This window comes from Elusimicrobiota bacterium (genome assembly GCA_016182905.1).
In the GTDB taxonomy this organism is placed as follows: domain Bacteria; phylum Elusimicrobiota; class Elusimicrobia; order UBA1565; family UBA9628; genus GWA2-66-18.
The window spans coordinates 1-52893 of the sequence record JACPFR010000045.1 but is presented as its reverse complement, the minus strand read 5'-3'; the positions used below and the strand labels follow the sequence as shown (position 1 = coordinate 52893).

Here is a 52893-nt window from a genome sequence, read left to right as displayed (position 1 = left end):
GCCTCCGCGCGCGCGGCGGCGGGCGCCGGCGCGGCGGGCGCGGAGCGCGCGGGACGGGGCCGCCGGCCGGCGGCGAAGCGGAGGCGGTTCGCCACGTAGAACTCCGCCGCGTCCAGCGGCGCGGGCACCGTGAGCCGGCGCCGGTCCATGGCGCGCAGGCGCTCGGCGATCCTCTCCAGGTTCTTGAGCGCCTTCGGCCGCGGCCGGAGCTCGGCCAGGCAGCGCTCCCGGGCTTCCGCCTCGCGGAAGGCGGGGTCGCGCGGCACGACGCCGACGACGGAGGTCCCGATCCGGCGCGCGAAGCGCTCGATCATCCTCACGTCGGCGCCGGGGTCGCGGAGGTTGGCGATCAGGCCGCAGAGCCCGACGCCGTTGCCCGCGTAGTTGCGGACCGCGTGCGCGATGTTGTTGGCGGCGTACAGCGACATCGCCTCCTCGCTGACGACGATGACGACCTTCTCGCCGAACCCCAGGCGCAGCGGCGAGGCGAAGCCTCCGCAGACCACGTCCCCGAGCACGTCGAACGCCACGACGTCGTACCCGCCCCGCTCGATGATCCGGTCCCGGTGCAGGACCTCGATCATCTTGCTGATGCCGCGGCCCGCGCAGCCGACGCCCGGCTCCGGCCCGCCCGCCTCGACGCAGTCGAGCCCGAGCCGGCTGCGCATCAGGAACTCCGCGGCCGGGGCGACGCCGAGGTCCTCGCCCCGCGGGGTCAGGACGGTCCGGGCCTGCGGGCGCTCCACCAGGAGCGCGGTCGAATCGCGCTTGGGGTCGCAGCCGACGTGGAGGACCTTGAGCCCCGAGCGCGCGTAGATCGCGCTGAGGTTCGAGGAGATGGTCGACTTTCCGCTGCCCCCTTTGCCGAAGAAGACCAGTTTTTCCGGCGTGCGGGGGATCATTTCGCTCCGTTCATGGGGCTGAGCGGCTTTGAACGCAACGGTCCGGCCACCGGGGCGGGCGAATCCGGCTCCGGCGGCCGCGCGCGGCACGAAACGGCGGGTGCGGCCGTAGTGTTGCGTATGACTGGAATCCATCCATGAAGCGGACATCCCGACCCCTCCGGAAACCCGCGCCGCCGCTTGGAGAGCCGACGGACCGCCGCCGGCTCGTGGGGCGCCTCAGCCGCCTCGGCCTCCGGGCTCCGGACCCCTTTCACGGCGCGGTGATCGGCGAGGTCTACCTGATGCTCACGATGGCCTGCAACCTGCGCTGCCAGGCCTGCTCCCTCTGGGGCGCGGGCGGGGCCTGCCACGACGGGAGGTACTACGCCGGCATCTCCAAGCCCGCGCCGCTGCCGCGGATGCGCGCCTTCATCGACGAGCTGGCGGCGTTCCGGCCGGAGTACGTGAACTTCGCGGGCGGCGAGCCGCTGCTGAGCCCTCACTGGCGGGAGCTCGCCCGGCGCGCCCGGGACCGCGGCCTGCGCACCATCCTGACGACGAACGGCGTGCTCCTGGACCGCTTCGCCGCGGAGGTCGCGGACAGCTTCGACCAGGTGAACATCTCGATCGCGTGCCCGCCGGCCATGAGCAAGGAGCTGCGCGGGGGGGCGGCCGGGCACTACCGGGTCATGATGCGGGGCCTCAAGCGCCTGGCGGGGCTGCGCGACCGCGCTCCGGGGCGCAAGCCGATCCTGCGCCTGATGTGCGAGGTGTTCGACTCCAACGGCGGCCATCTCATCTCGCTCATCGACCATCTCAAGGACGAGGGAGTGGAGTTCGACGAGATCTACTTCATGCACCTGATCTTCAACCGGCCGGAGGTGCTGGCGGCGCAGAAGCGGGTCTTCGAGAGCGAGTTCGGGCTGCCGGTCGGGCTCTGGAACGGCTACGGCTACCGTCCTCACGCCATGGATTACGCGGCCCTCGACGCCGCGCTGGGAAGGCTGCGCGCCTCGCTGCCTCACGCCCGCTTCAACATCGACCTGCGCGGGGCGAAGGCGCTGCGCGACTACTACGAGGGGCGCCGCGAGGGCCTCGGCGCGCCCTTCTGCGACGGCCCCTGGCGGCAGGTCAACGTCTTCCCGAACGGCCAAGTGTGGGTGTGCCCCGACTACGTCCTGGGCGACCTGAAGGAGGGCTCCTTCGCGGCCGTCTGGGACGGGCCGAAGGCCCGGGCCCTGCGCCGCCGCGTCTTCTCGAACATCTTCCCGTCGTGCCGCGGCTGCTTCTCGTTCTACGAGAAGGAGCAGCCGGTGGGGCCCGCGTGAGGCACGCGTCGGCCGGCCCGCGGGCGACGGCGGCCGTGGCGGAGCTCCTCGGCCTCGCGGCGAAGGGCCTGAGCCTGGAGGGGCTGTGCGTGGAGGACGGCGCGCGCGCGCGCCTGCGGCTGCGCAAGGGGGACAAGCGCCTGGAGTACGGCGGGGAGAAGCTGGGCCCGCTCCGCCTCGCGCGCGTGCTGGAGCTCGTCGCCGCCGACCCGGAGACCTTCGTCGAGGAGCTGGAGGCCGGGGACGCCGGCGACCGGATCAAGGTCCCCTACGTCGCCGGCCCCATGGGGCTGCTCGAGGCGGGCTGGCGGAACTTCTTCGCCGACCAGGACTTCGAGATCCTGATGGAGGCGCCCGAGCCCACGCCGAACAAGACCGTCACCGTCGAGTACGCCGACCTCGAGTGCTTCTGCGCGCGGCCGGACATCAGCTTCAGCCAGTGGAGCTTCCTCGACTGGCCGGACGAGTCCGTGGACCTCGGCGAGGCGGGCGAGGACGCGTTCGTCGCCGTCGAGCTCGAGGAGAAGGACATGGTGATGGGCACCGGCGAGAAGGCCGACGAGCTCGTCTCCGAGGTGCGCCGCCTGGCCGAGGCGGGCAACTACATGGTCGTCACCCACCTGTGCACGCCGATCGTGATGGGGGAGGACTTCCAGGCGCTGGCCAAGCGCTGCGAGAAGGAGGTCGGGGGGACCTCGGTGAGCTGGAGCCAGAAGGACCGCGACCGCGGCGACAACTTCGGCGAGCACTTCCGCGAGCTGATCGCCCGGCCCGGCTTCCTCGACGGCCCCGGGGACGCCGCGTGCGTCAACCTGTTCCACTTCCCGACGGCGTTCCGCGAGGACGAGCTGCGTCCGCTGCTGGAGGAGATGGGGCTGACGGTCGGCGTCAGCGTCTTCCCCGTCGTGGACTTCCCCTCGCTGGAGGACCTCTCGCGAGCGCGCTGGCAGGTGTTCTGCGAGAAGCCCGCCTACGCGGACCGGACCCTGGAGTTCCTGAAGGGCTCGAGCCGGCCGGTGGTGACGGCGCGCGCCCCCTACGGCGTCGAGGGGACGCGCGAGTGCCTGCGGAGCATCGCGGCCGCCGCGGGCAGGGAGCGCGAGTTCGAGGCCGTCTGGTCCGCGCGGCTCGCCGCGTTCATGCCGTCGTGGGAGGCGCGCCGCAAGGAGGCCGCGGCCGCGCGCCTCGCCTTCGCCGTCTCGGAGGCGACTTTGCCGCGCCTGCTCGCGCCGCGCTACGGGCACGGGGCGCCGCTGGCGGGCATGATCCGTGAGATGGGCTTCGGCGTCGATCTCCTGTATTTCGACCGGCACGGGACCGCGCCGGCGCTCCCGCCGGGATTGCGCGGCGCGGGCGTGCGGACCTTCGCGTCGCCGTCCGAGCTGGAGGCCGCGCTGCGCGAGGGGGAGTTCCGCGCCGTCTACTCCGACATCTTCTTCGACTGGCGCGTCAGCGCCGCGGGGAAGTCCCGGTTCTCGAGCCGCGATTTCGAGATGGGCCTGGAGGGCGCGAGCCGGACCATGGACCGCCTGCTCAACGCGTGCCGGCTCCCGTTCTACCGGCGCTACGGGACCAGGCTCGCCAAGGCGGCCCGGAGGGTGAATGTCTAGCCCGGGCGTCCGGTTCAACCTTCCCTTCCTCCACGGCCTGTACGCGGCCTTCAACGCCATCCCCGACGCGTATTTCCTGGGCGACGGCCCGAGCTGCGTGTTCGCCAAGGCCGAGCACATCCACGGCCGCCACGACCTGTTCTCCACTTTGCTCTCGTGCGGCAGCGACCACCGCATCCAGTACACGGGCGTCAACGTGTTCAACATCGCGGGGAGCTTCGAGGCGGAGATCGCCAAGGGGCTCGAGCGCATCGCCGGCTGGCCGAGCTCCGGCGTCATCTTCACGGGCGCGATGCCGATGTGCGCCATCGCCGGCACCGACTACGAGCGCATCCTGCGCGACGCGCTCGCCGGCTGCGGCAAGCCCGCGTTCCTCATCCCGCGGCGCTCGGCCGTGTCCGGGGATTGGCTCGACGGCTACGCGGGCGGGCTCGAGGTCATCGCGTCGGGCATCGACCTGTCGGGGGCGAAGCCGGACAGGAACGGCGCGGCCGTCGTGGGCTACCTGATGGACCGCAACGAGGGCGATCATCAGGGCAACGTGCGCGAGCTCGAGCGCATCCTGCGCGCGCTCGGCGTCGAGCCCGTCTCCACCTGGCTCTCGGGCCGCCCCTACGAGCATCTGCGCGAGGTCCGCAAGGCGGGCGCGATCGTCTCGCTCCCGTACGGCCGCGAGGCCGCGAGGGTCCTGGCCCGGCGCCTGGGCGTCAAGCTCGTCGAGGCCGAGCTCCCGTTCGGGCTGGAGGGCAGCCGCCGCTTCGTCGAGCTCCTCGGCCGCGAGCTCGGCCGCGAGGCCGAGGCGCGGAGGTTCGTCGACGCGGAGCTCGACGCGGTCGTCCCGCGCCTGGAGTGGAGCGTCCCGCACGCGTTCGCCGACCGCCGCTTCGCGTTCGCGGGCGACCCGCACTACGCCGAGGCCTTCGCCGACATGATCGAGGAGGTGGGGGGACGCCTCGTCGCGACCGTCGTCATGGGCCGCCCCGGCCATCTCAGCGCGGAGCGCCGGCGCGCGCTGGAGGCCCGTCCCGGCACGGTGTTCGAGCCGGACCGCGCCAAGCTGCGGCGCCTGTTCGGGGCGACGACGCGCTGGAAGGTGGACCTGCTCGTCTGCAACAGCCGCAGCCTCAAGTACCTCAACCCGAAGATTCCCTGGCTCGAGTTCGGCTTCCCGTCCGAGTTCACGCATTTCCTCGACGACGCGCCTTTCCTGGGGTTCAAGGGCGCGCTGGGCTTCCTCTCGCGCGCGGCCAACGAGGTCGTCAAGGGCCTGCGCACGAAGGCGGGGGCGGCGTGAGCGAACCGCGGGCCTTGCTGTCGGAGGGGCGCCTCGCGGATTGCGCGCGCGAGCTCGCGCGGGCGATCGCCGGGCCGGCGCGGCCGGAGAACACGTTCGTCGGCTCGGTGCAGGCCCTGCTCGCCGGGCGAGGGTGGACCCTGGCCGTCGCGTCGCCCCGCGGCCGCGTGGTGCTCGCGGTCCGGCGCGCGCGCCGCGTCGTCGCGGCGTACGTCCTCGAGTACCGCGGCGGGAAGGCGTCGGTGCCCGCGCTGTTCCACCTGCGCCGCCTGCCGGGCACGCGGACGGCTCTGGAGGACGAGGCGGCCCTCGGCGAGCTGTCCTCGGCGCTGTGCCTGCTCTTCGAGTCCCTGCGCGGCCGGGGCGAAGGGCCTCCGGGCGCGCGCGCCGAGACGCACGAGGCGGGTCGCGAGGGCCTCGAGCGGATCCTGCGCGTCACCTCGGCCTGCAACCACCGCTGCCCGTTCTGCTTCGTGCCCGTCCGCGCCGGCGGGGCCGGCGGGGCCGAGCTCGAGCGCGAGCTCGACGGCCTGGCCCGCGACCTCGGCCCGGGCGGGACCTTGGTGCTGTCCGGCGGCGAGCCCACCGTGGATCCGCGGCTGATGGAGATCATCGCCTCGGCGCGCCGTCGCGGCCTGAGGCGCTTCGTGCTGCAGACCAACGGGGCGGCCCTCGCCCGCCCCGGCTACCTGGAGAGCCTCCTCGCCCTCGGGGTGGAGGGCTTCGACGTCTCCTTCCACGCGCACACGCCCGCCCTCCACGCCCGCGTCACCGGCAGCCGCGCGACCTTCCCCAAGGTCGTCGAGGGGCTGGGGCGCCTCCTGGAGTCGGGCCGCGCCCGGGTGACGGCGTGCGTGCTGGTCAACGCGGAGAACTATCGCGCGCTGCCCGGGCTGGTGGGCTTCCTGGGCCGGCTGGCGCGCGCGCGCCTCCGGAAGGGGGCGGGCCGCCTCGAGGTCGCCTTCTCGTTCCTGAACGGGGCCGGGATGAACGCCGCGCCGGCGATGGCCGTCGACCTGGAGAAGGCCGCGCCCTATCTGCGCCGGGCGCTGGCGCGCGGCCTCGAGGAGGGCCTCGTGCTCCAGCGGTTCACGGGCGAGACCGCCATGCCGCCCTGCCTCGTCGCCGATCCGGCGGCGTACGCGGGCGACGTCGAGTTCTCCCGGGAGCGGGTGCGCTACGCGGAGGATTTCTCCGGGGAGACCGGCGACGTCGGCCGCGCCAAGCGCCCCGGCTGCCGGAAGTGCGCGTACGATGCCCGCTGCATGGGCGTGCCGGCGGAGTACGCCCGGCGGTTCGGCCTGGGGGCCCTGGCATGCCCGGCGCGGTGAGGCCCTTGCGCCTGGACCTGCTCGTGACGCGGGCCTGTCCCATGGCCTGCGTGTACTGCCACATGGATCACGGGGGGGGCGCGATGAGCCGCAGCGCGTGGCGCCGGGCCGTCGAGCTCCTGCTCCGGGAGGAAGGGCCGCTGGAGCTCCAGCTCATGGGCGGCGAGCCGCTCGTCGAGTACGGGCTCGTGCGCGAGATCCTGGCGCACGCGGCCGCGGCCGCCGCCCGGAAGCGCAAGGACCTGAGCCTGGGGATCACCACCAACGGGCTGCTCCTCACCGCCGCGCGCGTCCGCGAGCTCGGGCGGCTCGGCGCCCGCGTGATGCTGAGCTTCGACGGCGGCGAGGACGTGCAGACCGCGCAGCGCGGGGCGGGCCGCGGCCTCTGGCCGGTCCTCGAGCGCAACCTCGCGGCGCTGGCCCGCTCCGGCCGGCCCTTCTTCGTCAACGTCGTCGCGACCCCCGGCTCCGCCGGCCGGCTGTCGCGGAGCGTGGCCTTCCTGCTCGGGAAAGGCGTGCGCGCCTTCCAGATCAGCTACGCCCTCGGCGTCTTCTGGGACGAGCCGTCGCTGGCGGCCCTCGAGCGGGAGCTGCGGCGCGCCTACCGCCTGGCCGACGCGGCGTCCCCGCCGGCGGAGGTGTTCAACCGCCGCAACGACGCCGAGCCCGTGCTGCTGAGCCCCCAGCACGTCGTCGACACCGACGGGCGCCTGTACGTCGGCACCTCGGTCGTGCTCGAGCGCCTGTGGCCGGGGCTCCACGGCTCGTTCCTGATCGGCCCGGTGAGCGGGCTGAAGCGCCTTCCCGGGCGGAGCGTCGGGCCGCGGGATCAGCTGCGCCGCCTGCGCGCCGCCGACGTCGACGGCGCGGCGCGCCGGGACATGCTCAACAATCTGGCGGTCGGAAAACGGATGCGGGAGTTCTGGCGGCGCGAGGTCCTCGTCGCGCCGGGCTCGGATCACCGCACGGGAGGTCCTTGATGTCCTTCACGGCGCAGGTCCCGCACCTTCTGGCGGGCGGACGGTCCACGACGGCCGTCGCCAAGCTCCTGGGGCTGACGGCGGCCGCCGACGGCTGGACGATCCGCTCCCTGTGCGGCGTCGGCGCGACGAACGTGCGCGTCGGCCTGAGCAAGGGCGGTCTGCGCCTGGCCTTCTACCTCCTGCCCAAGGGCGCGCCGAGCGCCGCCGCCGAGACCGCCGGCCTGTCGATCGCGGCCGAGGGCGACCCCGGCCCGGCCATGAAGCGCCTGATCGCGGCGCTGGCCGCGCGGCTCGGGAAGCGGACCCTGGAGGACGTCCTGACGATCATCTCGGAGGATCCGGACACCTTCGTCGAGATGACGCCGGGCGGCGATTCGACGAGCGCGCTGCGCGTGCCCATCGCGGCGGGACCGATCAACCTGCTCGAGGCGGGCTGGCGGAACTTCTTCGCCGACCAGGACTACGAGGTCCTGCTCGGCTACCCCGAGCTGAAGATGAACAGGACGATCTACGCGCGCTACTCCGACCGCGAATGCCTCTACTCCTGGTCCGGCAACGATCCGCGCAAGTGGTCCTTCTTCGCGTACCCGGTCCGCGTGCCGTCCGACAGCTTCGGGGCGACGGTGTTCCGCACCGGGATCGTGATGGAGCTCGAGGAGCGGGACATGGTCCTGGGGGCGGTCGAGAAGGCCGACGCCCTCGTCGAGTCGGTGGCCAAGGCGTCGGCCGGGGCCGACGCCGACTACGTCGTCTTCAACCACTTCTGCACCTCGATCGTCATGGGCGAGGACTCCGGGTCCATCACGCGCCGCATCGAGGAGGCCAGCGGCCTGAAGACGGTGTGCTGGAGCCACGGCGACCGCGACCAGCTGAACAACTTCGGCGAGCACTTCAAGGCGCTGTTCGCCGCGCCGGGCTACTGGGACGTCCCGGCCGCGAGGAACGCCGTCAATCTGTTCCATTTCCCGACGGACTACCGCGACGCGGAGCTGGTCCCGATGCTGGAGGAGATGGGCGTGGAGGTCAACACGCGCCTGTTCCCGGACGTGGACTTCCCGTCGATGGAGCGGATCCCGCGCGCCGCGGCGCACGTCTTCGGCGCGGCGACCTCGTACCAGTCCAAGCTGCCGGAGCTCCTGGCCGGCGGGGAGCGGCCGGTCCTGACCGTGCGGGCCCCGTACGGCCTCGAGGACACGGGCGAGTGCCTGCGCGCCGTCGCGAGGGCCGCGGGACGCGAGGAGGCGTTCGAGGCCGTCTGGAAGGGCAAGCTCGCCGCCGTGAAGCCCGAATGGGAGGAGCTGACCGCGCGGGCGAGGGACTTCCGTCTGGCGTTCGTCGTGTCGGAGACGACCTTGCCGATGCTCTGGGAGCTGCGGCACGGCCAGGGCGCGCCGATGATGCGCATGATCGAGGAGATGGGATTCGGCGTCGACGTCCTCTGCTACGACCCGCACAACGAGGGCCCGGAGGCCGCGCGGGACTCCCGCTGCGCGCGGCTGACGCCCTTCCGGACCCCGGCGGAGCTGACGCGGCTGCTGCGCGAGGGGGAGTTCCGGGCCGTGTACTCGGACATCTTCTTCGACTGGCGGGTGAGCGCGGCGGGCAAGGCGCGGTTCTCCAGCAAGGACTTCGAGATGGGCCTCGAGGGCGCCGTGCGCTCCCTGCGCCGGCTGCTCGCGGTATGCCGCCTGCCGTTCTACGAGCGATACGGCGAGCACCTGGCCCGCGTCGCCGGGAGGCCGTCCCGATGACCGCCAAGGCTCCGGGCGTGAGGCTCAACCCCCCGTATCTCCACGGCGCGTTCCTGGCCTTGAACGCGATCTCCGACGCCTATTTCCTCGGCGACGGTCCCGACTGCATCCGGGCCAAGGGCGAGCAGATCCACGGGCGCCACGACCTCTTCTCGACCTTGATGTCCTGCCAGGGCGAGCACCGCGTCCATTACACGGGGCTGAGCGTCTTCAACATCGCCGGCAACCTCGAGGGCGAGATCGCCGCCGGCCTCGAGCGCATCGCCCGGCGGCCCGCGTGCGGCGCGGTCTTCATGGGCTCGGTGCCGATGTGCACGATCGCGGGCACCGACTACGCCCGCATCGTCAGGCAGGTCTTCGCGGGGGGCTTCAAGCCCGCCTTCGTCGTGCCTCCGCAGATCGGCCTGGCGGGAGACTGGCTCGACGGATATAACGCGGTCCTCGAGGCGATGGCCAAGGACATGGACCTCTCGCCGGCCGAGCCCCGCCCGGAGAACGTGGCCGTGGTCGGCTACATGATGGGGCGCAACGAGGGCGACCACCGGGGCAACGTCCGCGAGATCGAGCGGATCCTCCGCGCCCTGCGGCTGGAGCCCGTCTCCACCTGGCTGTCCGGCGGCGGCTACGAGAGCCTGCGCGACGCGCGCCGGGCCGGCGCCGTCGTCTCCTTCGGGCACGGGCGCAAGGCGGCGGCGATACTCGCCCGGAGGCTGGGGGTCCGGCTCGTCGAGGCGGAGCTCCCGTTCGGCCTGGCCGCGACGAGGCGCTTCGTCGAGTCGCTCGGCCGCGAGTTCGGCCGGGAGGCGGAGGCCGCGGCCTTCGTCCGCGCGGAGCTGGACGCGGTCGCGCCGGCGCTCGAGTGGTCCGTGCCCCACGCCTTCCTGGGCCGCCGCTTCGCCTACGTCAGCGACCCGCACTACGCCGCGCCGTTCGCCGAGATGATCGAGGAGCTGGGCGGGGAGATCGCGGGGATGATCCTGCTGGGCGGGGAGCGGCACCTGCCGCAGGCCGAGCGGGCCGCGCTGTCGGCGCGCCCCCGGACCGTGTTCGAGCCGATGCAGAACGACCTCCAGCGGGACTGGCTCGGCCTCAAGCGCCGGGACGCCGACGTCCTCGTGGCGACGACGATGGCCGTCGAGTTCCTCCGGCCGGAGACGTCCTGGCTCGAGTTCGGCTACCCGTCCGACTACACCCACTTCCTGAAGGACGAGCCCTTCCTGGGGTTCCGCGGGGCGCTGGGGTTCTGCTCGCGGCTGGCCAACGAGGTGACCAAGGGCTTCTGCCTGGATTGGATGACCCCGCGGGAGCGGCGGTCCGGAGCGCGCTGACCGGCGGCATGAGGCTCCTCCTGCTCGAGTTCTTCCGCGGGGCTCTCCGGCGCAACGAGAGCAGCCTGTTCTTCCCGTTCCTCCAGGGTCTGGCCCGCGAGCGCGGCGGCGAGACGCTCTGGCTCTGCTACGGCGGCGGCATGAAGCACCGCGGCGGAGCGCCCGTCGGGCGCGCGCTCCACGCCGACCTGCCCGCGGAGGACCTCCGCTCGCTCGCCCGCCGCGCCGCCCGGTTCCGTCCCACGCACGTCGTGAGCAACGACGCGCTGAGCCTCGGGGCGCGGGATCTGCTGGCCGCGCTCGCCCGGCCGCCCGAGCTGCTCGTCATGCCGACGCTCGGGGAGCTGCCCGGCGGCGCCCCCGGCGAGCAGCACGAGGACTTCGCCCGCTGCGGCTGGTTCCTCGACTGGCTCGGCCGCCCGGACCCCGCGGCCGCGCGGCGCTACCTCGTCGAGGAAGCCGTCCCCGACTACTCGGCCGTGCTCGCCAACGCGGCGGCGCGCGCCGCCGCGCCGCAGATCACTTTCGTCAGCGGGACGATGTGCGCCTACCGTCGGACGTTGGAGGACAACCCCCATTACCACGGCCTGGACCTCGGGGCCGCGAAGCACCGGGGCTGCGCCTTCTGCGACTGCGCCCTCATGCCGCCCCTCACCGCTCCGCCGACGGGGATCATGCCTCTGCTCGAGACCCAGCTCCGCAGGACGCTGGAGACGGCGGGGCGGAGCGGCCGGGACAAGGGACGCTACGAGTTCTTCGACATCCGCGCGTTCTGGCGCTTCGACGAGCTCTTCGCGCTCGTGCTGCGGCTGAAGCTGCCCCCGTCGGTCTTCCTCTTCAATCCCCGGATCGACGACGTCCTCCGCCGGCGCGCCCGCATCGAGCGGGTCCTGCCGGCGCTGGCGAAGGCCGGGCACGAGGTGCGCCTGCTGAGCATGGGCGTCGAGAACTTCTCGGAGAGCGAGAACGCGCGCTTCAACAAGCGGATCAGCCTGGAGCAGGTCGACGAGTTCCTCGCGCTGGCGAAGAATTGGGGGAACGCCTACCCCGGCGTCTTCCGGCCCTTCAAGGACGGGAACGCGGCGGTCGAGCTCGGGTTCATCCTGTTCACCCCCTGGACGACGCTCGCGGACGTCCGCCTCAACCTGGAGCTCGCGGCCGCCCGGGGCTTCCCCGAGTGCGGCTACTGGCTGTACTCGATCCTCCTCCTCGAGGAGAGCTCGCCCATCTTCCGCCTGGCGGAGAAGGAGGGCGGCGTGCTGGCCGGCGAGTTCCCGGACCCGGGCCAGTACTACGGGTTCTTCAAGAACGAGGGGGAGCTCACCGGGGTGCGGGCGTGGCGCTTCAAGGACGAGAGGGTCGCCGCGTATTTCGCCCTGCTGGTGCGCGTCTGCGCCGCCGAGCGCGACGGCGACGCCTGCGCCCATTTCCGCGGAGACCCCCTGTTCGACCTGGCCGCCCGCCTGTACCGCGAGGCGAACGCCGATCCCGACCTCCCGGTCAGGCCGCTGCGGATCGCGCTCTCCCTGCTCGAGGTGATGGAGGCCGCGCGGGCGCCCTTCGCGCGGGAGATGCTCCTCCAGGACGCCGTCTCCCGCGCGTCGATCGCCGCGGCCGAGAAGCGCCGGAGCGCCCCCGGTTCCCCGGAGGCCGCGGCGGACGCCCCGCGGAGCCAGCTCGGGCGGGACGGCCTCGCCTACTTCAAGAGCCTGATCGGCGGTCCTCCCGGGGGCTGGGAGCTCGAGACCTCGTCGTTGACGCCCGGCGGGGTCAAGTTCTCGCTCGTCCGGGGCCCGCGGAGGCTGGAGTTCGACGTCGCGCCGCAGGGACGGGGCAAGCCCGGCGCGCGCCTGCGCTCGTCCCGGGGCGAGCCGTCGGGCGAGGACGCCGGGCTCGCGGCGACGATCGCCGCGGGCCTCGCCGCGACGACCTTCGACGCGATCGTCGCGCGCCTGCGCCGCGACGACCTGCTCTTCTCCGATCCGGACGGCAGCCGGATCCCGTCGCGGCTGGAGCGCTACTACCGCGTCGTCGACCACTCGCGGGATTTCTGGAAGTTCGTCTATCCCCAATGGCGCTGCCTGGAGGAGAAGGTGAACCTCGGCTCGCATTGGGCCCGCATCAACTACGCGACGCTCGAGTGCCGCCTGGCGAACCCCGAGCCCGGGGCTCCGTCGCTGCGCTTCTTCGCCGGCGAGCGCCCGGAGGCGGGCGAGGACGGCTGCGCTGACATCGAGACGCAGGTCACCGAGGCGGACGTCGTCGGCGGGCGCACGCAGGAGCGCCTCGGCCGCGCGCTCGAGGAGACGGCTCGCCGCGAGGCGCCGGCCTACATCCATCTCAACACCACCTGCCTCCCGGAGCTGATCGGCGACACCCCCGTGCCCTTCATGCGCCGCATCGAGACCGAGCTGGGCGTGCCCGTGTTCTGGACCTCGAAGACCCGGCCGGGCGGGCCGGTCTACTCGTCCTGGGTCGAGCGCCTCCTGGACGCGAGCCGGCCGGCCGCCCGCCCCGACCCGCGGGCGGTCCTGCTCGCCGGCGTTCCCTCGCCCGAGGCGCGGGCGCAGGCCGAGGAGCTGTGCGGCGCGCTCGGCCTGCGCGTGGTCGGGACCCTCTTCCCCGACCTGGACTTCCGCCGGGCGCCCGAGATGGGCTCGGCGAGCGCGGTCGTGTGGCTCGACCCGGTGGGCTGGGAGACGATCCCGGACTCGCCCTTCCTCCGCCGCGGCCTCGCCGTGGTCCGCACCCATCCGCCTTACGGGCTCGACGGCTCGCGCGCCTGGCTCGGCCGGGTCGCCTCGGTCCTGGGCCTGCAGGGGGAGGAGGACGCCTTCGACCGGGTCTTGGCGGCGCGCGCGGCCAAGCTCGAGGCGCTGAGGGCGGAGTGCCGCCGGCGTACCGCGGCCCTGATCGGGGACGAGGCCGATCTCGAGCTCCTCGTCGCGCGGCGGGGCGCCCTCGGCTTCGCTCCGGCGGAGCTGCTCGGCGAGCTCGGCTTCAACGTGCTCTGCCTGGCCTTCCGCCCCGGCGGCACGGCGGACGCGGCGGGCGCGCGGCGGCCGCGCAAGGGTCACGGCGCCGGGACGATCGAGACGGCGCCGTTCTCGACGCGCGCCCAGCTCGAGCGCGCTCTCGCGAGGCGAGCCGACCTCGCCTTCACCCATTTCAATCACGACCCGCGCCTCGAGGCCCTCGGCCTGCCGGGCTTCACCGAAGCCGCGTTCGAGCCCGGCCTCGACGGCCTGCTGGCCTCGGGCGGCCGCCTGCTGATGAAATGCCGGGCTCGGCCGTTCCCCCGGCATCGCGCCTTCCTTTCGGGGAGCGGCATTCTCAGCGACGGCACAGATTAGAATGGCCCGGCCCCACGGCGAGCGCTATCCTGTTGGCAGAATCGTTGCCATGCATATAGAAAAAAACCACCCGGCGGCCCCGCGTCACCGGCTCGGACTGGACGGGCTTCTGCACCTCAAGGGGATCCTCGGCGGCCCGCCCGCGGGGTGGGAGCTGGAGCAGGCGTTCCTTCGCGGGACCGAGGTCGAGCTCGTCCTGGCCAAGGACCGCCGCCGGCTCGACCTGCGGATCGTCCGGGACGCGGGGGGGCGCGCCCGGCTCGGGACCGATGGCCGCGGCGGCGAGCCCGCCGGCGACGAGCGCGCCGTGACGGGCGCGATCGCGGCGGGCCTGGCGGGAGAGGGCTTCGCGGAGCTCCTCGCGCGCCTCAACCGCGACGCCCTGCTCTACTCCGACCCCGGCGGGGACTCGGTCCCGTCGCGCTTCGAGACCTATTTCCGGGCCGTCGATCACGGCTCGCGCTTCTGGAAGTTCGTCCACCCGGACGTGCGCTTCCTCGAGCAGGACGTCCGCTTCGGCGCGCGCTACGCGCAGATCAGCCACGCGACGCTGGAGTGCAACGCCAACAACCCGCGGCTCGAGGTGGCGCCGCTGCGCTTCTTCGCCGAGGACGGCCCCCGCGCGGCGGAGGGGGATTTCTCCTACACGGACACCGACATCGGCGAGGCGGACGTCGTGGGCGGGCGCACGCAGGAGATCCTCGGGCGCGTCCTCGAGCGGGTCGCGCGCGAGGAGAAGCCGGCCTTCATCCATCTGAAGACCACCTGCCTGCCGGAGCTCGTCGGGGACACGCCCGCGCCGTTCATCGAGCGCATCGAGCGCGAGCTGGGCGTGCCGGTGCTGTGGACGTCGAAGACCCGCAACTCGGGCCCGGTCTACGAGGCCCTCGTCGATCGCCTGCTCGATGAGGTCGAGTTCGCTCCGGCCCGCGACCCGAAGGCCGTCATCCTCGCCGGCCTGCCGTCCGAGGCGGCGGCGAAGGAGGCCGCCGGGCTGTGCCGCGGCCTCGGCCTGCGCGTCGTGGGCGCGCTCTTCCCGAACCTCGACGTCCGCTCCTTCCCGGAGATCGGCGCGGCCGGCGCGGTGGTCTGGTACGACCCGGTGGGCTGGGCGAAGATCGAGGACGGGGTCTTCCTGCGGCGCGGCCTGCGCGTCGTCCGGCATCACCCTCCGTTCGGCCTCGCCGGGACCCGCGCCTGGCTGGCGCGCGTCGTCTCCGTCCTGGGCCTGGACGCGCCCGCGGAGGTCCCCGCGGCGGCGGCCGCCGGGCTCGAGGCGCTGATCCCGCGCTGCCGCGCGCGCACGGCGGCGCTCATCGGCGACGCCGCCGACCTCGAGCTGCTGGCCTCGCGCGGCCGGACCTTCGGCTTCTCGACGGCGGGGCTGCTGTGCGAGCTGGGCTTCCGCGTGCGCTGCCTCGTCTGGAGCCCCGCGCCCTCCGCGGCCGCGGCCCTGCGCCGGCCCCCGGAGGCGAAGGGCGCGGGCTCGATCGAGTTCGTCCCGTTCTCCACCCGCGCCGGGCTCGACCGGCTCCTGCGCCGCGGGGTCGACCTGGCCTTCACGCACTTCAACCACGACCCGCGCCTCGAGGCGCACGGCCTGCCGGGCTTCAACGACAACGTCTTCGAGCCCGGGCCGGCGGGCCTGCTGCGGTCCGCGTGCCGGCTCCTGTTGAAATGCGAGTCGCGCCCCTTCGCCCGTCACCGCGCCTGCCTGGCGCCATGGATATCATGATCGAGAACAGCCTCGCCGCCGCGGTCGAATCCTTCCGCCTGCCTTTCCTCAACGGCGTATACGTCGCCGTCGACGCCCTCGCGGGGGCCTATCTCGTCGTCGACGGCCCCTACTGCGTCTTCACCAAGGCCGAGATGCAGTACTGCCACAACCTGCGCTGCCGCCTGCTGCCGCCGATCGGCCATCGCCGCGTCGTGCACACCGGACAGGTCCAGGACCGCGAGGAGGTCAAGAGCCTCTCGACCGACCGCAACGCCCAGGTCGACGCCGTCTTCGCGGGGGTCTGCGCCCAGCCCGACGCCGGGATCGTGCTGTCGACGACCTTCGATTTCCACGAGCTCGTGAACTTCCCGCTGAAGGAGGTCGCGCGCCGCCACGCGCGGCCCGGCGGGCCGCTGCTCTGCCATATCCCCTCGCGCTCGCTCGGCGGCACCTGGCTCGACGGCTACGCGCGGACCTGCGAGGCGCTGGCCCGGAGCGTGACGCTCCGCCCCGGCCGCCGCGGGAAGGACGCCGTCGCGCTGGTCGGCTATCTCCACGACCGCGACGAGCCGGACCACGCCGGGAACCTGCGCGAGCTGAGGCGCCTGCTCGAGGCCCTCGGCCTGCGCGTGGAATCCGTCTGGCTGTCCGGCGGAGGCCGGGCGGAGCTGGAGGCGGCGGAGCGCGCGAGCCTCGTGATCTCTCTTCCCTACGCGCGCGAGGCGGCCCGCGTCGTGGCCGAGCGGACCGGGGCCAGGCTCTGCGAGGCCGAGCTGCCGCTCGGGCTGTCCGCCACCGAGAGGTTCCTCCGCAAGGTCGCCGCGTCCGCCGGACGCGGGCGGGAGGCCGCGCCGCTGGCCGCCCGGGAGAGCCGCGCCGCGGTGCGCGACACGCAGGCCCACGTGCTGCGGGTCATCTCGGGCCGCGTCGCCGAGGTCCTGCAGGACGATCCCCACCTGACGGCGGCCCTGCGGGAGCTGTGCGCCGAGCTGGGTCTGCTGGCCGACCCGGCCCTGCTGACGGCCCTGGGGCCGCTCGAGAAGAGGATCCGCCCGGTGTGCCTCGCCCCCACGGGCAGCGACCTCTCGCCCGACGACGCCGTGCACGTGCCGATCGGCTATCCGAACTACGTCGAGCATCCCGTCGCCGAGCGTCCGTTCCTCGGCTACGCGGGCTTCCGCCATCTCGTCGACCGCGTCGCCTCGGCCATCCTGCGCGACGAGGCCTCCGGGCGTCCGCGATCATGAAGCGCAGGCCGCTGACGGTCGTCGTCTACGGGAAGGGCGGCGTGGGCAAGTCCACGACGTGCGCCCATCTCGCGGCGAGCTTCGCCCGCGACGGCCGCGAGGTCCTGCTCCTCGGCTGCGACCCCAAGGCGGACACGTCGCTGCGCCTCATGGGCGGCAGGCGCGCGCCGACCATCGTCGACATGGTGACGGGGCTCGAAGGCCACGGGTTCCGCGAGCTCGTGACGAGCAGCCGGCCGGGGCTCGACGTGCTGGAGACGGGCGGGCCGCCTCCGGGGCAGGGCTGCGGGGGCCGCAGCGTCGCCACGCTGTGCCAGTTCCTGGAGGAGCACGCGCGCGAGGTCGGCGCCTACGACACCCTCATCTTCGACGTCCTCGGGGACCTCGTCTGCGGAGGCTTCGTCGCGCCCCTGCGCTTCGGCCTCGGCCGCGACGTGTACATCGTCTCCTCCGAGGAGACGGCGTCGCTGTTCGCGGCCAACAACATCGTCCGCGTCGCGTCGGCGCCCTACCACGAGGGCGTGTTCGTCGGGGGGATCATCTTCAACCTGCGCCAGAACGACGTGCGCCCCGGGCACCTCGAGGCCTTCGCCTCGCGCCTCGGCGTCGACATCACGGCCGTCATCCCGCGCGACCCGGACATCCTGGAGTCGGAGGAGCTGGGGCTGACCGTCTTCGAGCACGCTCCGAAGGGAGCGGCGGCGGCCCGCTTCCGCGACCTGGCGAAGGCGATCGAGGCGCGGCGGGGCGCGGTCCCCGGCGCCGCCGCGCGGCCCATGCCCGCCGCCGAGTTCGCCGAGTTCGCGCGCGGGCAGAGGATCTACAGGAGAGCGAAGTGAGCATGGAGAACAACATCGTCGTGTTCGGCAAGGGCGGCATCGGGAAGTCCACGATCTCCTCGAACCTCAGCTCGGTCTACGCGCTGCAGGGCCTCAAGGTCCTGCACGTCGGCTGCGACCCGAAGCACGACAGCACGCTGGGGCTCGTCGACGGCGAACTCATCGAGACCTTCATGGAGAAGTACACCCGCATCTTCGGGGTGCGCGACCACGGCGAGCTCAAGCCCTCGGACCTCATCGTCAAGGGCCGCCTCGGCATCGACTGCGTCGAGGCCGGCGGGCCGGAGCCGGGCGTGGGCTGCGCCGGCCGGGGCATCTCGCTGATGCTCGAGGCGCTGCAGGACCTCGGCGTGCTGAAGGCGGGCGGCTACGACGCGCGGGTCTTCGACGTCCTCGGCGACGTCGTGTGCGGCGGCTTCGCCGCGCCGCTGCGCAAGGGCTTCGCCGAGAAGATCGTCATCGTGGTCTCGGAGGAGCTGATGGCGCTGTACGCGGCCAACAACATCGCGAAGTCCGTGAGGACCTACGCCTCCAACGGCGTCTACCTCGCGGGCCTCGTGGCGAACCTCAAGGACGGCAAGGTGGAGCGCAGGAAGCTCGAGACGTTCGCCGAGATCCTCGGCACGCGCATCCTCGAGTTCGTGCCGCGCGACCCCGCCGTGCGCAAGGCGGAGTTCGCCCGCAAGAACACCGTCGTCGAGATGGCGCCGAAGAGCCCGTTCTCGAAGAGCCTCGCGTCGCTGGCCAAGAAGATACTCGACATCCGCAAGGAGGACTGCCCGATCCCGACGCCGATGGACGACCGGCGGTTCTACAAGGGCTGGTGAGAGCGCGATGATCCCGGGCGAGCGGCACGTCACGGCGGGGCCCGCGGCCCTCGCCGCCGTGGAGAGCCTGATGGGGCTCAAGGCGGGAGGGGCGGGCTGGAGGCTCGACGGCGCCTGCGCGCTGGGACGGGAGAGCCCGCGCGTGCGCCTGAGCCTGACGAGCGGCGCCCACCGCCTCGTCGTCTACCTCCTGCCGCGCTCCTCGACCGAGGCCGCCGTCCGCGCGCCCGGGCTCGCCTTGGCGCCCAAGGGCGCCGCGGGGCCGGCCGTCCTGAAGCTGCTGAAGGTCTTCGCGTCCCGCCTCGGCGAGCGGACCCTGTCCGACGTCGCGGCCGTGCTCGACGCCGACCCCCTGTCCTTCACGGAGAAGGTCGCGCCCGGGCAGGACGGGGACAAGGTCAAGGTGCCGTGCATCGGGCAGCCGATGGCGCTGCTCGAGGCCGGGTGGAGGAACTTCTACGCCGACCAGGACTTCGAGGTGCTGCTGGGCGTGCCCTCCTGCACCACCGAGAAGACGATCAACATCGAGTACGCCGACCTCGAGTGCTACTACGCGCGGCCCCGGCGCAGCTTCGCCAAATGGAGCTTCATGGACTGGCCGGAGGAGAGCGAGAACGGCGAGGAGAGGGGCGCGGGCGAGCCCGAGGACGAAGGCGCCCGGGACGGGAGCATCGTGACCGAACTCGAGGAGCGGGACATGGTCATGGGCACCGGAGAGCGGGCCGACGCCCTGGTCGAGGAGGTCCGCAAGCGGGCCAAGCCCGGCGACTACCTCCTCTTCACGCACCTGTGCACGCCGATCATCATGGGCGAGGATTTCCAGGGGCTCGCGCGGCGCTGCGAGAAGGAGATCGGCGGGTCCTCGGTGAGCTGGAGCCAGAAGGACCGCGACGAGAACGACAACTTCGGGGCCCATTTCCGCTCCCTGCTGAGCGCGCCGGGCTTCTTCGCGGAGCCCGGCGACGAGCGCCTGGTCAACCTCTTCCATTTCCCGAAGCGCGTGCGCGAGGAGGAGATCCGGCCGTTCCTGGACGACCTCGGCCTCGGGATCGGCGTCTCCGTGTTCCCGGACGTGAGCTTCCCGTCCCTGAACGGCCTGCCCAAGGCGCGGTGGCAGGTCTTCTGCGAGCGCAGCTCCTACCCGACCAAGGTGCGCGAGCTGCTCGAGGCCTCGCCGCGGCCCGTCGTGCCGGTGAGCGCGCCCTACGGCGTCGAGGGGACCCGCCGGTGCCTGCGGGGCGTCGCGGCCGCGGCCGGCAAGGCGGAGGCGTTCGACAAGGCCTGGGCGGCGCGGATGTCCGCCTTCCTGCCGTCCTGGGAGGAGCTGCGCCGGGAGGCTTCCGGGCTCCGGCTGGGCTTCGTCGTCTCGGAGGCGACCTTGCCGCGCCTCGTCGAGCTGCGCTACGGCCACGGGGCGCCGCTGGCGACGATGGCGATGGAGATGGGCTTCGGCGTGGACCTCGTCTACTACGACCGCCACGGCGAGCCCCCGGTCCTTCCTTCGGCGCTCTCGGACGCGCGCGTCGCGGTCTTCCGCAGCCCGTGGGAGCTCGAGCGCGCCCTGCGGGCGGGCGATTTCGCGGCCGTGTACTCGGACATCGTCTTCGACTGGCGGATCACGCGCGCCGGCAAGGCGCGCTTCTCGAGCAAGGACTTCGAGATGGGCCTCGCGGGAGCGCGCCGCACCCTCGAGAAGCTGCTGCCGCTGTGCCGCCTGCCGTTCTACCGCCAGTACGCCGCGCATCTCGCGTCCGCCCGGAGGTCCGCCCGTGGGTAAGGTGGGCGTGCGCGTCAACATCCCCTACCTGCAGGGGGCGTACCTCGGGCTCAACGCCATCCCGGACGCCTACTTCCTGGGCGACGGTCCGAGCTGCATCTTCGACAAGGCCGCGCACATCCACGGCCGCCACGACCTGTTCTCCACCTTGCTGTCCTGCGACAGCGAACACCGCATCCAGCACACCGGCGTCAACGTCTTCAACATCGCCGGGGACTGCGAGGGGGACATCGCGTCGGGCCTCAAGCGCATCGCGGCCTTCCGCGGCTGCGGGGCGATCTTCCTGGGCTCGATGCCGATGTGCGCGATCGTGGGCACGGACTACGAACGCATTCTTCGAGAAGCTCTCGAAGGCTCTTCGATACCGGCGTTCGTCATGCCGCGGCGCAACGCCGTCGCGGGCGACTGGCTCGACGGCTACGCCGCGATCATGGAGGCGCTGGCCTCGGGGATGGACCTCGAGGCGGCGAAGCCGGAGCCCGACACGGCGGCGCTGGTCGGCTACCTGATGGACCGCAACGAGGGCGACCATCAGGGCAACCTGCGCGAGCTCGAGCGGATCTTCTCCGCCCTGGGCCTGAGGCTCGCGACGGTCTGGCTCTCGGGCCGGCCGTTCGCGGACCTGCGCGACGTCCGGCGAGCGGGGAAGATCGTCTCGCTGCCGTACGGGCGCAAGGCGGCGAGGACGCTCGCCAAGCGCCTCGGCGTGCCCGTCGTCGAGGCGGGGCTGCCGTTCGGCCTCGAGGCGACGCGCCGCTTCGTCGAGCTCCTCGGCCGCGAGTTCGGGCGCGAGGCGCTCGCGCGGGACTTCATCGCCCGCGAGCTCGACGCGGTCGTGCCCAGGCTCGAGTGGACCGTGCCGCACGCCTTCCTGAACCGCCGCTTCGCGTTCGCCGGCGACCCGCACGTCGCGGCGTGCTTCGTCGAGCAGATCGAGGCCCTGGGCGGGCGGATGGCGGGGATGATCGTCGTCGGCGGGGATTATCACCTCGACCCCGAGCGCAAGCGGACGCTGGAGAGCCGGCCCGGGACCGCCTTCGAGCCCCTGCCCGGCGACGTCAGCGAGCAGTGGGGCCGCCTGGCGGCGGGCGGCGCGGACCTCGTCGTGGGCAGCGCCTTCGCCTTCGTCTCGATCCGTCGCGGCCGGCGCTGGATGGAGTTCGGCTACCCCTCCGAGGACACGCACTTCCTGCGCGAGGAGCCCTTCCTCGGCTTCCAGGGCGCCCTGGCCTTCCTGTCGCGCGCCGCCAACGAGGTCTCCCGCGGGCTCAACGAGGAGCGCGCGGCCGGCGGGGAGGGACGCGATGAGGACTGACGCGGCCCGCGGGCCGGCGCCCTCCCTGCGGGACCTCGAGCGGCGGCTCGCCCGGGTCCTGCTGCGCTCGAAGCTCGATTACTCGGACGACCTGTTCACGGTCATCAAGTTCTTCATCGACCTGCGCTGGGAGAAAGGCTGGTCCGCCGCCCGCTTGGGGCCGGAGTGGCGGACGCTGCGCCGGGAAGCGGCGGGTTCCCCGCACCTGTACGAGCTCTACTTCCATTTTCCCTACTGCAAGTCCCGCTGCAGCTACTGCTTCACCAATTCCCGCGTGCTTCCCCGCCAAGGGATGATCGACGACTATATCGGGGAGATCGAGGAGGAGGCCCGCTTCTTCGCGCCCATGCTCGAGGGGGCCTCCATGCGCATATTCGCCGTCGGCGGCGGCACGCCCAGCCTGATGAGCGCCGAGCAGCTCGAGCGGTTCTGCCGTCCGGCCGTCGAGCTGTTCAGCTTCGCGAAGGGGGCGATGCGGTCCATCGAGCTCAACCCGGCCGACACGGACCCGGCCAAGCTCCGCGTGCTGCGCGGGCTCGGCTTCACCCGGGTGAGCTTCGGCGTCCAGTCCATGACCCCGGAGACCCTGCGCCGCGTCAACCGGCGCCAGAGCTTCGACAGCGTCAAAGCCGCGATCGCGGGAGCCAAGGCCGCGGGCTTCGAGTCGGTGGGCACGGACATCATCTTCGGGATGGTGGGCGAGCCGCTGGAGAACTTCCTCGACAGCTTCCGGCGCCTCGCCGAGCTCCGGCCCACGGAGATATCGGTCTGCACCCTGTCGCTCACCGACCGGTACATGAAGGCGACGCGCACCACCCCGGAGGCCTACCTCCGCTACTACGAGGAGAATCTGACGCCCGGCTTCGAGGGAGTGATGCGCATCGCCCGCGAGACGGGCTTCCGGACGCCGGCGAAGGCCGAGCCCGACACCGGGGAATGGACCGTCGTGGACGCGGCTCTCCCCGCGGGGGAATTCTCCTGCCGGGAGGAGGGGCCGACCGCGGGCTCCATGCTCGGCCTGGGCCGGGGAAGCCGGTCCCAGATATTCGGCCGCCGGGTATACGAGCGGGATTGGGAGCGGTTCTCTCCCGAGGCGCCCCTTTACCGGGCCGCGCCGATGAGCCGGAAGGACGAGATGGCGTCGTACATCCTGGCGAACCTGGAGCACGGGTCGCGCTTGAACTACGCCGCCTTCCGGCAGAGGTTCGGGACGGACGTGCGCGAGGACTTCGGATTCGAGCTCAAGCTCCTGAAGTCGTTCGGCCAGGTCGAGTTCGAGGCCGAGACGTTCCATTATCTCCCGAGCGGGGTGCCCCAGCGCGTGTTCTGGGCCTGCGTGTTCGCCCTGCACGCCCTGCCGGGCCTGCCGTGCGGGGCCGGGCTGTTCGACGGCGATCTCCGCGCCCGCCTCGAGCGGGATATCTCCTCCGTCGCGCTGGGTCCCTCGTGAGCGAGATTCAGGCGGCGAGCGAAAAACGCCACTGGGTGAGGCTCACCCGCTACTGCAATCAGAGATGCCTGTTCTGCCTCGACCGCCACGCCCAGACCGGCGGCGCGCTGGACCTCGCCTTCATCCGCCGGGAGCTGGCGCGGGGCCGCAAGCGCGGCCTGCGCCGCGTCGTCCTGAGCGGGGGCGAGCCCACCGTCCATCCCGAGTTCGTCGCGATCGTGGGCATGGCGCGCGAGCTCGGCTACCGCCACATCCAGACGATCACCAACGGCCGGCGCATGTGCTACCCCGGCTTCCTCTCCGCGGCGGTCGCCGCCGGCCTCGACGAGGTCACCTTCTCCCTTCACGGCCACACGCCGGACCTCCACGACCGCCTGACGCGGGTCCCCGGCTCCTTCGTCCAGGCCGTGTCGGCCCTGCGCGCGGCGCTGCGGACGCGGGGCCTCATCGTGAGCGTGGACGTGGTCATCAACCGCCTGAACCTCCCCGTCCTGCGCGAGCATCTCGACTTCTGCGTCGGCCTCGGCGTGGGCGAGTTCGACCTGCTGGCCCTGGTGCCGTTCGGCGACGCCTGGGAGAACCGGGAGGAGCTGCGCTGCGACTTCTCCGACCCGGCCAGCCTCGCCCACCTGCACCGCGCGCTCGAGCTCAGCCGCCGCAAGGAGCTCCACATCTGGACCAACCGCCTGAAGCCCGAGTTCCTCGAGGGCTTCGAGGGCCTCATCCAGCCGCCCGACAAGATCCTCGACGAGCTCCGCGGCCGCCGGCGCATCTTCGCGCGCTATCTCAACAGCGGGCGTACCCCGGGCTGCAAGGGAGCCTCGTGCGAGCACTGCTTCCTGAAGGACTTCTGCCGCGACCTCGAGGCGCTCGAGGCGGACGGCAGCCTGCCGGCGCGGGGCGCGCCGCCGTGCCTGGGCGGCGGCGAGGCCCCCGCGCCCTTCCGCTTCGGCCGGAAGAAGGACGTCTTCGCGTTCGCCGAGTTCTACATCGCCTCCCGCTACTTCCTCAAGGGCTCGGCCTGCCGCGGCTGCGCGCGCGAGGCGGGCTGCGCCGGCCTCGGCGTGCGCGCGATCCGGGAGAAGGGCTTCTCCGCGATGCGGAGGATGAAGGCATGACGGCGCTCCTCTACTACGGCGTCTTCCTCGGCCTCGCCTCGGTGATCTCGATCGAGGACTGGCGGACGCGCAAGATCCGCAACCGGCTGATCGCCGCGGGCCTGCTCGCCTGCGCGGCCGGCCTCCTCCTCCTCCTCGTGAACAGCCTCCTCGGCGCCCGTCATCTGCGCTTCGGCCCGCTGGGGGAGTACTCCCTGCCTCTGAGCTTCTATCCCCGGATCGCGCTCCATTGCGTCCTCAGCCTCGCGGCCGGCGTCGGCTTCTGGCGCTGGGCGGTCTGGCCCGCCGGCGACGCGAAGTTCTTCGCGCTCGCGGCGCTGTTCGCGGCCCTCATCGACCCGAACCTTCCCGGCTTCCCGCTCCTCCTCTTCCTGATCCTGCTGATCAACATCTTCGTCCCGGCGGGGATCGTCTTCGCGCTCGAGACCGTCGTCAACCTCGTCCTGAGTATCCCGCGGCTGCGCGGGGTGGACTGGCCGAAGTGGCGCAAGGCCAAGCTCGAGATGGCCGGCATACGCGCCCGGGAGGTGTGGCCTCACCGCGGCGAATACCTGATCCTCGCGGCGAACCTCTTCGCCGTCTTCTTCGCGCTGCAGGCGGCGTCGACGCGCGTCGCTCCCCTCTTCCCCGAGCCGTGGGGGTCGCTGGCGGTCTTCGTCGTCATGCTGGCGTTCTGGAAGCCGCTGACCGCCGTCCTGAGGAACAGGAAGGTCGGCGCCGTCGCGTTCGCGGCCGTCGTCGCCGGCTCTTTGGCCGGGGCGTTCGTCCTGCGCATGGACGTCGGCGGCGTCCTCCTGGCCGCCGTCCGCATGCTGTTCAACTTCGGGATGCTCGTGTCCGTCGGCCGGTTCGCGTTCGCCTGGATCATCGAGCGGGACAGCCTGCGGGCGCTGCGTCCCGACGACCTCAAGTACGGCGACATCCTGTCCGACCAGACCTGGGCGCGCCTGACCGCGGAGAAGGAGCTCGCCGGCAGGATGGACGAGCGCTACGTGGACGGCATCACCGACGGCGACGCCGCGACGCTCAAGGCCTGGCTGGCGCGCCGGTCGGCGGCGGACTTCAACGTGTATCACACGATCCCGTTCGCGTTCTGGATCTTCCTGGGGACCTTGCTGACCCTGTCCTGCCGCGGCAGCGTCGTCGCGGCGGCCGCGCCCTATCTGGCCCAGGCGCAGGAGGCGCTGTGCGGACGCTGAACGCCGCGAAGGCCGGGAGGGAGACCTAGTGCAAAAGATCACGATCTTCGGGAAAGGCGGCATCGGAAAGTCCACCTTGTCGGGCAACCTCGCCGCGGTCTACGCGAAGAAGGGCCTGAAGGTGATCCTCGTCGGCTGCGACCCCAAGCACGACACGACGATCGCGCTGACGGACGGGCGTCCGATCCGCACGGTCGTCGAGCACTCCGCGTTCATGGACAGCGCCGGCGGCGATCTCTCTAAGATTTTGGTCAAAGGAAGGCTCGGCGTCGACTGCGTGGAGGCGGGCGGGCCCGAGCCGGGCATCGGCTGCGCCGGCCGCGGCATCGGACGCACGATCACCATCCTCGAGGAGGCCGGCGTCCTGCAGGAGGGCCGCTACGACGTCGCCATCTTCGACGTCCTCGGCGACGTCGTGTGCGGGGGCTTCGCGGCGCCGCTGCGCCAGGGCTTCGCCGACAAGGTCGTCATCGTGACCTCCGAGGAGCTGATGGCCCTGTACGCGGCCAACAACATCGCGCGCGCGATCCGGAACTACAGCGAGAACGGCGTCGCCTTGTGCGGACTGGTCGCCAACCTCCGCGACCCGGACGCCGACCGCGCCGCCGTGGAGCGCTTCGCCGCGTCCATCGGGACCGGCGTCCTCTCCTTCTTCACGCGCGAGTCGGCCGTGCGGGAGGCCGAGTTCAGGCGCACGACCTTGGTGGAGCACGCGCCGGACAGCGAGCTGGCGCGCAAGATCGGGGCGCTGGCCGACGGCCTGCTGCGCTTCGAGCGCCGGTCGGTGTCCGTGCCCGAGCCGCTCTCCGACGAGAGCTTCAACGAGCTGTCCCGCCGGGGGTTCGCCGGCGCGCAGCCCGAGGCTCCCGCCGCGGCGCCCGCGCCGCGCCCCGAGCCCCGGGCGCCCGCGCCGCCTCCGGCCCCGGCTCCCGGGCCGAAGCCGGACCTCGAGAAGGACATGGCCTGGCAGGCGAAGCTGTGGGAGGGGAACCCGGGGATGAACTCCCAGGTGTGGGGCGCGGAGGACCAGTGGCGACGCTTCTTCTGTGACTTTGAAACGCGGCGCAACGTGCGCATGTCGCTCGAGGGCGGCACGCCGCTCGTCAACGTCTGGCACCAGGACCTGGAGTGCTCCTACTCCACGCCGAACTACGAGGACCGCTCCCTGCCCGCGTTCTACAAGTTCCCCTGGCCGCGCATGGAGCGCGGCGACGAGGAGGGGCCCCGCGAGGACGAGCGCCCGAAGCGCGGTCGCCGGCGGAAGGACGAGGACCGGGACGACGGCAACTTCAGCAACATCATGACGAACATCAAGGACCTCGACGTCATCCACGGCGGCGGCAAGAAGCTCGACGAGGCCCTCGCGGAGGCGATCAAGAACGCGAAGGGCGGCGCCGAGGCCATCGTCGTCCACTCGACCTGCATCCCGACCGTCATCGGCGACGACGCGGAGGCCGTCGTCAAGCGCTGGCAGGCGCGCACGAAGGTCCCCATCGTCTACATGAACCACGCCGAGAGCAGCTGCCAGGAGCTCGACGTGTGCCTCTCCCTGTTCAAGAAGATGCAGCAGGGCGCCGCCTTCGCCAAGGTCCGCCGCGCCGCGCGCTCGGTGAACCTCGTCGGCTTCCCCTCGGGCCCGGGGCTCAAGGAGCTCGTCAGGCTTCTCGAGGAGACCGGCCTGTCGGTCAACGCCTGCGTGATGCCCTCGCTGAGCCTCGCCGTCGCCCGCCGCTACCTCGCCGCCGAGGCGCAGATCCTCTATCCGAACGCGGCCTACGCCGAGACCTACAAGGAGTACTTCGAGCCCATGCCGATCAAGACGTTCCGGCCCGACGCGCCGTACGGCTTCGAGGGCACGCGGAAGTGGCTCGAGGCCGTGGCCGGCGAGTTCGGCCTGAAGAGCAAGGTCAAGGCCGTCTACGCGAGGGCCGCGAAGGACCTGACGCCCGCGTGGACCGAGGGACGGCGCGAGGCGTCCTCCCAGGGCCTGGCCTTCGTCGTCGACGCCAACCACGTGCCGCGCCTGGCCGATCCCGGGCTGACGTGGGGCATCCCGGTGCTCCGCCTGCTGCGCGAGATGGGCTTCGGCGTGGAGATCCTGTGCTTCGGCCAGGAGCGCAGGCAGGCGGAGCATTTCACCTCGTTCCGCACTCCCGAGGAGCTCGCGACGCTGCTGGCGGAGGGGCCGTTCCAGGCCGTCTACTCCGAGTACGCCTACGACACCCGCCTGGCCCGGGCGGGCAAGGCGCAGTTCTCTCTCGAGGGCTTCGAGATGGGCCTCGGCGGCGCGGTGCGGACTTTGCAGGCGCTCAACACGCTGTGCCGCTGGCCGTTCCAGAGGCGCTACGCGAAATACATGGGGGACGCCTGATGGGACAGCGATTCAGCACGCCGATGAACTACCCGACCCTCATGGGGGTCTACCTCGCGGTCAACGCGCTGAAGGACGCGTACGTGCTGGTGGACGGACCGGACTGCGCGTTCTACAAGGCGCATTTCATCCACGGGCGGCACGATCTGAACTCGACCTTGCTGCGCATCAGCGGCCGGCACCGCGTCGCCTTCACCAACGTCTGCTCGCGCGGCGTCGTCAAGGAGCACGACGACATCATCGGCCGCGAGCTGCTGACCTTGGACGGCCTCGAGGAATCGGGCCTGGTGCTCGTCACGGCCCTGCCGATGTGCTCGATCACCGGCGTCGACTACGGGCGGGCGATCCGCCTGCGCGCGGGGAGCCTGACCAAGCCCGCCATCGACATCCCGCCCGAGTCCCTCGTCGGCGACTGGCTCGACGGCTACGACCAGACGCTCAACGCCCTGGCCAAGGGCATCGCGCTCGCGCCGGGCCGCCGCCGCCCGGGAACCGCCGCGGTCGTCGGCCACCTGATGGACCGCAACGAGAGCGACCAGGCCGCCAACGTCGCGGAGCTGACGCGGATGCTCGCGGGCCTGGGGCTGGAGACCGTCTCGGTGTGGCTGAGCGGGCAGGGCTGCTCGGAGCTGAGCCGCGTCGAGGAGGCGGACCTGATCGTCTCCCTGCCCTACGGACGGTCGGCCGCGCGGCGCCTGGCGCAGCGGACGGGCGCGCGGCTCGTGGAGACCGAGCTGCCGTTCGGCCTGCCCAAGACCGTCCGGTTCGCGCGCGACGTCGGCGCCGCCGCGGGCAAGGCGCGCGAGGCGGAGGCCTTCGTCGACGCGGAGCTGTCGCGGGCGGTCCCCCGGCTGAAGTGGATCATCCCGCAGTACTTCCTCGGCCGCCGCGCGGGCTTCATGGGCGACCCCCATCTGCTCGGGGGCTTCCGCGACATCGCCGACGACCTCGGCATGAAGCTCGAGGGCGCGATCGTCCGCGGCCGCCGCGCCCACGGGGCCGGCGCGGCGGACGCGGGCGTGCTGTACGAGCCCCCGTCCATGTCCGACGAGGTCAGGAAGTTCATGGACGCGCCGCTCGACCTGTTCGTCTCGACGTGGTGCGAGCACGAGTGGCCGCAGCTGAAGTTCCCGACGATGGAGTTCGGCTTCCCCAGCTACCGCAGCCACGCGCTGTCCGACCGGCCCTTCCTGGGCTTCAACGGCTTCCTATCCTTCGTGGAGCGGCTGGCCGACGAGATGACCCGCCCGAGGCGCGGCGAGCATGACTGAGTCTCCCTCGTGGGCGGCGTTCCTCGAGAGGGGAAAGCGCGAGGAAGGCCGGGGGCGCCTGGACGAGGCGGAGGCGGCCTATCGCCTCGCGCTCGACGCCAATCCGGGGTTCGACTCCCTGCACCGGGAGCTCGCCCGCTTCCTCGAGGGCTGCGGCCGCCTGGAGGAGTCCGCGGAGCATCTCGCGCGCGCGATGGCGCTGGGCTGGCCGCGGGCGGAGGGCGAGGCGGCCCTGTCCCGCCTGCGCGGCAAGCTCGAGGGCGGCGGGAACCCCAACCTCGTCTTGATCCACTCCTTCCTCGAGGGCCGGAGATACGCGGAGGCGGTCCGCGCGCTCAAGACGGCCGCCGCCGCCTCCCGCGAGGAGGGGGAGTCCTTCTGGCCCGACGTCTTCTCGGCGCTGCTCTGCGCGCGCCGGTACCGCCAGGCGTTCGGCCTCGGCGAGGAGATGCTGAGCCGGTCCGCGCGCCTGCCGTTCGCCAACGGCTTCCTGTGGCCTTGGTGGCACGGCGTCTCCTCCCGCGCCTCGGCCGGGAAGACGGCGTTCTGCGCCGCGGAGCTCGAGCGCGTGCGGCGGGCGGGGAGGGGCGGCGGCTTCGAGGTCTGGTTCGCGTACCTCCGGGGCGTGCTCCTGCTCGGCCTGGGCGAGAACGCGCCGGCCATGGCCGAGTACGCGCGGATCCGGCGCGCGCGCGACGCGCGCTACGCGATGATGCACCACGCCTTCGTCATGCAGCGCCTGATGGCGGGCGACCTCGAGTGGACGATCGCCGAGTGCCGCGCCCTCCTGCGGCACGCGCCGGACTACTGGTGGTTCCAGTGCCGCCTGGCCGAGGCGCACATGGCCGACGGCGACGTCCCCCGCGGCCTCGCGGAGTTCGGGCGCGCCGCCGCGGCCGCGTCGGACGTCCGGGCCCTTCGCGCGGTCACGACCTGGCACGGCGCGGCGCTCCTCTGGGCGGGGCGCTACCGCGCGGCCCTGAGGAAGCTCGACGAGGGCGCGGCCATCGGGACCCGGATCTGGGTCCACTGCTGGCGCGGGGCCGCTTATCTGAAGCTGGGCGAGCGCCGCAAGGCCCTCGCGGACCTCGACGCGGCCGTCGCGACCGACCCTCAGGATCTCGAGGCGCACCTGTGGCGGGGCGAGGCGCTGCGGCTGATGGGGCGCACCGCCGAGGCGCTGCGCGCCCTCGACCGCGCGCTCGAGCTCGACCCGCGCTACGCGTGGGCCTACTTCAACCGCGCCCTCGCGCGGGACGACGCGGGCGACGCGGAGGGCATGGCCGCCGATTTCGCGCGGATCCCGCCGGAGCTCGCCTCCGCCCTGCGCGGGCCGAAGGCGGGCGCCCCGGGGCGCGCGGAGATGCGCGCCGTCCTCGAGAGGGGGCTGAGGCGCGCCAAGGGGATACGCCGCCCGGAGAGCTACCTGAACGCGATCTGGCTGGGGGCGCGTGGCTGAGAGCCCCTACGTCGAGGTCGAGTCCCACCTGACGGCCGGACGCGTCAAGGAGGCGGCGAGCGCCCTGAAGCGCATGGCGGCCGCCGGCGCGGCGCCCTGGGAGATCTTCCAGTGGATGGGGCGCATCGAGGAGAGGCGCGGCTGCCCGGGCCAGGCCGAGGGGTTCTACCGCAAGGCGATGAGGGAGGACGCGAGGGGCGCGCCCGAGCTCTACCGGCTCCTGGAGGAGGGCGGCCGCCTCGACGAGGCGCGCGAGGTCATGGCCGAGGCCGCGTCCCGGGCGCTCGCCGGCCCCGCCGCCGGGCTGTTCGCCCTCTTGGAGTTCTCCGATTTCCGCCGCGCGCTGGCGGAGAGGGCGGCCGCGGCCGGCGTCCTCGACCGCGTCGAGGAGGCGGCCCGGTCCGCGCTGTCCGGCGCGGCGCCGGCCCCCGGCGCCCGCTCGCTGCTCGTCGAGGTCCTGCTGACGCGGGGCCGCCGCGAGGACGCGGGCGCCGAGCTCGCGGCCTCCTTCCGCGCGGCCCGCAGGGACGACGAGAGCTCCCGCATCGACCTCCTCTTCCGCCTGCTCTCCGAGGGGCGGTACGACCCGGACCTGGAGCGGGCGGTGCTCGACGGCGTCGCCCGCGCCGGCCCCGGCGACAAGCTCGCCGTCGACTGGCCGCAGGTGTTCTCCGCGCTGATGTGCGCGCGGCGGCACGCGGCGGCCTTCCGCCTGGGGGAGGCCGTCCTCGACAAGTTCGGCCGGTTCGAGTCGCCGGGCCAGCTGATGTGGCCCTGGTGGCGCATGATCCGCCGCGCGGTGGCGGAGGACTCGTTCGTGTCGGAGGAGCTGCGCCTCATGGGCGAGGAGGAGCGCGGCGGCGAGTTCCCGGAGTGGTTCGCCTATTACCGCGCCATCCTCCTCTGCGCCCGCGCCCTCAACGCCGAGGCGATGCAGGTGTACGCGAAGCTGCGCTCGCTCGACTCCGGGCGCTACTCCTGGATGTGGCAGTCCTTCGTGCTCGTCAAGCTCGGCGCGCTCGACTTCGACGGCGCCATCGAGATCAGCCGCGACATCCTGAGCCGCGCGCCGTCGCATTGGTGGGTGCGCTGCCGGATGGCGGAGGCCTACATGGCGCGCGGCGACACGGCGACGGGGCTCGGCGAGTTCGACCTCGCGCTGGAGACCTGCGGCCCCGGCCTCGAGGGCGAGGTCCTGACGTGGCACGGCGAGGTCCTGCTGTGGCTCGGGGAGTACGAGCGGGCCCTCGAGAAGCTCGACGCGGCCGTCGCGCGCGGAGCGGAGACCTTCGTCTTCGGCTGGAGGGGGGCGGCCCTCCTGAAGCTGGGCCGCCTCGGCGAGGCGCTCGCCGACCTCGACCGCGCCGTCGCGCACGACCCGAAGGACTTCGAGGCCCTGGCCTGGCGGGCCGAGGCCTACCGGGTCATGGGCCGCCCCGCGGAGGCGATGCGCGACATCGAGGCCGTCGTCAAGCGCGGCCCGCGCAGCTTCTGGGCCCATTTCAACCGCGGACTGCTGCGCGACGCGCTCGGCGACGAGGCGGGCATGGCGGAGGACGTCTCCGTCGCGTCGCAGAAGATGCTCGATTTCCTGATGACGCGGCTCGGCATCCCGTTCACGCGCGAGGGCATGACGCGCGAGCAGATGAGGCGACTGATGGCGTCCGGTCTCGAGTGGGCCAAGGGGATACGGCGCTGGGAGAACTACGTCCAGCCGATCTGGATGAACCGACCGACATGAGAACGAACGAGCACGCCTTCTTCCTGATCCCGTGGCACATCGGGAACATGCGCGACATCACCGTCCACGCGGCGCAGGCCGCGCGCCGGATGCGCGTCTTCCTCGCCGAGGAGCCCGCTCTCACCAAGGCCCAGTTCGAGAAGGACCTCGGCATCGACTGCCGCGGCAAGGAGTTCCTCCCGATACCGGAGAAGGCGGACCCCGGGTACATGAAGAAGGTCCTGGCCCTCCTGGAGAAGGAGGACGTGGCCCTGATCTGCTCGGGGGGCATCCCCTGCTTCATCGACCCCGGCGCCTGGCTGGTCAAGAGCCTGCGCGCGCGCGAGGTCCCGATCACGGCGCTGGCGGGGGCCTCGATCCTCGCCACGATGCTCTCGCTGAGCGGGGTGGACTGGACCGGCGCGCACAACCGCGGGACCTTCCTCATCTATCTCTCCTCGGGGCCGAGGGGCGGCGCGGACTCCTCGCTCCTCGAGGCCGTCCGCCGCGAGGACGAGCCCGTGTTCGTCTTCCTCGGCCTGAGCCAGTTCAAGGAGTGCATGAAGGCCATGGAGCCGGCCGTCGGCGGGCGCGCCGTCACCGCCTTCTTCGACCTGACCAAGGTGCCGCGCTCGAAATTCCCGTACGCCGACCGCATGATCACCTTGGGCTGCCGCGAGTGGCTGACGGAGGCGGACCGGATCCCCTGGAAGGACATCTCCGACGTGGCTCTCATGGTCCACCCGCGCGAGGCGGCCGCATGACCGACGCGCGCCGCGTCGAGATCCATCTCGGCACGCTGTGCAACAACCTCTGCGCGTTCTGCATGAGCAGCATGAACCGCGACCATCACGAGCCGTGGGCCGGGCCGGACCGGGTCCGGGAGGAGCTGCGCCACTTCCGCGAGCAGGGCTGCCGCAGCGCGGGCTTCCTGGGCGGGGAACCGACCGTCTATCCGCACATCGTCGAGTCGCTCGCCTACGCGAAGTCGATCGGCTACGACCGGCTCGCGATCTGCACGAACGGCACGCGCCTCTCCGACCCCTCGTTCTGCGCCGACCTGGCGGCGGCGGGGCTCACGCGCGCGACCATCTCCGTCCACAGCCATCGTCCTGAGATCGAGGACGGCCTCATCACCGGCGTGCCCGGCAACCTCTCCCGCAAGATCGCGGGGATCCGCAACCTCCTCGCGCTGAAGGCCGAGGGCGCCATGCGCGACAACATCGCGCTGAACCCCGTCCTCTGCCGGCCGAACCTCGACGACATGGAGGAGTACGTCGCCTTCTTCGGGGCGCTGGGCCTCGACGACATCCGCTTCAACTACATCTGGCCGCAGGGCGAGGCGCGGGACGACCGGCGCTGGATCCCGTCCTTCAAGGAGGCTATGCCGAAGGTCGTCCGGATCATGCTGCTCAACGAGAAGCGCCCGCGCGGCCACCTGACCTTCGGCGGGATCCCGAAATGCGCGCTCCTTCTGGCCGGCGTGAAAGGCTCGCTGTTCGAGCATCTCTCCGCCAAGTACCTCGACGAGGCGGGCTTCGACCCCGACAACGACGTGAGCATGGCCACGAAGAGGGGCCCGATGCCCGACCGCTTCGTCTGGCAGGAGAAGAAGAAGGACACCCTCAAGGCCAAGGGCCCGGAGTGCGGCCGCTGCGCGCATCGCGACCGCTGCGAGGGCGTCTGGGGCAGCTACGGCGAGCTGTACGGCTTCGGGGAGCTGACGCCGCTGTGAACGCCCCCGAGGCCGTGCGCGCCGTGCTCGCCCGCCTCGGCTGGGTCCTGCGCCGCCGGGCGGAGGGGGGCGTGCTCCATTTCAGCGTCGGCCGGGCGGGCCAGAGCCGCGCCCTGTGCGGGTTCTCCGCCCCGGCCTCGGCGGCGAGAGCCCTGACCCCGGGGTCGCGCCTGCGCGCCGCGCCGGCGCGCGGCGTCCGCCTCCGGGCCGGCGAGAAGGACGGCCTCGTCGAGCTGCGGGCGGCGCTCGACCTGCTGGTGGAATCCCTCCGCCGCCGCGCGCCGCGGCCGGCGCGGGGCGCGGCTCTGGCCGAGGCCCATGAGGGGCAGGAGGGCCGCGACCTGCTCCTGCGGACCACGTTCGCCTGCAACCAGAGATGCCCGTTCTGCTTCGTGCCGCTGACGGGGCGCGGCGCCGACGCCGCGTCGATCGAGCGCGAGCTCGACGCGCTGGCGCGCCGCGCGGGCCCGCGGGGGGAGCTGACGATATCCGGCGGCGAGCCGGCCGCCGACCCGCGCCTGCCCCGGATCGTGGCCGCGGCGCGCGCGCGCGGCTTCCGCCGCTTCGTGCTGCAGACCAACGGCGTGTACCTGGACCGGCCCGGCCTGCTCGAGGAGCTGGTCCGCCTGGGCGTGAGGACCTATCTGTTCTCGTTCCACTCCCACGTGCCCGCCGCCTACGACGCGATCACCGGCAGCCGCGGTCAGCACGCCCGCGCCGCGGCCGGGCTCGGGCGCCTGCTGCGCGTCCCCGGCTTGAGCGTCACCGTCAACGTCGTCGTCAACGCGCGCAACTACCGCGACCTGCCCGGGCTCGTCGATTTCGTCGCCGCGCTGCGCGGCGGCCGGGGGCGCGGGCGGCCGGGCTTCTATTTCTCGATGATCAACGAGGCCGGCCATCAGAAGGCCCCCTCCTGGACGGTCGCGCTCGAGGAGGCCGCGCCCTTCCTGCGCCGGGCGCTCGCCCGCTGCCGCGCGGCGGGCCTGCCGGTCTCCCGCTCGGGAGGGGAGAGCTCCTTCCCGGCCTGCCTGACGGACCGGCCCGCGCGGCACGCGTCGCCGCGGCCGCTGCCCCAGGATCGCGTGCGCTACGCCGAGGCGTTCCCCGGGGAGGAGGGCGTCATCGGGCGCGCGAAGCGGCCGTCCTGCCGCGAGTGCCGCTACGACCGGCGCTGCGTCGGCGTCCCGGCCCCGTACGCGGGCCTCTACGGCCTGGGGGCGCTGCGCCCCGTGCGGGCGGCGGCGTGACGGGCCGCCGGGAGACGCTCGCCGCGGCGCTCCTTCTGGCCTGCGCCGCCGCCGCGCTCGCCGCGCGGGCCCGAGCGGTCGCGCAGGCTCCCCGCGACGAGTACTGCCGCGCGGAGTCCGACTTCCACGTCGAGCGCGGCGAGGCCCTCCTCCACGGCGTCCCCGTCCGCGGCGTCGCCCGGGCGATGCCGGCCTATTCCGCGCCGAACGCCTTCCTCTGCGGGCATATGACCGCCTCCGCGGCCGCGGCGGTCCGCTCCGCCGCCGTCGCGGCCGGAGCGGTCCTCGTCTTCGCCCTGGGCGCGACGCTGTACTCGGGCGTGAGCGGCGCGGCCGCCGCGCTCCTCTACGCCCTCATGCCCGCGCCCCATGCCGGCGGCGAGCGCTGGCTTTACGTCCCGGCCGTCCTGCTCGCGGCCTGCTTCCTCGCGCGCCGGGCGCAGGCGCCGTCCCGGGCGGCGACCCTCTGGACGGCGGCCGCGCTCGGGACCGGCTTCCTCATCCTGTCGCCGCTGTCCCTGTTCCCTCTCGCGCTGGCCCTCTACGAATGGGCGCGCGGCCGGAGGGAGGGCGTCTCGCGGCCGGGGGACGCGGCCGCGCTCGTCCTGGTCCCGTTCGTCTTCCTGATCCCGTGGATCGTCATGAACTGGAGGCTCGCCGGACGCCTGGTCGTCTTCGAGGACGGCCGCGCCGACGACAACGTCATCACGGGAGCGCTCGGCCTCGTGCGCACGATGGGGGTCGTGGATTCGCGGAAGCTCGCGGAGCTCTCCGCGGACCGCAGCGTCCTCGCGTGGGCGGCCGCCGAGATCCTGAGCCATCCGCTGCGCTTCCTGTCCTCGGCGGCCCAGCGCGCGGCTTACGCGGCGAGCCTGAAGCCGCTGCTGGTCCTCGCGGCCGCGGCCTCGGCCTGGCTCTGGCGCGGGCGCGACGACCGGCGGCAGGTCGCGCTGCTGGCGGCCTACTTCCTCGCGGTCCACTGCCTGATGCCGGTCGAGGCGAACTACTTCGTCCCCTGGTGGCCGCTGCTCGCGGTCCTGGCGTCGGGCCTGCTCGCCGCGCGCACGAGCCCGGCGTCCGCGCGCCTGACGGCGGCCGCCGCGGCGGCGGCGTTCGCCGTCCTCGCGCCGCTGCTGGGCGTCGCGGCCTGGGCGCAGGGGCTGGCGCTGGCGTACCCCGCGCGCGCGCGGGAGGAGCGGGCGCTCGAGCGCGAGATCGCGAGGCATCCGCGGGACGCCTGGCTCCTCTCCGAGCGCGGCCTGCGCCTTCTCCGCGACGGCCGCCCGGACCTGGCCGTCGGCGATCTGACCCGCGCCTTCGCGCTGGACCCGAGGCGGGACCGGGAGCTCGATCGCGCCTGGGCTCTGCTGGCCGGCGGAGGCCCGGCCGCGCGGATCCTGGAGGCTCCGGGGCCCCGGGGGTTCGCCGTGATGGCCGACCTTCGCGAGAGCGTCCTGCGGGCCGCCGTCCTCGCTCTGCGCGGCAGGGGCCCGGAGGCGGCCGCCGTCCTGGAGGCGGCCGGCCGGCGGGGCGACGCCGCTCCGGGCGTCGTCCTCGAGATCGTCGCGAGCTGGCCGGAGACGGGGCGCGCGGCGCTCATCGAGCGGCTCGCGGCGGTCCCCGGCTTCCTCTTCGCCGGAAAGGACCTGTCGCCGGAGGCCTGGCTGGACCTGGACGCGGCCGCGAAGAACGAAAACCAGAGGCGGACCGCCCTGCAGCTGCTGGCCTTCGCCGCGGAGTCGAGGGAGCCGGGCGAGGGGGCGGCCCTCGGGCCGGAGAAGACGCGCAGACTGGCCCTGGCCTACCGCGACGTCGGCCGTTATTCCCGGGCGACGGCGCTCGTGAAAGGGGCGGGACCCGGAGGGGTTTGGAAGGCCGATCTGCTCACGGACATCGCGGCGCTCGCGGCGCGCGCCGGGCGCGAAGCGGAGGCGCTCGAAGCCCTGGCGTACGTAGAGAGCCTGGACCCGGATCCGGAAAAGCTGAGGAACGTGGCTCTGGTCTACCGCGACATGGGCCGCTTTTCCCAGGCGACCGCCGTCTTGACGCGGGCGGGGCCGAGCGGCCCTCGGGAAGCCGACGTGCTCACGGACATGGCGGCGCGCGCGGCGCGCGCCGGGCGCAAGGCGGAGGCGCTCGACGCCCTGGCGCGCGCCGAGAGCCTGAACCTGGACCCGGAGAGGCTGAGGCGGCTGGCCGTCTCCTACCGGGACCTCGGCGGCTACGGACGTTCGCTCGCCGTCATGAAGCGGACGGACATGGCCGGGGAGAAGGACGTCCGGCTGCTCCTGGACAACGCCGCCCGGGCGGCGAAGCAGAGCCGCCGCGCGGAGGCGTTGGCGAACCTGACGTTCGCCGGGAGCCGGGCCCTGCCGCCGGAGGAGCTGCGCGGCCTCGCCCACGCCTATCGCGACGTCGGCGACTACGCGCGCGCGCTGGCCGTCCTGAAGCGCCTGGGCGCGCGGGGCTCGCGCGACGCCGACGGCTTGCTCGACCTGGCCGTCCGGGCGGCGAAGGGCGGCCGCCGCGAGACGGCCCGGGAGAGCCTGGCGTTCGCGGAGGGGACGGCGCTGGACGCGCGGCGCCTGCGGAGCCTGGCGCGGGCCTATCGCGAGTCGGGCGACTTCGAGGGCGCGGCGCGCGTCTCCCTGCGGCTGGGCGACGCCGCCGCCTCATGGCTGGACCGGGCGGAGGCCGCCTGCGCCGCGGGAGACCGGGCCGCGGCCGCGGCTCATTTGGCGCGCGTCCAGGGAGGGAGCCTCGGGGAGGGTGAGGCGCGCCGCCTGATCCTCCTCCGTCAGACGCTGGGGGACTACGACGGCGCGCTCGCGGCCGTCGGCCTCCGCGTGCGCGCCCGTCCCGGCGACGCGCGCTGGCGGAGCGACCGCGGGGTCCTGCACGCGCTGATGGGCCGGCGCGAGGAGGCGATCGCGGACTGGACCGCGGCGATCGCGCTCGACCCCGATTTCCTCGCGCCGTATCTCAGCCTGGGCTCGCTGTACGAGGCGTCGAACCGCCGGGGCGAGGCGACGGCGCTCTATCGCGCGGCCGTGTCGCGGCCCCGGGTCAAGGACGGCTCGGAGACCGCGCGGCGCGCCCTGACCGAGCGCTTGGCGACGCCGGGGGATTAGGGGACGACCTCCATGGCGACGACGTTGGACTCGGCGCGGAACGAGCCCTCGGGATCGTACACCGCCTTGAAGCGATAGGTCCCGAGCGAGACGAACGTCATCGTCGTCAGCATCGGCCGGAAGCGGTCGCCCGGTCCGGAGGCCCGCGTGAGCAGATACTCGCCCGGCTGCAGGTTCAACGAGAGCCCGGATCCCGTCGCGGCCGTCGCCGTGCTGAGCGCCGCGCCCCTCGGCGCGCACGGCACGTCGCGCTCCCGCCCGCCGGGCGGCGTCACCAGGAATTTGAAGCCGCCGCCGGCGCACAGGGAGCCGTCCTTGGTGAACGAGGGCGCGTCCTCCTCGATCGCGAGCGGCTCCAGGCCCGTGTTCTGCATCTCGAGACGGTAGGCGAAGCCGTCGCCTTTGCGGATCTGGGTCTTGTCGATCAGGAGCAGCATCGTCAGGGCGCGCCGCGCCTCCCCGGGCTTCCAATCCGGACCCGGCTGGCGCAGAAGCTCCCGGCGGTCCTTCTCCTCCGCGGTCGGGGGCGCGGCGGGCTCGTTGCGACAGGCGGCGAGACAGCACAGCAGGACGAGGGCGGCGCGGGAGAGGGGGGCGGTCATGCCCGGACGCACGCAACGAAGCGGCCCGGGCGTTTGGCCGTCTCGTTGCGTATGTCGACGGAGTTGAGCACGGACCAGAGCCAGATCGCCGCCCTTCTCGCCAAGACGCCTCCGTTCTCGGGCGCGTCCGAGGCGGATATCGCCGCCCTCGCGGCGGCCTGCTCCCTCCACCGCTTCGCGCCCAAGGCGGTCGTGTTCTCCGAAGGCGACCGCGCGACCGCGGGCTGGCTGATCCGCGAAGGCCGCGTCAAGATACTGATCTTCGCGGGCGGCACGCGCACCCTTCAGGCCGAGTCGCTCGGGCCCGGCGACCTGTTCGGGCTGTACTGCCGCCTCGGCAGCCGGGCGCCCTACACCTGCACCGCCGTGGCGGAGGGCGAGCTCGTCGCGGTGCGCATCCCCGACCGGGCCTTCGAGGCCCTGTCCCACCGCTCCCTGGCCGTCTCGCGCTGCACCGCGGAGCGCTGCTCCGAGCGCATCCGCGCGATCCGCAACCTCGTGCGCTTCGGGCGGGAGAGCGTCCACGAGCGCATCGTCTCGACCTTGCTCCGGATGCGGGAGCGCCACGGCGACGTGATCCCCGCCACGCGCCACGAGCTGGCGACCTGGGTGGGCGCCTCCCAGGAGACCGTGTTCCGCGGCCTGGCCGTCCTGCGCGCCAAGCGCATCCTCCGCACCGAGCGGGGGCGGATCCACATCCTCGACGCGAAGAAGCTGCTCCAGGCGAGAGAAGAGACCGAGGCGTGAGCCGGGCTGTGAACGCGTGGGAGGCGATCGTCGTGGGAGGCGGGCCCGCGGGCCTCGCCGCCGGCCTGCAGCTGTCCCGGGCCGGCCTGCGCACCGTCCTCCTCGAGCGCGGCGCTCTCGGCGGGCAGGCGCGCCGCCTGGGCCTCATCGAGAACGCGCCGGGCTGGCCGGGCGGCGTCTCCGGGCGCCGCCTCATGGCGGCCTTCCTCCGGCAGGCGCGGGAGTGGGGCCTGAAGACCGTGAAGGGCGAGCTGGCCGGCCTCAGTCCCGGACGCGGCGCCCAGCGGCTGCGCCTCTCCGACGGGCGCCGGCTCACGGCGCGCTCCGTCGTGCTGGCGACCGGCGCGCGCTTCAAGCCGCTCCCGGCCCCCGGCGCCAAGCGCCTGAGCGGACGCGGCGTCTTCCACGCGGCCTTCGACTCGGCCGGGCGCTGGCGCGGGCGCGACGTGGCCGTCGTCGGCGGCGGCGAGGCCGCGGTGCATCAGGCCGTGCACCTCGCCGCCTCGGCCCGCCGCGTCACGCTCGTCGCCCGCGGCCCGCTCAAGGCCCACCGCCTCCTGCTCTCGCGCCTGGCGGCCCTGACCAACGCCGAGGTCTTCCCCGGCCGCGTGGTCCGCGTCGAGGGCCGCGACCGCGTGGAGGCCCTCGTCCTGCGCGAGGGCCGCGAGGAGCCTGCCCGCCTGCCCGTGTCGGCCGTGTTCGTCCTGATAGGCGCGGAGGCCTCGCCGTGGGCGCGCTTGGACGGGCGCCCGGGCGTGTTCGTCGCCGGCGACGCGCGCGGCGCGGTCGAGCGGCAGGTCGCGGTGGCCGCGGGCGACGGCATGGCCGCCGCCGTGCGCGCGCTGCGCTGGCTCCGGGAGACCGAGTGAAGGTCCTCGAGACCCGCTCCGCGGGGCCGCTCGGCCGGCTCTACCTCGCGCGCCTGCCCGGCGAGCGCGGCCGCCTCATCGAGTTCGTCGACACCGTCGAGCCCGGCGTGCCCAAGGACGAGAAATGGGTGCTGATGCTCTCCACCCAGGTCGGCTGCGTGATCGGCTGCCGCATGTGCGACGGCGGGGCGATGGGCTGGCGCGGCAACCTCACCGCCGGCGAGATCGTCGCCCAGGTCCGCCGCGTGGTCAAGGACAACCCCGGCCTCGACGCCCGCCGCCACCCCAAGTTCAAGGTCCACTTCGCGCGCCTGGGCGAGCCGACCTTGAACCCGGCCACGCCCGAGGCCCTCGAGCGCCTGGCCCAGGAGTGGGGCGGCCCCGGGCTGACGGCCTCGATCTCGACGGTCGCCCCCGACGCGCCGACGGCGGCCGAGCGCCTGGAGGAGATGCGCGAGGTCAAGGACCGCCTCTACGGCGGCGGCCGCTTCCAGCTCCAGTTCTCCGCGCACTCCACCGACGAGGCCGTGCGACGGCGGGTCATGCGCGCCCGCCCCTGGAGCCTGGAGCGCGTGGCCGACTTCGGCCGGCGCTGGCGCCGCCCGGGAGACCGGAAGGTGACCTTGAACTTCGCCCTCGCCCCCGACCAGCCTCTCGACCCCGCCGTGGTCGCGAGGATATTCGACCCGGAGCACTTCCTCGTCAAGATCACGCCCGTCAACCCGACGCGCGCCTCCGAGGCCAGCGGCTCCGCGCGCCAGTGGCACGAGGCGCCGCCCGACGTCGCCGCGGCGGACGCCGGCCTGCGGGGGCGCGGCTTCTCGGTCATCCTCTCTCCCAGCACGCCCGAGGAAATCGACGCCGCCACCTCCTGCGGCCAGCTCTGGTCGAGCGCCCTGCGCGACGAGGCGCGCGCCGGCCTGCGCGCGGCGGCCCTGGAGAGCGAGTGCTACGTGGTCCCCGACACGATGGCGCGCAAGTCCCGGGCGTGGATGGGGGAACTGTCCCGCTTCAAGCCCCGCGGCGAGGCCCTGGCCGCGCATCGCTCGGGACTGCTCGTCGTGGACCTCATCGACTTCTTCGTCGACCGCAACTCCCCGGCGTACCTGCCCCAGTCCCGCGCCGCCGTGATCGGCGCCGCGCGCCTGCTGGCGGCCTTCCGCGCGGCCGGACGCCCGGTGTTCTTCGCCCGCCACGCCCACCGCGACCCGGCGAGCGACGGGAGCCTGATGACGAGCTGGTGGGCGAAGACCTGCCGCGACGGGGAGCCGGAGTCTTTGGTCACCTCGGCGCTCAAGCCCCTTCCGGGGGAGACGGTCCTGCGCAAGACCCGCTACAGCGCCTTCTCCAACCCGCGCCTGGCCCGCGAGCTGCGCGCGGCCGGGGTCCGGGACCTCGTCGTCTGCGGCCTGGCCACCAACCTGTGCGTCGAGTCGTCCGTTCGCGCCGCCTTCGACCTGGGCCTGCGCACCTTCGTGCCCGCGGACGCGACCGTCGCCCACGACGAGCAGCTCCACCTTGGTGCGCTGCGCAGCCTCGCGCAGGGCTTCTCGCGCGTGATGCTGACCGACGACATCGTCGCCGCGCTCCCCGCCGAGTAAACGTCCACCACAAAGACACTAAGGCACAAAGAACGGCTTAATGGTCAACGGCTACGAGGTCTTTTGCTTACCATCCGTTCTTTGTGTCTTAGTGTCTTTGTGGTTCGTCCGTTCCGTTGTTCTTTCCTGGAACAGCCATCGTCCATCGAGTGTTATCTTTTATCGATATGCGCCAGGGTGGAACAGTCTTCTGCGGCATGTCTGTTGCGTGCCTGCGTGCTCGCACATTTTCAGCATATCAGGAGAACCAAACCCCAATGACGACCAAGCTGGCGGAGACGCGGGAGCTGGTTTCGACTTTGCGGTCGGTCAACAAGCGCGACGGGTCGTGCGTCGAGTTCGACGCGGCCAAGATCCGCTCCGCCATCGCCCGGGCGGGCGCCGCCTCGGGGGAGTTCGGCGACGCCGACGCGGGGCCGCTGACCGACAAGGTGATCAAGGTCCTCTCCCGCCGCTCCGGCGCCGGCCCGCTGACCATCGAGAAGATCCAGGACGTCGTCGAGCACGTGCTGATCTCCGCCGACCACTTCAAGACGGCCCGCGCCTACATCGTCTACCGCGAGCAGCACCGCAAGATGCGCCGCGACCAGAAGACGGTCGTCGACGTGGAGTCCTCGATCAACGAGTACGTCAACCGCCTCGACTGGCGCATCAACGCCAACGCCAACCAGGGCTACTCGCTGGGCGGGCTGGTCCTGAACGTGTCGGGCAAGGTCGTCGCCAACTACTGGCTCAACCACGTGTACTCGCCCGAGATGGGGGAGGCGCACCGCGCCGGCGACATCCACATCCACGATCTCGACATGCTGGCCGGCTATTGCGCCGGCTGGTCGTTGAGGACTCTGCTTCAGGAAGGCCTCAACGGCGTTCCGGGCAAGGTCGAGGCCGGCCCGCCCAAGCACATGTCGAGCGCCGTCGGTCAGATCGTGAACTTCCTCGGCACCTTGCAGAACGAGTGGGCGGGCGCGCAGGCCTTCAGCTCCTTCGATACGTATATGGCTCCGTTCATCCGCAAGGACAAGCTCCCGTATAAAGAAGTGCGGCAGTGCATTCAAGAGCTGATCTACAACCTCAACGTCCCCTCCCGGTGGGGGACGCAGACCCCCTTCACGAATCTAACGTTCGACTGGGTCTGCCCCGAGGACCTGCGCGAGAAGCACCCGCTGATCGGCGGCGTGGAGCAGCCGTTCACCTACGGCGAGCTCCAGGCCGAGATGGACATGATCAACCGCGCCTACATCGAGGTCATGATCACCGGCGACTCGAAAGGCCGGGTCTTCACCTTCCCGATCCCGACCTACAACATCACCGCCGACTTCCCGTGGGAGAGCGAGAACGCGGACCGCCTCTTCGAGATGACGGCCAAGTACGGCCTGCCCTACTTCCAGAACTTCGTCAACTCCGAGCTCAAGCCCAACATGATCCGGTCGATGTGCTGCCGCTTGCAGCTCGACCTTCGAGAATTGCTCAAGCGCGGCAACGGCCTGTTCGGCTCGGCCGAGCAGACCGGCTCGCTCGGCGTGGTCACCATCAACTGCGCGCGCCTGGGGCACCTGCACGCGGGCGACGAGAAGGCGCTGCTCGGACGCCTCGATGAGCTCATCGACGTCGCCCGCAACAGCCTCGAGATCAAGCGCAAGGTCATCCAGCGCCTGATGGACGACGGCCTGTTCCCGTACACGCGCCGCTACCTCGGCACCATGAGGAATCACTTCTCGACGATCGGGGTCAACGGGATCAACGAGATGATCCGGAACTTCAGCGCCGACGCCTTCGACATCACCGCCGCCGAGGGCCACGCGCTGGCGGTGCGCTTCCTGGACCACCTGCGCACGCGCATGGTCGCCATCCAGGAGGAGACCGGCCACATGTACAACCTCGAGGCGACGCCCGCCGAGGGCACGACCTACCGCTTCGCCAAGGAGGACCGCAAGCGCTTCCCCGGCATACTCCAGGCCGGCACGGCCGACCGCCCCTACTACACCAACTCCTCGCAGCTGCCCGTCGGCTTCACCGACGACCCCTTCGAGGCCCTGGAGCGCCAGGACGAGCTGCAGCGCAAGTACACCGGCGGGACCGTCCTGCACCTGTACATGGGCGAGCGCGTCTCGAGCGGTCAGGCCTGCAAGACTTTGGTCAAGCGGGCGCTCGAGCGCTTCCGCCTGCCGTACATCACGATCACGCCCACGTTCTCGATCTGCCCCACTCACGGCTATCTGGACGGCGAGCATCCGTTCTGCCCGAAGTGCGACGTCGAACGCCTGGCTGAAAAGCAGAGGAGCGCGAAATGAACAAGAACCCGTCCCAGCCGGTCGCCCGTCTCGAAGACTCGGAGCGCCAGCCCTGCGAGGTGTGGACGCGCGTGATGGGCTATCACCGCCCGGTCGCGTCGTTCAACATCGGCAAGAAGGGGGAGCACTACGATCGCCGCTTCTTCAAGGAATGCGACCTACCCCGCGCTTCCTAAGGCCCCCGAACTCCGCATCGGCGGACTGACGCCGCTCAGCACGACGGACTATCCCGGCGCGCTGGCGGCGGTCCTTTTCCTCCAGGGCTGCCCCTGGCGCTGCGCCTATTGCCACAACCCGCACCTCATCCCGGCCGACGCCGCGCCGGAGCGCGAGTGGGGAGCGGCGCGCGCCTTCCTGCGCGGCCGCAAGGGGCTTCTCGACGCCGTCGTCTTCAGCGGAGGCGAGCCGACCTTGCAGGACGGCCTCGCGGCCGCGATGCGCGAGGTCAAGGCCATGGGCTTCAAGATCGGCCTTCACACCGGCGGCGCGTATCCGGAGAAGCTCGGCGCCGTCCTGCCGCTGGTCGACTGGGTGGGGTTCGACGTCAAGGCGCCGTTCGAGCGCTACGAGGCGGTCAACGGCGTTCCCGGCAGCGGCGGGAAGGCGTTGGAGAGCCTTCGCCTTATAGTGGAAAGCGGGGTCGATCTCGAGTGCCGGACGACGGTCCACGCCGCGCTGATCTCCGAGCATGAGCTCGTCGCGCTGTCCGGCTCCGTGTTCGCGCTGGGCGCGCGCAAGCACGTGCTCCAAGCCTTCCGTCCCGACGGCTGCCGCGACGCGGCGCTGCTCTCCTCTCACGACCCGGTCGCTCTTTCCCGCCTTCTTACGGCGGCGGCCGCCGCCTCTCCCCGGGTCGAGCTTCGCGGCGTATAACCAAACACGCTGTCGTCGACGACAGTGCCGCTGTGAACGGCGTGGATGAGTCCCGCGGCAGCCGCGCTCAACCTTAAGCGGAAAAAGACGGGTGTTCCATTTTTGACGGAAAACCATGGCCGGAGCGTTGCGGTAGAGTTCGTAGACATTAAAGACACAAAACGTCCATGAACACGGGATGCTTCAATCTGAACCGGGGAGGGGAGTACGCCATCGCGGCGCTCACCCGCCTCGCGCTGGAGTCCGGCGGCGTGCCGGGCAAGCCGATCCCGGTGCGCGTGCTGGCCGAGGCGCAGGCCATCCCGAAGAGCTTCCTGTCCAAGATCCTGGAGCTGTGCACGCGGCACGGGCTGATCACCTCGAAGAGCGGCGCCAACGGCGGCGTGGCGCTGGCCAAGCCGGCGGCGGAGATCTCCTTGCTCGACATCCTCGAGGCCTGCGAGGGGCCGTATCACCGCGCGGACTGCGTGTTCTACGGCGAGCGCAAGTGCGAGGGCACGGACTGCGTCGTGTTCTGCCCGCTGCGCGAGCGCGAGGAGGACGTCCGCGTCTCGCTGGCGCGCACCACCTTGGCGGAGATGGCCAAGAGCCTCGAGATCCATCCGCTCAATAACGGTCCTAAAAAGGAACAGACGCACGCGGCGCCGGACGCCGCGCGACACGCTCGAGGGGGACGGTAAGACATGGAAGCAGCGATCACGGCGGACGCCGACTGGCGAGAGGACGAGGGGGGCAAGGTCGGCCTCTGGCTGTTCATCCTGTCGGAGATACTCCTGTTCGGCGCCTTCCTGGCGTCCTACGTCGGCACGCGCCTGGGCAATCCCGAGTGCGCCCTCGGCGTCGTGGTCTGGCCCGAGGCGGGCCACCTGCCCGGCCTGGCTATGGCCGCGCTGAACACCGTCCTCCTGCTCACGAGCTCCTACACCATGGTCCGCGCCATCACGCGCGCCGAGCGCGCCGACCGCGCGGGGTACCGCGCGAACATGATCGCGACCATCGTCCTGGGCCTCGGGTTCCTCGTCGTGAAGTCCGCGGAGTACGCGCTCAAGGTCTCCCACGGCTACTATCCGGGCTCGGAGCTGGCCAAGGCGAGCCCGGGGCTGTCGATCTTCCTGTCGTACTACTACATGCTCACCATCCTCCACGGCCTGCACATCGTCGCCGGCCTGGTCTGGAACGGCGTCGCGCTGTTCGCCTCCGCCCGCGCCCCGATGCCCGCCGTCGCGCGCCGCGCGGAGTACGCCGGCCTGTACTGGCACTTCGTCGACGTGGTCTGGGTGTTCCTCTTCCCGCTGCTCTACCTCATCTGACAGGAGACCTCCATTGAACCAGGAAATCGCTCCCGCCGCGCTCGCCGGCGTCGAAAAGGACGCGGCGCATTCGGACGACGCCCTCGACCTCGGCGTCTATCTGGCCCTGCTGGCCCTGACCGTCGCGACGGTGGGCGCGGGGCACTTCACCCACGGCGGACGGATCATGACGGTCTCGCTGGCGCTGATCATCGCGGGCGCCAAGGCGAGCCTCATCGGCTTCTACTACATGGGCCTGCGCCGCGAGCGCGCGATGACGTACGTGATCCTCGGCATCGGCGCCGTCGCCGTGGGCATACTCGTCGTCGGGATACTGCCCGACCTGACCTTCGCCCGATTCTGATGCGCCGAGCCCTGATCGCCTGCGTCGTCCTGCTGTCCTGCGCCTGCGCGCGCAAGACCGGGCCGCTCGCCGTGCTGCCCGAGTTCACGATGACCTCGGTCGGCCCGGACTCCGCCGCGCCGTTCGGGCGCAAGGACCTGCTGGGCAAGGTGTGGATCGCCGACTTCGTATTCACCCGCTGCGCCGGGCCCTGCCCGATCCTCAGCGCGCGGCTGTCCAAGCTCGGCCGCGAGCTGCCGCCGTCGGTCGGGCTGCTGACGGTGGCAGTCGACTCCGAGGGGGACACCCCGGAGCGCCTGCGCCGCTACGCCCGGCGCTACGAGGCCGAGCCGGAGCGCTGGGTGTTCCTGCGCGGCTCGCCGTCCGAGACCTATCACCTGCTGTACGCGGGCTTCCGCCTGCCGCTGTCGGTCAACCCGTCCGCTCCCGAGGAGCAGCGCGCGACGCACAGCTCGCGCTTCGTGCTCATCGACCGGAGCGGCGCCATCCGAGGCTACTACGACGGGCTCAGCGATTCTGACAACGCCGCGATCGCGCGCGACGCGCGGCGGCTCCTGGAGGTCGGTTCTTGAAGAATAAATCCGCCGTCGCCGTCATCGCCGCGCTCAGCGCCCTCATCGCCGGGGCGCTCTACGTCCTCTTCACCCGCTTCCCGACGATGCCCCTGGCCGCGTCCGCGCAGGCGGCCCACGTGGACTCCGCCTGGTACGGGCTGCTCGTCGTCGAGGGAGTGATCTACGCCCTCGTGATGGGCTTCCTGCTCTACTGCGTCTTCGCCTTTCGGGCCGCGAAGCGGACCGAGCAGGGCGAGAAGTTCGACGGCAGCCGCGGCCGCTTCGTCGAGGTCGGCTGGATCGCGGCCAGCATCGCGCTGACGTTGTCTTTGGCCGCGCTCGGCGCGCACGAGCTGCGCGAGCTCATCAAGGACCCCTCGGCCGACATCGACATCGAGGTCCGCGCCTCGCAGTTCAGCTGGGAGTTCTACTACCCGCAGTACAAGACCTTCGGCGCCAAGCTGTTCATGGAGAAGGGCAAGCGCCACCGCCTGATCCTGACCTCGAAGGACGTCGTCCACGCGTTCTGGGTCCCCGAGTTCCGCATCAAGCAGGACGCCGTGCCCGGCAAGGCGATCCCGATGATCCTGACGCCGACCAAGACCGGGGAATATACGTTGCTCTGCAACCAGCTGTGCGGCCGCGACCATTACGACATGCTGGCCAGCGTCGAGGTCCTCGAGCACGAGGACTTCGAGAGCAGCATGAAGGCGGAATTCTAGTCCCATCGACCGGAGAACGAAATGACCGAATTTTTCTCAGCACTCGCCGCCGGCGCCGCCGTGTTCGTCGCCGGCTACCTGGGCCTGCGGGGCCCGCTGGGCCCGCAGGCCGCCTGCGTGCTCGGCTACCTGGCGTCCCTGCTCGTCTTCCTCGGCGTCGTCGGGGGCGCCAAGGCCATGCGCAGCTACGCCGAGGGCAAGGAGCCCGAGGAGAAGCACGGCGTCGCGCGCTACTTCTCCTTCGACGTCGACCACAAGGTGGTCGGCATCCAGTACACGGCCGCCGCCGTGATCATCTTCCTCGTCGGCGGCCTGCTCGCGCTGACGATGCGCCTCGAGCTCGCCCGGCACGGCCTGCAGTACCTGACCCCCGAGCAGTACGTGACCGTCATGTCCCTGCACGGCATCACGATGGTCGTCGTCGCCCTGATCGCCACGGCGGGCGGCCTCGGCAACTTCATAGTCCCGCTGCAGATCGGCGCCCGGGACATGGCCTTCCCGCGCCTGAACGCGCTCAGCTTCTGGCTCCTGCCGCCGGCGGTGATCCTCCTGCTCGCCTCGCCGCTGCTCGGCGGGCTCGACTTCGGCTGGACCGCCATCGCCCCGCTGTCCACGCAGGGCTCGACGATCGGCAAGCAGCTCTTCGTGCTGGCCTTCGTCACCGCCGGCTTCTCCTCGATCTTCGGCGGCGTCAACTTCGTCGCCACCGTGCTCACGATGCGCGCCCCGGGCATGGGCTGGAGGCGGGTGCCGATCTTCACCTGGTCGATCGTCGCGACCGCAATCATCCAGATCATGGGCACCTCGGTCGTCGCCGCGTCGCTGATCATGGTCACCTTCGACCGCGTCATGCACACGACGTTCTTCGCCTCGGACCTCGGGGGGAACGTGCTCCTGTACCAGCACCTGTTCTGGTACTACTCCCACCCGGCCGTGTACATCATGATCCTGCCCGCCTTCGGCGCGGTGCTGGAGATCCTGCCGGTGTACGCGCGCAAGCCGCTGTTCGCCTACAAGCTCGTCGCGGGCGCGCTGATGACGATCACGGCGCTGAGCTTCATCGTCTGGGCCCACCACATGTTCACGTCGGGCATGTGGATGCTCCTCAAGCTGCCGTTCATGATCAATACCGAATTGATCTCGATCCCGACCGGCGTCGTCTTCCTGTCCGTGATGGGCACGCTGTGGAAGTCGAAACTCCGCCTCGACTCCCCGGCGCTGTGGGCGCTGGCGATGGTCGCCAACTTCCTGATCGGCGGCCTGACCGGCATCCCGCTGGCCGACGCCCCGACCGACCTGCACCTGCACGACACCTGGTTCATCGTCGCCCACTTCCACTTCACGATCATGGGCGGCGCCGTGTTCGGCTTCTTCGCGGGTTTTCATCACTGGTTCCCGAAGATGACGGGCAGGCGCCTGAACGAGACCTTGGCCAAGGTCCAGTGCGGACTGATGTTCGTCGGCTTCAACGCCGTCTTCATCCCGTTGTTCTGGCTCGGCAACCACGGCATGCGCCGCCACGTCGCGGACTTCCCGGCGTGGATGGACCCGGTGCAGACCTTCGCCAGCCTGGCCGCCCTGGTCGTCGGCTCGTCGGTGCTCGTGTTCTCCTACAACGTCCTCGCCTCGCTGCGCGGCGGCGAGCAGGCGGGGGAGAACCCGTGGGAGGCGCTGACCCTCGAGTGGAAGGCGGCCTCGCCGCCCCCGCACGGCAACTTCAAGACCCCGCCCAAGGCTGAGAGCGACCCCTACGACTACGGGGTCAGGGCCTGATGAAGGCGTACCTGGAGCTGGCCAAGCCGCGCATCACCGCGCTCGTGGCGCTGTGCGCCGCGGCGGGCTTCGCGCTGGCCTCCCGGGGCCCTCTCGACGGGGCGCGCCTGCTGTGGACCGTGATCGGGGTGGCGCTGGCTTCGGCCTCGACGGGGTGCCTCAACCAGGTCCTCGAGGCGGACCTCGACGCGAGGATGAAGCGGACCGCGCGCCGCCCGATCCCGACGGGCCGCGTCACGCCCGCGGCGGCGCACGCTCTCGGCCTGCTGTGGGGCGCGGCGGGGCTCGGGCTCCTGTACTGGAAGGTCGGCGGGACCGCGTGCGCGCTGACCGCGTTCACCTTGGCCAGCTACCTGCTCGTCTACACCCCGATGAAGCGCTTCTCGCCGCTCTCGACCTGGGTCGGCGCGGTCCCCGGGGCGCTGCCGCCGGTGATCGGCTGGACCGCGGCGGGCGGAGCCCTCGACGCCTCGGCGGCGGTCCTGTTCGGGATCCAGTTCCTGTGGCAAATGCCTCACTTCCTGGCCCTGGCTTGGCTGTACCGCGAGGACTACGCCCTCGGCGGCTACCGCGTGAGCTCCGTGACCGATCCCTCGGGCGCCGAGCTGGCCTGGCAGATGGCGGCGACCGCGGGCCTCCTCCTCGTCGTGTCGGTCCTTCCCTTCGGCCTCGGCCTGGCCGGCGGGGCCTACCTGTTCACGGCGCTCTCCCTCGGCGGCGTGTTCCTCGTCCTGTCCTTGTCCGCCGCCCGCGAGCTGACCCAGGCTTCGGCGCGGCGCGTCTTCCTCGCGTCGCTCGCCTACCTGCCGTTCGTGCTCGCCGCCCTCGTCGCCGACCGGCGCTAGGCCGTATCGTTGCGCCGGAACGCATGTGAGGACTGGGGGCCATATGATCCGATTCCCTCCGAAGCGGATTCTCGTCGCGTACGATCTCACCGACGTCTCCCGGACGGCGTGGCGGCACGCCTCCGCGCTGGCGGAGGCCTGCGGCGCCTCCCTGGAAGCCGTCTACGTCGAGCCCTGGCAGGCCGGCGTCGACCTGATGCCTCCTCCCGTCCTCACCCCGGCCGGCGCGCGGGAGATGCGCGCCCAGATCCGCGCGGAGATCGGGGAGGGAGTCAAGATCTCGGTCCTCCACGGCGACCCGGCCCTGCGCATCGTGGAGCTGGCCAAGCTCGGCCATCCGGACATGATCGTGGTCGGCACGCACGGGCGCAAGGGCCTGCGGCGGGTGATGCTGGGCTCGACCGCCGAGGCCGTGATCCGCACCTCGCCCGTCCCCGTGCTCGCGGCGCGGGGGAAGGTCCGGCCCATCCGCTCGATCCTCGCGCCCGTGAACTTCACGCCGTATTCGGAATACGGCCTGCAGTACGCCGCGGCCGCGGCCGCGTCGCTCGCGGCCGGGCTGAAGGTCCTGCACGTGACCGACGACCCGATCTGGAGCGGCAACGTCGGGTTCCGGCTGTCGCGGCTCGTCGACCGCCTGCCCGCGGAGGTCCGCAAGGCCTGCCGCCCGGAAACGGCGTCCGCCGTCGGCCCCGCCGTGAAGGGCATCCTGAAGGCCAAGCGCGGGCAGGATTGGGTCATCCTCGTCGCGCACGGGAAATCCCTCATCAAGGACGCGTTCTTCGGTACGACCTTGGAGCAGGTCCTCCGCAGGTCCTCGATCCCGGTGCTGTCGGTCCCCGTCCCGGGGCGGATGCTCCACGCCCTGCGCGTCGCCGAAGGCGCGCGGCCGGAGAAGTCCTCGAAGCCGGGATAGCGTCTTCGCCGGAAGGAGGGGTTATGGACATCATCGAGGTCTTTCTCGATAATCACCGGCAGCTTCGCCAGGAGCTCACGGCGCTCCAGGCGCGTTTCCAGCGTCCGCATGGAGTCGGCTGGGACGACTGCGTCTCGCTCGACTGCAAGCGTCTCTTGAAGGACATCGAGGCGTTCTTCGCGTCCTTCCGGGATCATGAGGCGGCGGAGGACGAGTTCCTGAGGGAGGTCGCCCCCTTGGTCAAGCTCGACGCGCCGACGCGCGACGCCTTCGCGGGCGGCCGGCGGGCGGTCGCCGAGATCATGAAGCTGTTCAGCGTCGTCGCCTTCACTTTCGACGGCGAGCACGCGCATCGCGTGCGCGAGCTCCTCCCCCGCATGAGCGCGGAGGTGGACGCTCATCTGACGTTCGAGGAGAAGACGCTCTTCCCGCTGATGCGGGAGCGCCTGCCGGCGGCCCTGCTGCAGGAGTTCGGGGAGCACGCCCTGCACGGGCACTCGGCGCGCTGAACTACCTGCGCGCCAGGCAGATTCCTCCGCAGGTCACGCAGGGCTTCGCGCCGCGCCGCCGCGCCTCGGCGACGTCCACCGTCACGCAGTCGGTGCCGCAGTTGCGGACCAGGTCGCAGGCGAGACAGTGATAGATCAAGGTCCTGATGTTGAGGACCACGGGGTTGTCGATCGCCGCCGCGGTCGTCGCGGGCCCTTCGGGCGGCCCGGCCGGCTTGCGCGCCAGGGCCGTCACCAGCAGGAGCAGCATCAGCACGGCCGCGAACATCTCCACCGTCCTGCGCAGGCCCGCGGTCCCGGTCATAAGGCCTCCTTGCGTCCTGCTCTCGGGGCGCAACGAACGGGCCAAGGTCTGTTCGTTGCGGCGGGAGAGGGGGATGGATCCCTTCCGCGACGTCGAACGGGCGCGCGGGTGGCTTCGCCGAAGCCCCCCGTCGGCCCGCACGGTGCACGAGGCTCGCAAGAGCCTGCGGCGGGCGCGCGCCGTGCTGAGGCTCGGGCGGGGCACCGCGGTCGCGGCGGAGTGCGCCCGCGCCGGCTCCGCCTGCCGCCGCGCCGCGCGGGCCCTGGCCCCGCTGCGCGACGCGCGCGTCTTCGCCGACACGCTGGAGCGCCTGGTCTCCCGGCGCGGCGCCGACCTGCCGCCGGAGGCG

44 protein-coding genes are annotated in these 52893 nt (G+C 72.2%); 41 read left to right on the top strand and 3 right to left on the bottom strand.

The features are described from left to right. A partial coding sequence (locus HYV14_14340; protein MBI2387167.1) for an AAA family ATPase occupies positions 1-902 on the bottom strand: 902 nt, incomplete at its 3' end. A gap of 137 nt (positions 903-1039) precedes the next feature. Here HYV14_14340 and HYV14_14335 point away from each other — a divergent pair. The 25 genes from HYV14_14335 to HYV14_14215 are packed head-to-tail and all read left to right on the top strand — an operon-like array spanning position 1040 to position 38285. Beyond that, positions 1040-2212, top strand: a complete 1173-nt coding sequence (locus HYV14_14335; GenBank protein ID MBI2387166.1) for a radical SAM protein — start codon at positions 1040-1042, stop codon at positions 2210-2212. Further along, entirely contained in the window at positions 2209-3822 is a 1614-nt protein-coding gene (locus HYV14_14330) for a hypothetical protein (protein ID MBI2387165.1), read from the top strand. Before HYV14_14335 ends, HYV14_14330 begins: the two co-directional genes overlap by 4 nt. Further along, entirely contained in the window at positions 3815-5116 is a 1302-nt protein-coding gene (locus tag HYV14_14325; protein ID MBI2387164.1) for a hypothetical protein, read from the top strand. The genes HYV14_14330 and HYV14_14325 overlap by 8 nt, the downstream gene beginning before the upstream one ends. After that, complete coding sequence (locus HYV14_14320; GenBank protein MBI2387163.1) at positions 5113-6447, top strand: radical SAM protein; 1335 nt, start codon at positions 5113-5115, stop codon at positions 6445-6447. Before HYV14_14325 ends, HYV14_14320 begins: the two co-directional genes overlap by 4 nt. Further along, on the top strand, positions 6432-7427 hold the full coding sequence (locus HYV14_14315) for a radical SAM protein (GenBank protein ID MBI2387162.1): 996 nt from the start codon (positions 6432-6434) through the stop codon (positions 7425-7427). The genes HYV14_14320 and HYV14_14315 overlap by 16 nt, the downstream gene beginning before the upstream one ends. After that, entirely contained in the window at positions 7427-9181 is a 1755-nt protein-coding gene (locus tag HYV14_14310) for a hypothetical protein (GenBank protein ID MBI2387161.1), read from the top strand. Before HYV14_14315 ends, HYV14_14310 begins: the two co-directional genes overlap by 1 nt. Then, entirely contained in the window at positions 9178-10509 is a 1332-nt protein-coding gene (locus tag HYV14_14305) for a hypothetical protein (protein ID MBI2387160.1), read from the top strand. The genes HYV14_14310 and HYV14_14305 overlap by 4 nt, the downstream gene beginning before the upstream one ends. An 8-nt stretch (positions 10510-10517) precedes the next feature. Continuing rightward, complete coding sequence (locus tag HYV14_14300; GenBank protein MBI2387159.1) at positions 10518-13862, top strand: hypothetical protein; 3345 nt, start codon at positions 10518-10520, stop codon at positions 13860-13862. Positions 13863-13911: 49 nt separating this feature from the next. Next, positions 13912-15597: a hypothetical protein gene (locus HYV14_14295; GenBank protein MBI2387158.1), complete on the top strand. Its 1686-nt coding sequence runs from the start codon at positions 13912-13914 to the stop codon at positions 15595-15597. Next, positions 15594-16826, top strand: coding sequence for a hypothetical protein (locus tag HYV14_14290; GenBank protein MBI2387157.1), 1233 nt, complete (start codon positions 15594-15596; stop codon positions 16824-16826). Before HYV14_14295 ends, HYV14_14290 begins: the two co-directional genes overlap by 4 nt. Beyond that, positions 16823-17665, top strand: a complete 843-nt coding sequence (locus tag HYV14_14285) for a P-loop NTPase (protein ID MBI2387156.1) — start codon at positions 16823-16825, stop codon at positions 17663-17665. Before HYV14_14290 ends, HYV14_14285 begins: the two co-directional genes overlap by 4 nt. Continuing rightward, on the top strand, positions 17662-18492 hold the full coding sequence (locus HYV14_14280) for an AAA family ATPase (protein ID MBI2387155.1): 831 nt from the start codon (positions 17662-17664) through the stop codon (positions 18490-18492). The genes HYV14_14285 and HYV14_14280 overlap by 4 nt, the downstream gene beginning before the upstream one ends. Positions 18493-18499: 7 nt before the next feature. Then, positions 18500-20269, top strand: coding sequence for a hypothetical protein (locus HYV14_14275; protein ID MBI2387154.1), 1770 nt, complete (start codon positions 18500-18502; stop codon positions 20267-20269). Beyond that, the gene (locus tag HYV14_14270) at positions 20262-21584 is read left to right on the top strand and encodes a hypothetical protein (GenBank protein MBI2387153.1); all 1323 of its coding nucleotides are present in this window, start codon (positions 20262-20264) and stop codon (positions 21582-21584) included. Before HYV14_14275 ends, HYV14_14270 begins: the two co-directional genes overlap by 8 nt. Then, a complete protein-coding gene (locus HYV14_14265; GenBank protein MBI2387152.1) occupies positions 21574-23034 on the top strand; it encodes a radical SAM protein in 1461 nt (486 codons plus the stop codon). Before HYV14_14270 ends, HYV14_14265 begins: the two co-directional genes overlap by 11 nt. Beyond that, on the top strand, positions 23031-24152 hold the full coding sequence (locus tag HYV14_14260; GenBank protein ID MBI2387151.1) for a radical SAM protein: 1122 nt from the start codon (positions 23031-23033) through the stop codon (positions 24150-24152). The genes HYV14_14265 and HYV14_14260 overlap by 4 nt, the downstream gene beginning before the upstream one ends. Beyond that, a complete protein-coding gene (locus tag HYV14_14255; protein ID MBI2387150.1) occupies positions 24149-25351 on the top strand; it encodes a hypothetical protein in 1203 nt (400 codons plus the stop codon). Before HYV14_14260 ends, HYV14_14255 begins: the two co-directional genes overlap by 4 nt. 28 nt (positions 25352-25379) lie before the next feature. Then, positions 25380-27722, top strand: coding sequence for an AAA family ATPase (locus HYV14_14250; protein ID MBI2387149.1), 2343 nt, complete (start codon positions 25380-25382; stop codon positions 27720-27722). Next, complete coding sequence (locus tag HYV14_14245) at positions 27722-28993, top strand: hypothetical protein (protein MBI2387148.1); 1272 nt, start codon at positions 27722-27724, stop codon at positions 28991-28993. The genes HYV14_14250 and HYV14_14245 overlap by 1 nt, the downstream gene beginning before the upstream one ends. After that, entirely contained in the window at positions 28986-30452 is a 1467-nt protein-coding gene (locus tag HYV14_14240; GenBank protein ID MBI2387147.1) for a tetratricopeptide repeat protein, read from the top strand. Before HYV14_14245 ends, HYV14_14240 begins: the two co-directional genes overlap by 8 nt. After that, positions 30445-32193: a tetratricopeptide repeat protein gene (locus tag HYV14_14235; GenBank protein MBI2387146.1), complete on the top strand. Its 1749-nt coding sequence runs from the start codon at positions 30445-30447 to the stop codon at positions 32191-32193. The genes HYV14_14240 and HYV14_14235 overlap by 8 nt, the downstream gene beginning before the upstream one ends. Continuing rightward, on the top strand, positions 32190-32936 hold the full coding sequence (locus HYV14_14230; GenBank protein ID MBI2387145.1) for a hypothetical protein: 747 nt from the start codon (positions 32190-32192) through the stop codon (positions 32934-32936). Before HYV14_14235 ends, HYV14_14230 begins: the two co-directional genes overlap by 4 nt. After that, entirely contained in the window at positions 32933-33907 is a 975-nt protein-coding gene (locus HYV14_14225; protein MBI2387144.1) for a radical SAM protein, read from the top strand. The genes HYV14_14230 and HYV14_14225 overlap by 4 nt, the downstream gene beginning before the upstream one ends. Then, positions 33904-35154, top strand: coding sequence for a radical SAM protein (locus tag HYV14_14220; protein ID MBI2387143.1), 1251 nt, complete (start codon positions 33904-33906; stop codon positions 35152-35154). The genes HYV14_14225 and HYV14_14220 overlap by 4 nt, the downstream gene beginning before the upstream one ends. Further along, a complete protein-coding gene (locus HYV14_14215; protein ID MBI2387142.1) occupies positions 35151-38285 on the top strand; it encodes a hypothetical protein in 3135 nt (1044 codons plus the stop codon). The genes HYV14_14220 and HYV14_14215 overlap by 4 nt, the downstream gene beginning before the upstream one ends. Here the strand turns inward: HYV14_14215 and HYV14_14210 are convergent. Next, the gene (locus HYV14_14210; GenBank protein MBI2387141.1) at positions 38282-38887 is read right to left on the bottom strand and encodes a hypothetical protein; all 606 of its coding nucleotides are present in this window, start codon (positions 38885-38887) and stop codon (positions 38282-38284) included. The two genes, HYV14_14215 and HYV14_14210, sit on opposite strands and share 4 nt — an antisense overlap. Before the next feature lie 63 nt (positions 38888-38950). On the opposite strand from HYV14_14210, the gene HYV14_14205 reads away from it, so the two are divergent. The 15 genes from HYV14_14205 (at position 38951) to HYV14_14135 (ending at position 52240) form a co-directional block, all read left to right on the top strand. Further along, complete coding sequence (locus tag HYV14_14205; GenBank protein MBI2387140.1) at positions 38951-39634, top strand: Crp/Fnr family transcriptional regulator; 684 nt, start codon at positions 38951-38953, stop codon at positions 39632-39634. Then, on the top strand, positions 39631-40503 hold the full coding sequence (locus tag HYV14_14200) for an NAD(P)/FAD-dependent oxidoreductase (GenBank protein MBI2387139.1): 873 nt from the start codon (positions 39631-39633) through the stop codon (positions 40501-40503). Before HYV14_14205 ends, HYV14_14200 begins: the two co-directional genes overlap by 4 nt. Next, the gene (locus tag HYV14_14195; GenBank protein MBI2387138.1) at positions 40500-42104 is read left to right on the top strand and encodes an isochorismatase family protein; all 1605 of its coding nucleotides are present in this window, start codon (positions 40500-40502) and stop codon (positions 42102-42104) included. The genes HYV14_14200 and HYV14_14195 overlap by 4 nt, the downstream gene beginning before the upstream one ends. A 257-nt stretch (positions 42105-42361) precedes the next feature. Beyond that, positions 42362-44395, top strand: a complete 2034-nt coding sequence (locus tag HYV14_14190; protein MBI2387137.1) for a ribonucleoside triphosphate reductase — start codon at positions 42362-42364, stop codon at positions 44393-44395. Beyond that, positions 44392-44571: a hypothetical protein gene (locus HYV14_14185; protein ID MBI2387136.1), complete on the top strand. Its 180-nt coding sequence runs from the start codon at positions 44392-44394 to the stop codon at positions 44569-44571. The genes HYV14_14190 and HYV14_14185 overlap by 4 nt, the downstream gene beginning before the upstream one ends. Beyond that, a complete protein-coding gene (locus tag HYV14_14180) occupies positions 44528-45268 on the top strand; it encodes an anaerobic ribonucleoside-triphosphate reductase activating protein (GenBank protein MBI2387135.1) in 741 nt (246 codons plus the stop codon). The genes HYV14_14185 and HYV14_14180 overlap by 44 nt, the downstream gene beginning before the upstream one ends. Positions 45269-45435: 167 nt before the next feature. Next, a complete protein-coding gene (locus tag HYV14_14175) occupies positions 45436-45948 on the top strand; it encodes an Rrf2 family transcriptional regulator (protein MBI2387134.1) in 513 nt (170 codons plus the stop codon). Between the two features lie 3 nt (positions 45949-45951). Beyond that, positions 45952-46578 carry a heme-copper oxidase subunit III gene (locus HYV14_14170; GenBank protein ID MBI2387133.1) on the top strand — a complete coding sequence of 209 codons (627 nt, stop codon included), beginning with the start codon at positions 45952-45954 and terminating at the stop codon, positions 46576-46578. A gap of 13 nt (positions 46579-46591) precedes the next feature. Next, a complete protein-coding gene (locus HYV14_14165; GenBank protein MBI2387132.1) occupies positions 46592-46921 on the top strand; it encodes a cytochrome C oxidase subunit IV family protein in 330 nt (109 codons plus the stop codon). Then, positions 46921-47493 (top strand): SCO family protein, encoded by a 573-nt coding sequence (locus tag HYV14_14160; protein MBI2387131.1) that lies wholly within the window; start codon positions 46921-46923, stop codon positions 47491-47493. Before HYV14_14165 ends, HYV14_14160 begins: the two co-directional genes overlap by 1 nt. After that, complete coding sequence (coxB, locus tag HYV14_14155) at positions 47490-48197, top strand: cytochrome c oxidase subunit II (protein ID MBI2387130.1); 708 nt, start codon at positions 47490-47492, stop codon at positions 48195-48197. Before HYV14_14160 ends, coxB begins: the two co-directional genes overlap by 4 nt. Positions 48198-48218: 21 nt before the next feature. Continuing rightward, positions 48219-49970 carry a cbb3-type cytochrome c oxidase subunit I gene (locus tag HYV14_14150; protein ID MBI2387129.1) on the top strand — a complete coding sequence of 584 codons (1752 nt, stop codon included), beginning with the start codon at positions 48219-48221 and terminating at the stop codon, positions 49968-49970. Continuing rightward, entirely contained in the window at positions 49970-50815 is an 846-nt protein-coding gene (cyoE, locus tag HYV14_14145; protein MBI2387128.1) for a protoheme IX farnesyltransferase, read from the top strand. Before HYV14_14150 ends, cyoE begins: the two co-directional genes overlap by 1 nt. A gap of 43 nt (positions 50816-50858) precedes the next feature. Continuing rightward, on the top strand, positions 50859-51731 hold the full coding sequence (locus HYV14_14140) for a universal stress protein (protein MBI2387127.1): 873 nt from the start codon (positions 50859-50861) through the stop codon (positions 51729-51731). A 23-nt stretch (positions 51732-51754) separates the two neighbouring features. Continuing rightward, the gene (locus tag HYV14_14135; protein MBI2387126.1) at positions 51755-52240 is read left to right on the top strand and encodes a hypothetical protein; all 486 of its coding nucleotides are present in this window, start codon (positions 51755-51757) and stop codon (positions 52238-52240) included. Between the two features lies 1 nt (position 52241). Here HYV14_14135 and HYV14_14130 read toward each other — a convergent pair whose 3' ends face one another. Beyond that, positions 52242-52544, bottom strand: coding sequence for a hypothetical protein (locus HYV14_14130; protein MBI2387125.1), 303 nt, complete (start codon positions 52542-52544; stop codon positions 52242-52244). A gap of 73 nt (positions 52545-52617) precedes the next feature. Here HYV14_14130 and HYV14_14125 point away from each other — a divergent pair. Continuing rightward, the coding region (locus HYV14_14125) for a CHAD domain-containing protein (protein MBI2387124.1) at positions 52618-52893 on the top strand (276 nt) is incomplete at its 3' end.

Coding starts and splice junctions, on each gene's coding strand:
- HYV14_14335 (MBI2387166.1), top strand. CDS start 1,040: ATGAAGCGGACATCCCGACCCCTCCGGAAACCCGCGCCGCCGCTTGGA.
- HYV14_14325 (MBI2387164.1), top strand. CDS start 3,815: ATGTCTAGCCCGGGCGTCCGGTTCAACCTTCCCTTCCTCCACGGCCTG.
- HYV14_14315 (MBI2387162.1), top strand. CDS start 6,432: ATGCCCGGCGCGGTGAGGCCCTTGCGCCTGGACCTGCTCGTGACGCGG.
- HYV14_14310 (MBI2387161.1), top strand. CDS start 7,427: ATGTCCTTCACGGCGCAGGTCCCGCACCTTCTGGCGGGCGGACGGTCC.
- HYV14_14305 (MBI2387160.1), top strand. CDS start 9,178: ATGACCGCCAAGGCTCCGGGCGTGAGGCTCAACCCCCCGTATCTCCAC.
- HYV14_14300 (MBI2387159.1), top strand. CDS start 10,518: ATGAGGCTCCTCCTGCTCGAGTTCTTCCGCGGGGCTCTCCGGCGCAAC.
- HYV14_14295 (MBI2387158.1), top strand. CDS start 13,912: ATGCATATAGAAAAAAACCACCCGGCGGCCCCGCGTCACCGGCTCGGA.
- HYV14_14290 (MBI2387157.1), top strand. CDS start 15,594: ATGATCGAGAACAGCCTCGCCGCCGCGGTCGAATCCTTCCGCCTGCCT.
- HYV14_14285 (MBI2387156.1), top strand. CDS start 16,823: ATGAAGCGCAGGCCGCTGACGGTCGTCGTCTACGGGAAGGGCGGCGTG.
- HYV14_14275 (MBI2387154.1), top strand. CDS start 18,500: ATGATCCCGGGCGAGCGGCACGTCACGGCGGGGCCCGCGGCCCTCGCC.
- HYV14_14265 (MBI2387152.1), top strand. CDS start 21,574: ATGAGGACTGACGCGGCCCGCGGGCCGGCGCCCTCCCTGCGGGACCTC.
- HYV14_14255 (MBI2387150.1), top strand. CDS start 24,149: ATGACGGCGCTCCTCTACTACGGCGTCTTCCTCGGCCTCGCCTCGGTG.
- HYV14_14245 (MBI2387148.1), top strand. CDS start 27,722: ATGGGACAGCGATTCAGCACGCCGATGAACTACCCGACCCTCATGGGG.
- HYV14_14240 (MBI2387147.1), top strand. CDS start 28,986: ATGACTGAGTCTCCCTCGTGGGCGGCGTTCCTCGAGAGGGGAAAGCGC.
- HYV14_14230 (MBI2387145.1), top strand. CDS start 32,190: ATGAGAACGAACGAGCACGCCTTCTTCCTGATCCCGTGGCACATCGGG.
- HYV14_14225 (MBI2387144.1), top strand. CDS start 32,933: ATGACCGACGCGCGCCGCGTCGAGATCCATCTCGGCACGCTGTGCAAC.
- HYV14_14210 (MBI2387141.1), bottom strand. CDS start 38,887: ATGACCGCCCCCCTCTCCCGCGCCGCCCTCGTCCTGCTGTGCTGTCTC.
- HYV14_14190 (MBI2387137.1), top strand. CDS start 42,362: ATGACGACCAAGCTGGCGGAGACGCGGGAGCTGGTTTCGACTTTGCGG.
- HYV14_14185 (MBI2387136.1), top strand. CDS start 44,392: ATGAACAAGAACCCGTCCCAGCCGGTCGCCCGTCTCGAAGACTCGGAG.
- HYV14_14175 (MBI2387134.1), top strand. CDS start 45,436: ATGAACACGGGATGCTTCAATCTGAACCGGGGAGGGGAGTACGCCATC.
- HYV14_14170 (MBI2387133.1), top strand. CDS start 45,952: ATGGAAGCAGCGATCACGGCGGACGCCGACTGGCGAGAGGACGAGGGG.
- HYV14_14160 (MBI2387131.1), top strand. CDS start 46,921: ATGCGCCGAGCCCTGATCGCCTGCGTCGTCCTGCTGTCCTGCGCCTGC.
- HYV14_14150 (MBI2387129.1), top strand. CDS start 48,219: ATGACCGAATTTTTCTCAGCACTCGCCGCCGGCGCCGCCGTGTTCGTC.
- cyoE (MBI2387128.1), top strand. CDS start 49,970: ATGAAGGCGTACCTGGAGCTGGCCAAGCCGCGCATCACCGCGCTCGTG.
- HYV14_14140 (MBI2387127.1), top strand. CDS start 50,859: ATGATCCGATTCCCTCCGAAGCGGATTCTCGTCGCGTACGATCTCACC.
- HYV14_14135 (MBI2387126.1), top strand. CDS start 51,755: ATGGACATCATCGAGGTCTTTCTCGATAATCACCGGCAGCTTCGCCAG.
- HYV14_14130 (MBI2387125.1), bottom strand. CDS start 52,544: ATGACCGGGACCGCGGGCCTGCGCAGGACGGTGGAGATGTTCGCGGCC.